Origin of the sequence: Grimontia sp. SpTr1 (genome assembly GCF_947387585.1) — a bacterium.
GTDB classification, from domain to species: domain Bacteria; phylum Pseudomonadota; class Gammaproteobacteria; order Enterobacterales; family Vibrionaceae; genus Enterovibrio; species Enterovibrio indicus.
This window is the reverse complement of record NZ_CANDOD010000029.1, coordinates 1-42,400: the sequence shown is the minus strand read 5'-3', so window position 1 is coordinate 42,400 and position 42,400 is coordinate 1. Positions and strand designations below refer to the sequence as shown.

The following is a 42,400-nucleotide window of genomic DNA, read 5'->3' as shown; positions in this document are numbered from 1 at the left end:
TAATAAATATGTTGGTTGAGATAACCAACAACCCATTAAGCCCGAAAGGGCAATAACCCGAGAGGACGAAAACATGAGTTACTTCTTAGCAAAGCTTGATGAAGCTGTGACTGTAGCAAATATTGAATCTAACTTGCTGCGGGAAAAAGCGCTTTTCGCTATCAATGGAAATCATGAAGACTTTGCAGAGGCATGCTTCCTGATTGGCATGTCTGTTGCTCGATTTTTTTACTATACGCATTCAAAAGTAAGTGATGAGATTTTGAGTAACCTCTGGGTGCTGTTGAAAGACGACATTCACGCAACCCAGTGTTTAAGGGAAGGAATTGAATACTTCATTGCAAGGGATGAAGAAAGATAACTAATACTATGGGCGGATAGGCGCCCATTTCATTAAACCCGAAAGGGCAAATACCCGAAAGGATGAAAATATGAGCGTTACAACAATCCAGATGCGCTGTCCAAAAGACATCAGAACGCAGGCAAAGTACATAAACCTTCAAGAGTTGAAAGAAGAACTGGTTCAACAAGTGAGGGATTTACCCCTATTTATGGGAAAAGATGCCGCTCTATTAGAGATGCATGATATTCAGACAAACATCTATCGACTGTACTCAAAGATAGAAGATATTAGTCAGTAAGAAGAAAGCCTCTGGCGTTAAGCGTCGGGGGCTTTGTGGGTTCAAACGATGCCCTATCACCTATTTAAATCCCTTCCGTGGCCACCATAGACAATTCCAGCTATAAATGTATCTGTATATAACTATATAGTTTTATAATTATAGCTTTTTAGGTGGATAGTTAGGCGCATTGCGCCTATAATAGATATGTTGGTTATCTCAACCAACAACCCATTAAGCCCGAAAGGGCAAATACCCGAAAGGATGAAAATATGAAACCAAAAACGTTTATGCAGCTATATCGCGCATATAAAAGAAAAATTCAGTTAAACCCTACATTAACCCCAACTCTAGACCCCGATGTTGTAGGAACATTTGGTTATACATTGACCAGCCAGTTTATGGCCTATGACAATTTGAGAAATAAGGTAGGGATATGCAATGTACATACTCGCATTAACTATCGCTTCTATATAACCCAGAAAACACATTACTGGAGATACAAAGCAAAACGCCTTAATACAATGTGGCGGAGCTGGCGACACCTGACCAATGGCGTAGGGGTGTAAGTATGGAGATTTTAGTGAATTCATATTTCTCAGGTGCTGGTTTGGCAGATTGTGGACTCTTAGAGGCCGGTATCACGATAAAGCAAGCTTTTGAACTTGATAAAGCAGCCTGCAAAACATATCGAACTAATTTGGGCGACCACATTAAACATTGTGATCTGACTGAGGAGTTAGTGTTAGAGCAAGAAAGTTGTCACGGGATGATGTTTACTTATCCGTGTACCAAATACTCCACCATAGCAGACATTCATGGTACTAGAACTGGAGACGACCTTTTCTTACATGCTTTGAGGCATTTAGCAATCGCAAGGCCAGAGTTTTACATTGTAGAGAATGTGCCAGGTATGCGTGCTTTCCCTGTCACTATGGAAGCAATGACAAAAATGCCAGATTATTACATTCACATGTTTTGTCCTGTTGAGTCGGAACTGTTTTTGCCCCAACGCCGCAACCGACTAATCATCATAGGTACAAAGCGAAACTTCGATGTTAGGCCACCGGAAAACACCAGAGCGATAACACTTAAAGAGATATTAGAAGAAGAGCCGAAAGTGACTTTCCCGAAAGCTATCTATGCAAGGATGGCTGGAGAGTATCGAGATTTACCAATCATAAGTGATCCCGAGCGTGGAGACATTGCGCCCTGTGCGGTCTCTCATTATGCGAAGGATAAATCAACGAGGCTTCTGAGAGATAAACGTTTTCCTTTAGGTGTCCGTCCCTATAGCGTTAGAGAATGGGCGAGGCTGCAAGGATTGCGAGATTCATTTATCTTTCCAGTGTCAGATACTGATGCATATATACAAGTAGGGAATGGCGTTTCTATACCCGTAGCTAGATGGTTTGGAACCGAAATGAAACGCTACATGCACCAAAACCGGCAATGCCGACTTTTCTAAAAAATAAGCCCGTTAGGGCTTATTTCTCTATTTCATAACATTAGCTACTATATAACTATATAGTTTTATAAATATAGCTTTTTAGGTGGATAATTAGGCGCATTGCGCCTATAATAGATATGTTGGTTATCTCAACCAGCAACCCATTAAGCCCGAAAGGGCAATAACCCGAGAGGACGAAAATATGAAAGCACATTACCACTTGGCGGCATTTGCAATTGATTGCGGTTACGACGTTGGTTTGTACTACTGTGACGAAGAACTGCTTGAACCCAACAACAAAGTTGACGAAGTGAAAGAGGGGATGGAAACGCTTGATGAATTTTCCCTACGAATTTTCCAAGATGGGAATCTTATTAGTAGTGCATATGTAGTGAGTGATATGGGCGAATATGCATCAGTAGCTGATTACCAAAAGAACGACTTCATGGTGAAGTGGTTGGATGCTTTGCACACCCATAAACGCAAAGTCTGGTCTGTGATAAAGGTTCAATGTCTCCTTACAGTTGCGGATTACTGCCGATGGATCGAACTAGAAGCATGTCATAAGGAGCTCTTAGATAGTGCTGAGGTAATGGCCCGAAAACTTAACTACGAATGCGGTGATGATGCTCATATGATCGCAGAGACAATAAATGACCATCTCGTGGAAACGCCGTGGGAATTAGATTCATTGCCACCATTGCTCTATCAAATATACAGGCACAGAGATTTGATTCTAAAGAGCGGCTCATAAGCGGTATAGATTCATAAAAATAGGCGGTGTTAGCCGCCTATAAAAGAACAAGAAGGTGGGATTATGACATTCCTAATTTGCATGTGGCAGACTGGTTAGCCAAAGGAGCCTTGTTAGTTATAGGCATATACATCGCTATTGATGCGCTAAATCTATAAAAAGCAGGAAATATTGAAAATTATGAAAAGCAAGATGGAACAGCAGCTTAGAGACTACTACAACTCAGTGATTGTTGGTGATGCGGTTTGCACCGTGACCGAGGGGCAGTTCGTTGAGCAGGCTCTAGAACTAGCCAATGATGGCTTAGAGGCTGTGCTGGTTGAGTTTACAGGTCTACCGACTTCTATCGAAATCGAAAAGGTTTCAATGATCCAGCAGGCACAGAAGCTAGGCCAGGTAACTTTTGAAGTGGCTATCGCTGAATAACGGAATTAAGTATGAAAAAAACGATATTGATTCTCTCTCTTGTCGCTTCTTTTGATGCATTTTCACAAGTTAGCGAGTCTCTGGTGAAGTCTCTATCTCCTTGGTCTCCTATTTCTCTAAAGAACGCCAATGGTGATTTGATTATAGTTCTAGATGAACATCGAATTACGGATACTATCTATACCGCTATCATCAACAATGGCTTGTGTATGCCTGTATGGCTGGGTGACAAAGACACTTTGGCTAACGTGAAATCTGTTGCTGTCTTAAACAAATTCTCAAAACAAGGCTACCTGTTTGAAGGCGGTGCTGATACGTGCGTCAAGCTCGGTGAGTTTTCTTCAGATAAACAAAGCGAAGTGTATTTGATGGGGCAAAGCAAAATCTATTGATGAATGCGAGGGAAGTGGTAAGGGGCCAAGTATGCAATCCAACTCAAAACAGATCACTGCTGAGTACATCGAATCTTACTGTGATGACTGTGAGGGAAAAGGGGTCTTTAGGGTGGCGCTAGACAAAAAGCCCATCATTCACACAAACCCGAAGCAGTGGCCGCACAAATGCACAAGGTGTAATAAGGAGGTCTACCTGACATTTCCATACCCAATTCTGAGGTACAAAGGCGAGCAGTTCCTATTGGCTAAACATGCCAGGTTCGAAGGTAACGACTACATCAAATAAAAAGGGGCAATTGATGCCCCTTTGAGTTTACTCGTCGATTAAAGCGATTATTATGTCTCGGATTTCGAAAACAATAGCGCTTAATGACATGCGTGAAAGGGTATCTCTTAACCCCCTCCATCTTTTGTTGTGGTTCAAATAAATGTACCTTTATTGTTGAATCGTCGCATGTCGAGATCTAAACTCCGTATGTCAATAGAAGAGTTCGTTCTCTAAAGGACGAAATTTTCGCCTATACAAGCTCATTGGTCTTGCAGGACTATGAGCTTGTTCTCTTTCTGGCAAGCTCTAAACTCTTGCCATACGCCATCCAGTATCGTACCTGTTTAACTCTCACGCAAAGCCGATAAGCCATAGTGTGAAAGCGGCCTCACTCAATGGATTTCATTAATATATCACTGCTCTTTTGATTCGTCACAATAGTTAACGTCGAAGTTAAATTGATTGTGATCGCGCTAAAGGTAATGGACAAATAAAGGATAATTTGACTATTACAAAGCTCGTGAGTGTGTCCTTTCGTCCCCGCTTTCTTCCTGTTACCCATCTTCAACCAGAACCCCAAAAACAAGGGTATTGAGTTACCGTGGCAGGGCGGCACTGCCGCTCTGGTCACCATAAATTCCCCTTTAATTTTTACATCGGTAAAAAGGCATTAAGGATTGTCACAGCAAAGGCACCCGGGCCTTTTTTGCTTTCAATCCATTGACGGTCAGACTTTCAAAAGAAAATATTCTCAATCAACTGGAAGTGGCTATTGCCACTGTTACTTGATTTTGGAAAGATTTGATATATTTGATTCACGACGCCAAAATAGCAGAGTTTGATTCTTTATTATTTACAGAGGAATCCTAATGGATCAGAGAACCAAAGAAAAGCCTGTGCCAAATGAGTTAAGTGAGTTGGTAGTTAATTATTGTGACCCATTATTTATCTCTGATAGCAACAGAATTCATCAGAGCAATGTGCGAAAAAGCAATGGCACTATTACTTACATTAACTACAAAAATCAACTATGGGGTGTCACAGCAGCTCATGTTGCAAATCTTGAAAATGCCAAGGATAGGTTAACGTTATGTGGATGCGGAACGCAGCCTGTTTATATTACAGAGTCTAATACTTATGGTGGCTTCAGACCACTGAGGAAAAATGAAGACGATAAGAAAAACCCTGATATAGCCATCCTGAAAATCAGTAACGAAATTAAAAAAATCCATTTTGATAGCAACTTAAAAAAGGCCATTAATCTTGAAAAATGGGAGAAACCGGATGCTACAGAAGAAATTATTACGCCTGTCGCTTTTGGGTTTCCGACTGATCACAAAACCCAGCAAGGGAGAGTTACGCTAAGTGACTTCGTTTTGGTTGCCGGATTTGTTTCCAACAAATGGTCTTTTTACAATGATGGCTTTTCGTTTCATGCCGAATTGAAGGAAGATAGTGAGTATTTTCTTAGCGGAATGAGTGGTGGGCCGATTTTTCATGCAGAAGATAGAGAGCATGATCCATTGCTTATTGGAATAGTCTATCAAGGCACTCCTGGCGGAAAATATAAGGAAACACCGGGGCTTGGCATGAATAATGTGTTTGTTTTTGGGCACACTCTAACGCCAGAGATCTTTGATAGGTGGCTCTATCTGGCAGGTTTTGATAGCTAACAAATTATACTTGAACACAAAGAGCCTGATTTTTTCGGGCTCTCCAATTCTGAACAGGTAAAGAGTATTTACTCTAAACGATTTTGGGGCAATTTTGATTTAGCCATCATAGCCAACTCAAAAGTGGACAAAAACGGGTTAGGGTTGGTGCTCTAAATCGATAACTTCAGATAGGGAGAAATGAAGTAGACACCCCTGTCTTTTATGAGAGTTGGCTGCTGGCGCAACCAACCGAATGCTATTCCTTACTGACCTAAAAAGTTAGCGCACAGCGTCAAAAAAACTAGTTTATTTATCTAGCCCTGTCCGATAACCGAACATTTTTTTGAGCCTTGGTTGGACCACAACAGCACACAATATTGATATCGGAATTGAAGCGTAGATGAAGATATCTTCTATTACCCCATCAAATAAATTTTCAGAGGTTAAAACACAGGTAAACCCAACTATTACGCTGGCTGAGATCGTCAAAAACCATGTTATCAACCAGAAAAAAAAATCTTTCCAACTCATGTTTTACTGTACCTCTCCAATTGAGTAGAGCGCATACTCTAAAGTCTTTCCTCGTTTGTGTGTATCGTTTTTTGGTGAGTAGTTACATTCAGCGAGAATTTCTCCCAGTTTCGGATGCTCTTCGACAGTATTGGATGTAGCGGAGAGTGAAAAATCTAACTTATCTTTGGGGCAAAACCTGTCAGTAGGTAATAGCAGCCCCCTCGGCCCAGTTTCCGAGCTGAACCCAAAGTGACCCCTTCATGAACTGGTATATAGATTTCCGTAGGTTAGAATCGTTTCAATAAGTTATGGAGGAACCATGAAAAACGAGATCCTGAAAGAGTTAATGAAAAGTAAGGGCTTTGACATAATGCGTCTCGCAATCGCTGCTGGTTTGGGTGAATCAACGATTAAAAGAGCGCGTCGTGGCAACAACATAAGTGCCGAAAGCATTTCAGCCATTGCAAGTGTTTTAGGTGTGACAGTTGCGGAACTATCAAACGGTATTATGACAGAGACTCAATCTGTAAGAGTAAGAGAGATAAAGGCGCAATATGGCCTTTTCCTCTCTGAATTTAGACACCTTTTCAATGTCTATGTAAGTTCTACAGAGAGTGAAGTAACCGCAAAAATGTGGCTAGGGGAGCTTGCAACAGAGAAGGCCATAGTGGCAATTAGAGCTGCACATATATCTCAAGCCGATTCTTACAGAAAGGTAAGAGAGCAAGATGCATTGCTACGGGCGTTAGTGCTACCTGATGAATTAGAGAACTATTCAAATCTTTTTGACAGATTTATGACAAACATGAACATGAGGAGAGGGCTTTCTCACTCACGTTCGCGTGCTGAATATCTAAGAAGCAAAGATATTGTAACTACCGAATATCGAGAGTCGATTAGCGCGTTGCAAGACTATTTACAACAGTAGTGAAATTTTCAAAAACAAACCCTCGGTTGTCGGTTAATTCACCGAGCCTAGTCCCGTTGGCCTGATGTTCAGAAAACTCGAAATCTAGAGTGAAGAAAAATACGCGGGTGTTTGCCAAACATCAGATGTTGAAAGAACCTGACAGATCGTTGACTAAGATGATAACCAAAGTACAATAGCCCTCCGGCCAGAAAATGGTGCATAGCATTGAATTCAAAAAACCATGAAAGCGCAATAACTATCGAAAATGCAGTAGCTATCCTCAACCACCTTTATGCAGATATTTTGATTGCTATTACTACTCTAAAAAATAGTGAAATAAGAGGCTTCGACACAGAGCTACATAGACAAGTGACTCATAGGCTCTGCTTCACTTCCCTCGTTATGAGCTGTAGTAAATACTCAGATCTTTGTAAGGATTATGGAAAACTACTGAAAACAGAAATCCCCCAGTTCAATAAAGTAAGAAACTCATTCAAAGCTCAGATAGATGATCAAAGAAAAATCAAAAGTTTTAGAAATGATTACATTGGTCATATTCATTCGAAAACTCTTGGAAGGCCGCTTACTCCAATTGAAATTCAAGAGCGATTTAAGGCAATGTGGGACACAAACGATATCTTTAATGCTTTGGATTGGATTTGCCCTGATAACTTAGATTCAACAGATAAGACCCAGAGTTTAGCAGGTGTAATTGGACTGATGAGAGATGCACTTTTGTCAAAATTAGATGCCACCTGAACGTAACCTATTGTAATTAAAATAGTAAAGCAGATTTCACGTGAGAGATCTCATATCAGGTTGGCATTGCTGCCATTTGAAATGTCCTAACCTCAGCAGTGGCTGGTGACCTCAGCGTTAATAGTCGGTGACGAAGTAGCCAGGTGCTTTGACAACTTGGTGTATTTGAGCGGGTTCAAATACGATGCATTCAGTGGGGACGATTTGCATGCTTACAACTTCCCCTGTTCTAATCAACACGCCATTACTGTCTAAATTCTCTGGTGGGAATTCACCAAAAAGTGAATCAACCAAGACTTGACTTCGATGGTATGTAAATCTGATTAGTTATTGATTAATCGATCAGCAATTCCCAGCAACCGCAGGATCAATTAGTGAGGATTAAAAGATTAGCTCAAGCAATGGAGAGTATGCGCTCTGCGAGATAAGTTAAGAACACCCGTAAATTGAAATGGGGCAAAAACGTACCAGAGCAGATCGGTCTGACACGAGTATGGACAGAAACGGGTTGGAACTAAAGCTCTATAGCGTCTACTTCGGATAACTTCAGATTAGGAAAAACAAAGTAGACTGCTTTGTTGTTCGATAGCATTGGCTGCTGACGCAGCCAAAAGAATGCTATTGCCTATTAACCGGAGAAGGGCTCATATGTGTTATAAGCGACTTTTTCTAAGCCTCTTATACATTCCATAAGCTTCTGGCGCTGTGTAATTAAAGCCTAACTTTTCGTAGAACTCTGGTTTGTCGGCTATTAGTGATACGTAAGAGCCGTCATTTGCCGCTTTTTCAAGATAAGACTCTATTTTCTCCATAATCGTCTTACCTAAACCCAAACCCTGATGGTTTGGATTGACTGCTATATCTACTATCTGGAAAAAGCATGCCCCATCACCGATAACTCTCCCCATGCCTACCAAACCATTAGAATCTCTAACACATACTGTATAAAGCGAGTTACTTAAACCTACATGTGCCGCTTCAAGTGATTTAGCAGACAGGCCAGCATCCAATCTTAGTTGACAATATTCTTCCGAACTTGGAGTTTGCTCCAGTACTTCATAATTCAAAACTGAAATTTCCTTGTAGCTTATAACAACTTATTAGCCCTATGCCCAAAGGTTGTGTGCCTCTACCGCTTCGATTTTGACACCGAAACTCGAAATATTAGGCAACGTAGCATTATGGTGCTCTCGAATTTGAGCCCCACTGGCGTGTTCCTTATCATGAGTTGTATGAGCATCCGAAACCAAAGTTACGGGATAGCCTAAACCTGCTGCTCTGCGAATGGTGGTATCAACGCAAAACTCTGAGGCGTAGCCACACACAATTAAGCTATCTACATCGAGTTCATTCAAAACACTTTGAAGATTAGTATTTAAGAATGAGTCTGGTGTTGTTTTGCGAACAATATAGTCACCAGTTTGTGTAATTAAGCTCGACTGCAATGCCCAACCTTCACTTTCGTATTCAATAACAGATTTAGGTTGCTCGTGCTGGATAAAGATAACTGGAACAGACTTAGCTCGCGCGAATTTCGTAACCTCATTAATTTTGGTGAGTACGATTTGTGATTCAAATGGTTGAGGTTCCGGGTCGAACAGAATCGACTGAACATCAATAACTAATACCGCAGATTTCATTATTTTCCTCTGATAGGGCTAACGTTGCCATAAACGGCGAGCGCGTTTTTTGCGAGTCCAGCCCCCCGAAGGGGGGCGATGTTTAATGGCCTTGTTATATGCAATTTTTAATGGCATCAAATTCTTTCGCTGCCATAGTTGGTATAAACTCTGTCACTTCATAGTCAGCCACATTAGCGATATAAAATGGGTCTTCTTTTATTATCGTGTCTAATTCTGCTTTATTAGTAGCATTTACAAGTATAACTCCACCTGTTCGTGGAACTTTTCGACCTGAAGCAATAAATTTACCTGCCGCATAATACTTCTCAAGGAATGTAACGTGAGCTTCAATATATTGATCAACTTCTGACAATTCCACTTTGTATGTTAAGGATACGATAAACACTTAACTCTCCATTGCATATAACAGTGTATTAGATGACAAAATGTCGCAATCAAACACGCCATTTTGTCCAACAATAACAAGCCACTGTATTTTAAAGGTGGCTTTCACTATGTTTTAAAAGCCCTTTCTCGCAGAGCTAAAAATGGCCTTGTGAAAACACCCCAAAATGGGGATTCGTAGGTATTATGCGACACCATTGTATTTACTGTGTGTATCAACAGTGGGAAAGTATATTCGGATTACAAAAAGTAGGGTAAATAGGAGGCTTTTGAACACCTCATCAAAAATGATGCTGGCTCACTTCGGGGCAATTTTGAGATGGCTATCATAGCTAGCCCAAAAGCGATAGCTTCCGATATATTCAGATTGGGATAGCTCATTTGAAGGCTTTGTTGTTAAAGAACTTGGCTGCTAACGCTAAGCCAAAAAAGAGCCAATTCCTATTGACTAAAAAAGGCTCATATTTTTTATAACTCAATTCCACAGTCTGCGAGTGCATTTTGTAATGACATGTCCAAGTCATAAACACCTGTACTAGAAGCAGCCTGATTTAAGCCAATAGTCCTATATTTTAGAGATTTACCAGCTAACATCTCTCTGATTATATTCTTAGCCTTTTCACCTGTGGTCGCTGTAAAAGGAGACATTGTTTGAGCAGACACCTCCATTGCTGATTCATAGCTAGCGGCAACCATTGCTTTTTGATCATCTGATAAGCTTTCGAGATAAGCAGGTTTGAGGTTTGCCAGTGTTGGAGCTAAATCTAGAGGAGTTTCAGAAATTAAAATATCCCATGTCTTGTTGGAGTCAATTCGAAACTGTGCATTTCCAACTGGGATCTTGTATTGACCACCACTTTGGAGACCGACACGCAATTCACCATTGACCTGCTCGATAAACGGATAATACTTTCCTACTTCCGTATATACATTTTTATTAGTGTACAACGAGCCAACTGTTACCTTGCATGAGGAAACGTCCGTAAACTCGTCCGTATTTTTAACTGAAATCCATTTAACTTCCGGCTGATTTGAATTTGAAGCACATCCTACGAGTGCTGCTATCGCCGTCAACACAACTATATGATTTCTCATTTTTTACTCCTGAGTTATCGCCCGCTAAAATGGCACGCAACACGGCACTACTGTCTAAATTATCCGGCGGAAATGTACCACAAAATGCATAAATCAGGAGTTGAGTTTGATCGCATGGAAAACTGAATGGTTATTGATTAATCAGTCAGTAATTTCTAGCATTCACACGGTGAATTCGTAGGGATAAAGGATTAGTATAAATAATGGATAGTTTGTGTTCTTCAAGCTAAGTAAAGAACACCTGTAAATTGAAATGGGGCAGAAACGTGCGAGAGCAGATCGGCCTAGCACGATTATGGACAAAAGTGCGTTGGAGTCGGTGCTCGAAAGCGTCAGCTTCGGATAACTTTAGGCAGGGGTAATCGAAGTAGACGGCTTTGTTGTTCGAAAGCAGTGACTGCTCAGGTAGTGTAAAAGACAGCTATTGCCTATTGACTGGAGAAGGGCTCATATGTGTTAGAATAACAACCTTCTATTGTTCCTTTCAATACTTACCGAAACAAAGGATCAATATATCTTTGTACAACTTCTGTCATTACAATGGCAAAAATGATGCAGCCCACAAGGAATATGCCGTATTTTTTTCCAGAACCACCATCACTTTCTATTCCGCTAGGAAATACAAAATACACGAAAATAGTGGATAATACTGGTATTGCAAACACACCAAGTAGGGTTGACTCGATCGTCGAATAGTCCTTTTCACTTCTCAAGCTATATAAAACAGAGACAAAAAATACTGAGATAAATGTTATAACTATTAGTTTTACACATTTCATAATTAATCCGATTTTAAAATATTAATCATTCTTATAGTCAGGATGACAGTCTTCAATATGACACTCATGAATTTCTTTGAGTTTTTTATCTGAGGCATCCAATTTTCGCCACCTCGCAGAACAAAAATTTTCTGCACAACGTGCAATCCCTCTAAACCTGCCCTTTGGCGTATGTAAATCGAAAGAAAGACGCAACTGTTGTTGTTTGTGATAAGATCTATCAGGACTAGAGTCTCCATATCCTACATCTGCAATATGGCACTCAGCTTCTTTATTTGTTAATGCTAGATGGCCTAGATCGTAGACTTGCCAAGTTCCATTATGATAGAACCCTTTACTTCCATATATTCGAGTACCACCAAATAGGCCTGAAACCAATAGTCCTACATGAGCTGTACCACGATTACGTTTTTTTTCATGTTCGCCATTCACTAATCCATAAACAATCCAATCTTCAGAGCATCCTGTATCACTTGGCTTAAGTGTTCGAGAACTTGACCAGTCAGCATTTAAATAAAAACCGTAACTTATTGAGGGTACAAGTGTTAAAATGAAAGCGATGATGTAACCTTTATAAAAAATAACGTCTTTGATTGTCGCGATATTCATATCCAACTTCCTCCTTTTTATATTCTAACAGTGTATTGGACGCCAAAGTGGTGTATTTAAACACCCCATTTTTTCAAATAATAATAAGCCACTGTATTTCAAAGGTGACTTTCTCGCTGTTTTTAAACACTTTCATCTCGGTGCCAAAAATGATCTTGTGAAAACAGCCAAAAATGGGGTTATTTCAGTATTATACGACACCTTTGCATGTAATGTGTGTATCAACAGTGGAAAAGTATATTTCGGATTACAAAAAGTAGGGTGAATAGGAGGCTTCTAAACACCTCATCAAAAATGATGCTGGCTCACTTTGGGGCAAAATCGTGTCAGCCATTCCCCGAATTCATCGTTACGGTTGACTGATTGGATGAAGAAGAACATGTGCCTGGCATGCCTTTTCATTCCACTCTTTTTGCTCGGCCCGAAAAAGACCGTGGGCGTTAATGAGCTCTGCTAACCCTGACGCTTTGTCTCCCTGTATCAGCAGTGACAGCGGGGATGTCTGCTCACCGCTCTGATTGAAACAATGTTCAATATGCTCAGGCAACACATAGATGGTGTTGTCAGACGGGTTGTCATCCGATTTTTCATGGAAGAGCTTTGCATCGATACCATGTTCATCATGCAGAAAATTGAGTTGGTCAAAGAGCTTGGTTGCATCATCGATTTTTTGCTGATGTCCCACTGAAAACGTATTCAGCTCCCACAGCTTTCTCTCCAGATTTAGCTCCTTTGGTGCGAGAGATGTTGAGCATTTGCTTGAGTTCACTTTTATCGACTTGTAGCGCGGGTCTTTTAGCTTGGGTTTCAGGTACCGGCTAAGAATGAGATTACGTTTTTCCAACGGGGTGAAGCCCTTAGCGGCGGAAACGTTGGCATAAAGATTCAGCAGTGCATTTTCGATAACGGAAGAGAGAAGCATAACGAGGATTGAAAGCGTCAAGTTCCGGTTATTTTACCAATTGTCACCGCCAAAGCCTATCTCCACATCATGAGTCTATGTAGACTGCTTTCTGACCGTGGCGATGGTCGAACGGCTGCACCTTAACAAACGCTGTATCTGCGACCAGGATTTTCCTTCTCCGAGAAGCAGGGCAATATTCTCCCGAAGCATGTGATCCGGTTGCCTGCCCTGATACTTACCTGCCAGTTTGGCTTTTTCTATGCCCTGTGCCTGTCGTTTCCGGCGGGTTTCATAATCATCCCTGGCCATCGCCGCCGCCAGGTCCACCATAAACTCAGTCAATACACGGGCTATCATCGAGTGCTGGGTACTGCCCTCCAGAATGGCGTGTGTCATCGGCTGGTCAATCACTACGATGTGAATACCCGCACTCACAAATTGTTGCTTGAGGGCCGTCCATTGTTCATAGGGCAGTCGAGAGAGGCGGTCAACCTTTTCGATAAGCAAGATATCATCCGGGTGCGAATCATCGATTAAACGTGCCAGTTCAGCCCGTTCCAGTTTGGAGCCGGATTGGTTCTCTGTGTAAAAACTGGCTATCCGTACACCTTTTTGCTCAGCAAATTGAATTAACTCAGCCTTGGCACGATTAGCATCCTGAGCATCGGTCGATGCTCGCAAGTAGGCTCTGATGAACATAAAGGGCCATTGGTTTGATTAGGGTGGGGTACTCAATATTAGTTCGCGTAGGGTTTACTATCAACAATAAACGAACCAATATCGAGAAAACAGATACTGGTTCGCATTAAGTATACTCATATTAAACTAGCAATCTTCGTATTCTGGCAATCTGCATTTTCCTAAAATTGAAGGGCGGGGTCGGACATAGACCTTCATTAAAGAGGGTATAGCCTTTCCTTCGTGAATGGAGTCGGGGAAATAGCCATAAACAAATTTGAAAAGACGAATCAGATAATCATCTTGAGTTGCCAAGTGGCTAATGTGCCAGCTGTGTGATTCAAGTAATGAAGTGTGGTTTGATATTGATTCAACAACTTCTCTATGCTCATCTAGTCGTTTAGCAACATTCCGAGAATAGTTTAGCTGCTTGATGATCACAGACCTTCTTACTAACCCACATAGGGAAAAGACCTTATCTATCCAATATTTCATGTGCTATCACCTCTGGATTAACCAAACATCACTAAGATGTAAAAAACGCCACCTCCAATAAGGCTACCGAGAAATCCAAAAAGAAGCCCACTGATTGCAGTTTTCATAGTGAAACCATTCGAATTCATTTTTGGTTTGTTGATTGTCGATTCGCTAATTTGAACTTTCTCGACTTCTTTCAACAATTTCTTTATCGAAGCTTCCAGATCTGAGGAGACATCAATGATGCGATTTATCTTGGATTGAAATGAGTTATCAAAAGACTTAGGAACCATTTCAAGAGCCTCGCTAACTGATATAACCAATTCTCTGAGGTCTTCGATCTCAGCAACTGTTAGTTCTTTAACCAACTTAGACATTGGTAATTTTTCGGAGTTACCCATATGATACCTTTAATGATTGAAATGCTTTTTAAGTTTTGAAAACTCTGTATTAAGAACTTCATCAAAACGAAGAGCCAAACGGTGACATGACTTTTTTAAAGAAAGAATACTTCTTAACTCTCTATCTTTAGTGGCGCGTATTTCATCCCGATAATTTGTTTCATCGTGTACCGCATCATGATATGTGGTACCTATTTGATCAATGAGAGTGAATATCTCAGTGTTCGGTATGACACAGCATTTAGCTAACGAGCTAGTAGCTGTAAGCTTTAAAATCTCAGTTTCAACCAATAGGCTAAACTGGCTTTCTAAAGAAATTGAAGTATCAACTCTATTTAATAGTATGAATATTGAACTGGGCTCTACTCCCATATCAACAAGTTCATCAACCGTATTGCAGGTGTCTTTCTGTTGTTTTGTATCTGGGGTGACAGGGAGAAGGTAAATATCTATATCTTCATGAGTGCCTGAATTTTCCTTCATCCCCTTAATGAAGTTCTCTATGTTTGAAGAACCAATATCAATAATGGCAAGATCAAGTAAATCCACTTTTTCTATTACCGAGGTCATATCTTTTGACGATATTTTTGTCCCATCGTCACCATCATGGTTTATTGTTTCGATGCGAATAACATCGGCGTCTGGGATTCTAGGGTGAAGGAAGTGGTTACAGATCGTGCTTTTCCCCACATTCCCAGAATTGTTAAGAACTGCGATTTTCAAAAATTCCATAATCATTCTCCTGTAGAATACTTGGCTTTTCTCGCCTTACTGAGTTTCATTTCGTTAAATTTGTGTCTAAGTGTCCTTGAACTTCTGTTCCCAGCTACATCACACCAAGCTATAGAGTCCTCCAAAGTAAAACCACAATCTAAAATCTCACTTACTAATCTTTCTGATACGTCGGGGAACTCTGTCTTCCATGTCGATACCGAAGCATTTTCGGTATCGAAAAAGATATCTTTCTTTTTATCTGCAATATTAGATTTTGATTTCTTGTTTTTTGCTCTGAAAATCAGGTTTTGAAAGTGTTTTTCTGTGATTTCTAAATCTAAAAGTCTACAAAATGTAAGATACTCTACACCTGAGTTTTTCAAAGATTCGATGCTTTCAATGTGCCTATCGAAGATTGTTTGTAATGTAAAAACACCAATCTCATAATCACATCTAATATCATCAACGACTTTTTTAATATCAGATTCAATTGTCATCTCTGGCTCTCTATATCTTATCTATACATGTGCTTTATGATTGCTTTACTCAACTCGCTAAAACCCTATTTCGCTACAGTCAATCTACGGGGAAATGTAGATGATTGCTATACCGTTGCTCTATCTAAAAAAGTCGCCTCGACTTTTTTAGATAGAGTAAGGCACGTTGCCGAAAGTATACTTTCGCGTGCTAAGGGGATAATCTCCCCTTAAACCCCTGCAACTCTACGAGTTATTTTATGAGCCAGAACAGCAATGAAAAAAAGAAAGCTGTAGTTCATGTTCAGACAAAAATGACGGAAGAAGAATATGAACCTTTGAATATGATTATCAACGATCTAGGACTTAAACAGTCCGCAGTCGTAAGAGCGTTATTAACCTCTAGAGCTGCTGAAGTGGAACTACCTGTTGGAAAGCCAAAGGAGCTTGAAAGAATCCTATTTCTAATCAATAAAACATCCAATAATATCAATCAGATAGCCAAGAGATTAAATGAGGCCAACAAGCAAGGAGTTGTGTCAGAAAAGGTATTTAACGGTGCCATGAACTCCTTGCTTTCTATTTCTAGTTCTCTAAAGGTCGTCTTGAAAAATGCTAGTTAGATTGACCACTGGGAAAAGTGGTATAGCTGAGTATCTTGAGAATGGTCAGAAGTCTGATAGAAGTATGACGCGGGATGAAATCGACCTAAGAGAGTGTATAGATGGTGATCTAGATATAACCAGAACAATAATTGATAGTATGAATGCCACAGGAAGAGATAACAACTACTATCACATAACATTGAGTTTTTCTGAAAAAGATATATCCAAAGAAAAAATAGAAGAGGTTTATGAGGATTATAAATCTCTTCTATTGAACGCATATGATAGTGACGAATTTAATTCGTATGCAGAAATACATTTCCCTAAAGTAAAAAGCTATATAGACAAGTCAACAGGAGAAAAAGTAGAACGATTTCCTCATGTTCATATGGTTATACCAAAAGTAAATTTAGAGACTGGAAAAGACCTCAATCCAATCGGTAACTATAAATCAAATCAGAAATACTTCGAATCAATACAGGAAAAGTTAAACTATAAACATGGATTATCCTCTCCATTTGATAACCAAAGACAAAAGAAAGTTTCAAAGTCAGACTTGATCTCAAGATATAAGGGCGATCAATTCAAGGGAGCAGGGAAAGACTTAAAGGATAAAGTGTTTTCTGAAATTAGAAACGGGAATATTAAAAACTTTGAAGGATTGAGAAGAAGGTTGCTAAAAGAGGGAGAGGTTAGAATAGTTAATACTAAATCGGAGGGGGAATATCTAAAGGTTAGGCCAAAAGGAAACAAAAAATTTGTCAGATTAACAGACCAGGTATTTAGAAAGAATTTTCTTGATAATGGAATTTTAGAAAAGGAAAAACCATCAGAAAAGAAATCAGCAGAAAATGTTTCTAGATGGATGAAATTTAAATCCTATGAAATAAAACATATTCATAGCGCTTCACCAAAAGAAAGAAATGAATATAGAAAGTTAAGCATTACTGAAAAAGAGGAGTACTTACATGTCAGAAGAAATGAACCTGTTCGAAGAAAAGATAGAAGCACAGAAAGAAAGCATACTACAAAGATCAGATGGGCGGATAGTAGAAAGCTTGGTGTTAACAGAGCTAGAGGAAGATCTTTTGCCGAAATCCCAAACGGCCTGCCAAGTATGTCCGAACACAATGTGGATGTTGCAAGAAGACGGCGGGGAAATGATTCTCCAAAACTACTGCATGATCATGCATCGAATAGTATGGACGCAATCAAAACCAGTAGAAATTACAAACTGCGACGGTTTGTTTCTGAATCAGGAAGAGGACTAATTGAGAAAGATAATGAAAATATAAACAAACCAAAAAGCGTGGCTGAGCAAATAAAATATAACCATGATCAATCAAGGAAGAAAGAGAATGAAGAAGTTACATTTTCAAAAATTAAAAAATCTATTGATGCAAATAGACTTTTAAAGAAGCTTGAATATAAAAATGGAATATCAGCAAGTGATTACACTGTTTGGAAGAAGAGGGGGGGTGAGAACCGGATAAAAGTTGGCAATCTAAATCTTAATGTTAGTGATTTTTGCACAAAACACATTGGGCTTTCATGGGATGAAACAAAGGATGTTTTGAAAGAGGTTTATAAAGAACAAATAAATGACTTGAATCATAAAAAAGTGGTTCAGAAAGAAAATAATGCAATAAATAGAATTATCTTCAAGTCAAATAAAGCACTAAGAACATGGGATGTTAAATCAAGTAACGTAGCACAAAGTATATCTGCTTTGAAATCAACACAAAATGAAGAGTTAAGGAGAAATAGTATGTCTGACTTAGAAATAAAAAACTCTAGCAATACACATAGTTTGGAAGAGGCGGCTGAAAGAGTATTGAAAGCAAGAGCTGCTGTCAGGAACCTCGATATATCAATGAATGATGTTGTAGCAACAAAAGATGCGAAAAAGGACACCGTCGCATTTAGTGACAAAAGAACCGGCGAAGAAATGTTCAAGGACAAAGGTACTTCAATTGTCATGACGAAGCGGGAGCCAACAGCCAATGATACCGCTGCTGCTCTGACTTATGCCGCTGAAAAATACGGGACAGTCGAGATCACTGGTACCAAGGCTTTCAAAGAGTCAGTCGTCGCGATTGCTGCACAGAAGAACTTGAATATTGTGTTCTCCGACAAAGACCTTCAACAGAAGTTTGTACAGAGCAAATCTGACAATGTAGAAGTCACTAAAGCGGCTCAAAACCTTCCAAGTCAGCCAACTGCTGATAAAGGCCGCGAAGTTAAGATCGATTACAACTTTAATGAATCATCAAGTAAGTACGAAGTAAAAATCAACGGGCAGGCTCCAGGGGAAGTTTCAAAAGAGCTGTTATCAACAGCTATAGCTAACGATAGATTTCTCAAGATGTACAGTGTTGAAGAAATCACAAGTAATGCGTTAGACCCCAAAAAAGCAAAAGGGGAGCAACCCGTACCGAAAACAATCGCTCAGGATGGGTCTATTCACAGTACAGATATGAGCGCTCAATCCGACAGCAAAAAAAATGCATCTAAGATGTAACCGAGACTCACCTCTTATGGTTTAAGAGGTGAGTACCTGCAATATGCCCACAAAAGCGACATGTTAATTTAAACAGTAATGACCTCTCGATAAGTATGTGTTGTGCTATGCATCCACAACCGCTGTTAGATGGAGCGATAACTATGAATACACCGTTGGAAATAGTAGAAAAACGTATTGCTGCTGTCAGAACGCAACAAAAGAATGAAAGGATACAAAGCAACATAAGCATGATGGAATACGCTTTAAGGCAGTTGGAATTAGTGAAATCCCAGCTGGAAGAGGCAACACCTAGTCTTTATCCTCCCGCAGGTGTCGTGAGTCTTGCTCAGGCAAAGATAGAACTAGACGGTTTGATTGAAGGGTATAGTTTTCCGCTATCGAGTGAGCAAGAAGAAAGAATGGGTAAGAGAATTGACGAACTCAGACACTATATACACGCAGCAGAAAAACAGGCTTAACTTTGTGCCTCCGGCGTTCAGCGTTGGAGGTTTTATTGGTTCAAGTGACACACTACCTATTCCCCAGGATTGATTAAGGCCGCTAATAGTCTGGCAAGAAGGAAAAGGGTTTTCCGGTTTGCTTTCCTGATCTCTATCTCTCAAATTACTTCTCTCTAAATCTCTTCCGTGGTACCGGCCTCGCATGCCTTCGGCATATAACAACACGCTATAAACTAGATATTTATATAACTATATAGTTTTATAGTTTCATGTTTTTCGTCTTGAAGGTTAGGCGCATTGCGCCTATAATAAATATGTTGGTTGAGAGAACCAACAACCCATTAAGCCCGAAAGGGCAAATACCCGAAAGGATGAAAATATGAAGTTATCTGATGTAGCAACCATCAAAACCAACTTTCCAGATGCAGATTTCTGGATAATTCGCCGTGGTAGCATCAAGACTGTCGGCAAGCCTGTAGAGATGTTTAACAGCGAGCACATAGGCATTCGCGTAAGTGACACCAACACTATTCTTCCTCGTTTTCTGTTCTATGTAATGGAAGAAATCTTTCGTTCGGGTCAGTGGGAACTGCTGGCGACAGGAACAACTCAATTGGTAAATATCAGAACGTCTGATGTTAGAAATATCTTACTTGTGACTCGTTAGAAAAAAGGGGGCTAAGCCCCCTTCATTGAGAAGGTTCAGCAAATGAAAATTGAAATTCCAAGCATTCAAGAGCAACAGAAGATCATCTTTGAAAAAGCAACCCTTGCAGCTATTGAAAGGTTACAGCGTAACTTAGAAGCGCCTGTAGTAGAGCCTCAGATTGCTGTCGATGAGTCTCTTTTTAGTCGCGCTCATCTTTTGGATGAAAAACGTTTTGAGCCGCCACCGGCTGAAATTGTAAGGGCATACTTTGAGCATTTTCAGGGCCACTTCCCTGATTACGATACAGATAAGAAGCTAGCCGACTTACTTGGCGTTAGCGGTAATAGGAGAATTAGAGAATATAAATCTGGAGCTAGAAACGTTCAGTTTGAGGTATGGCGGAAATTTCTGATCATCACTGGCCGTGTGCCTCAAGATGTTTTGCCAGTATTGGCCTATATGAGCTAAGAGAGATCGCTGCTCGCTAGCGTTCGCACCGCTAACGAACAGCTAACTACAACCACCTAAGATAGTAGGAGTTGAGCTATGAGCGATTCTATATTCGCGGTAGAGGCGTGTCACGCGCCAGGTTACGTAATCGTGCTGTATGCACTAACTTCAAATGTATTGACCAAGGTACAGCGGCTCCGCCTGATTGCGAATGCAAAGGGGGTTAACCATGGATAACCCCCTTCTAACTAAAGATATAAGTCGCCTGAGTTCACTTTTTCCTGAACTTACCGAAAAACAGTTCACATGTTTGTTTATGTACTGTATGGGTAAGGGAAGTAAAGAAATTGGTGAGCAGATGAAGATCCGAGATACAACCGTTCGTAACTACCTCCAAGACCTCAAGGAGATATTTAGCCTAGATAGAGCCTCAGATCTAAGGGCAATTTTTCTAGTCCGAATGCTTGCCCCAGTTGAGTATCATACCTGACGTGACCGTGTTGCCTTCTACAACAAAGCTATCTCCAGTATTTTTAACATCGCTGGAGATAGCTGTATTCCGGTTACTTCTTTCTAAGTAATTAAGCATTGGTATATCAAGAAGTTCCTTTAGAGAGCATCTAAGTCGAACTGTTTTGCCTTCCTTCAAATACAGATAAGTATAAGGGTGCTTTGCTACAGCAACTTTTATGTTCTGATGGAACGGAAAATGTCTCTTGTTCTTCTTGATGATTTTCGTGTAACTATCATCCTCTGATTCATCATTTTTGTCTCCGCTTTTTCTAACGATAAAAAGGAGGGAGAGAAAAGTATTCAAGGCTATAGATACGGAAACTAGAATACCAAAACCTAAGTGATCCATAATCAGAAAAAGCAGAACCCCTGCGGGTAAGGCATAGTTTTCTCTGTCGATGTAAAGAGCGACCACTAAAGCGGTCACTCCTAATACTACACCTTCCATAACGTCTACCTAAATATTTCCGTTGCCTTACTCCCCAGGTCTCCGATTTTTAGCCCCATATCTAAAGCGGCATCTGATAGTCCAACAATTTTCGCATTCATCATATCGTCGTAATTGGAAACACCAGATACAATCGCGCATGCCTCGTTTAACTTATTGCATGTTTCTATGTTTATGTATGCACATGCTAAAAATCCCTTACTTCCTTTAATCACAAGTAGTGGCCGCTCTAATGGAAAGTTAATACGTTCGTCTTGCATATATTTTTTACCTTCTGATATTGGTTGTAATAGCTCTTCTATTTCACTTTGTGATGATGGATTGATACTAACCAAAGCATCAATCACCTTTTGGGAATCAATTGGTGATTTTGTTATTTTTGTGGTGTCAATATTTATACATATAAATGCTATAAGTTCATCATTATGATAAACAGGTATTGTTGTGGCTTTGATTAACATGCCATCTGGCAACTGTATTGGATAAGATATTATGTTACCAGTTTGAATCTCGTTTCTAGCATATTTTTTTATAAGTTCCAGTCCGAAGTTTGTATTCGGATCATACATCCTTCGTCCTGTTATCGGATTTTCAATAGCAATAACAGAGATAAGAGGGTTCGTAGTGTCATGCAAAACTACCTCTATAGGGGTGTCACTCAGAGTTTTCCCGAACCCCTTTACTATATCTTTGAGGCTTTCAAGTATCTCTTCACGATCACTTTGATAAATTGTGTCGTACTTGATAGCTACCTTTTTTAAATCAGATACCTTGTCAGAATTATCAGTATCGATCATGAATATGGCTGAATTATCCTCAATTAGCTGTATAAGTTCCCATGCAGCTTGAGCGTGTTTATCAGGGTCGAGTTGGGTTATCGCAGTGTTGAGTGTGTCTTTGTCAAGATACAGTTTTCCGGCATCATTATACGTAATGGGGTAGTAATCAAGAGAAGCTAAGGGTTTTCCGATAGTTACACTATCTTCACTTCCAACCACTTTTGTTCCAATGAGAGAGATTAGTGCTATGCCAAATATCGCGTAAGCACTTATCATTTTGATTTTCCTTTTCATTTTTTTATCCTTCCTAGCCAGGAACGTTACTTATAGCTTTTTTATTTGAATTCATTCTTTTCTAATCATCGAATAGTTATTTTTTAATACTCAAACTCGTGATTAGTTTGTATTTTTATATGTGATGATAGTCACATGTACAGATATTTTATATTTGAACCCCCTTGCCGTATCTTGTTGTTTAATATTGTTTTGTTGATGAATCTAGACAACAAATCCTCATGCTTTATAAACAACTATTAACACAACTATTCAAAAGTGACAATTGGCCTCTTTTTGTCGTTAATTCTATGTGAAATACTTTGATTGAAATTCAGGAAGGAGGAGTAGATGTCTCAAACGACTATTACACTTCCCATTGACACTGATACCAATAGGGTTATTTCTGATATCGCTGCTGAATGGGGATACAAGAATTATGGTAACGGAGGTAAGACGGGCTTTGTTTCTGATTTGTTAGATTGCATCGCGAAAAATTACGAAAGTAAAAGCTCAGATTTTGACTTATCTCTTGTGATAAAGAAAAAGAAAGAAAAAGGTAGATAGCCTTTTAATTAACTTCAAAACAAAACAACTTTTGTTTAATAAAACTACATCTTTTTGTAGCGGTCTCTTACGGCCTGAAAATGCTCTTTAACAATTTTGCCAAGGTTCTGACGGATGCCGAAAAATCCGATAAAGGTGTGAGAAACCTTTTTAATCAATCACGCCCCAACATGTAGCGAATGTGGCAGGGGTTCACTGATGCTGATAGGTGATTAATGTGTATCAGCACAAATTCAAACTCAAGATGTAAAGAATTAGAGGGGGGTATATGACTTCTATGATTCCTACCAACTTGGTTCTAGATGAAGATTCTTATAACTCTTTAAAAACTGCTGCCGACCTTTCATTCAGGTCTATGAGGAGTGAAGCTACATTGAGAGTTATTGACCACATAAAAAGATATAGAAAAAGAGTTTCAAAAGTTGACATTACTAAAAAGACAGTAATGAAAATAACTATTCCTTCTGTATTAGCAAAGGAAATCAACGTATACCTTCTCTCTGAATGTGGTTTCAAAAATAGAACATTAGTTGAAGAGTGTAGCTTTCGACTTAAAGACCACCTTGATAAATTCGAATCCATTTCAATCGTTGGGGTGGCACAGAGGAAAGGATAAAATGATCATTGAAATACCACTACTTATTTCTCTTTTCAATCAATGTCAGGCAACTGTTGATTCTCATACATTGGGAAGAATTGTAGACACTGAAAGCGATAGGCAGCAATACGCAATAGCCGTTGTTGGTGCTGAAAAAACGTTGAACCAGCCAAAGAGCAAAGCGGAAGCAATTGACGTAATCAAAGGGCTCGAATCTGCGGGATTTAGTTATAGCGTAGGTCTAATGCAAATTAATAATGCAAATTTCGCAAAGCATGGCCTGACATTAGAAACAGCTTTTGATAACTGCGAAAACATTAGAGTAGGGGCTGAGATATTTTCAGGGTGCTTCGAAAGAGCCGAAAAAAAATTTCATGGAAAGTCACGCTCTGAGCTTCTTGATTTAGCAGCCTCTTGCTATTACTCAGGGAATTTCGAACGTGGCTTTACTGTAGAAAGTACAGGAACAAGTTACGTTCAAAGATTTAACTCTAGCAATGGGTATTCATCCAGTTTACCCATTACAAATCATGTCCAACCCAATCCAAGTCGAACCATAAAGTCATGGGATGTATTTGGAGATTTCTAAGGAGGTAAAAGCGTAAGTCAAATCTCACCCCCGCTAAACATTTAATTTGCTATCAATCATCTATTATAAAAGGTAATTGTCTATGAGAAATATCAAGTCATTCTTCGCTGCTGTTGCAGCTATTCTCGTTTCTTTCGTCTCTTCTCCTGCGCTGGCAGCTGGCCTCGATAACCTTACAACATGGGTCACTGATGTACGTGTTTGGGGTTATGGCTTTCTGGCGGCTTTATGCCTTGGCTATATGGTTTACCTAGCTGGCGCCGCGCTCACTGAAAAAAAGCAATGGAGCGATGTAGGGGTTGGTCTCCTTAAGGTCGCAGCAGCAGGCGGCATTGTCATCGCTGGCGAATTCATGTGGGCTATCTGGGGTAGCTAATCATGAAAAAAGAAGGTTTGGATAAGTACCAAAGCTTCAATTCACTAGCAAGGGAACCCCTAATGTTAGGGGTTCCTGTCATTGTCTTGTTGCTTTGTGGCTCGGGGATTTTGATAACCGGATTTGTTGGCTTGATGGCGCTTGGGGTAAAAGGTCTTATTTTCCCTTTGGTCATAGTGGCATTTCTAATTTATCTCCGAATTAAAACTGAGGAAGATTCTAGAGCAATCGAAGATATCAAATGGGATATTAGAGGTCTTTTTTATAAGATAAAAAGCAGATCTCGGATTGTTTCTTTTTCTTCATTGGATGAAACACCCATTAGGAGAAAAAAAGATGTTGCAGAGTGGTTTAAAAACAATACCGATTAAAGGCATACCAGAATACGGAAGGGTTGTTACCAAATCGATTATAAAACTCGAAGATAAAGTATTATCTACAATCGAAATTTTTGGAATCCCTTACGAATGTGAGCCAGGGACAAATCTCCAAAACGCTCTAGACACTCAGAAATCTCTCTTTAACAACCTTGCAAAGCAGTATGGAAGCGACCTTGCTGTGTGGACTCATATAGTAAATAAGAAAGAGAAGCTAGAAGCTTCCTATGAGTTCAAAAGCAAATTTGTTAACGACTTTTCAAATGAATACTTAAAGTCGTTCAACGGAGAAGATTTTTTTGTCTGCAAATACTATCTCACGTTTGTTTACAAACACGGTGGAAACCTTCAAGAAGGTGTTGAAGTCCTTGAGGACATTGTAAAAGTCACACTTTCAACGTTGAAGGAATTCTCTTGCAAACTCCTTCAAGTGACTAACGAACTATCTTGTGAACCGGCTGAATTTATCGGTTATCTGATGAATTATAAGGATGTATCAATTCCACTGTCCGGTTCAAAGGTTCTTGACTCGGTTATGCAGAGTGATTGGCACTTCATGCATGATATGGCAGAAGTAAGGAATCTCAATTCCCACGATCAGAAGTTTGCAACGTACTACGAGATTGACTCATTACCTAGCTGGACAGAAGCGGGGATGTGGGACTTTTTGCTAGAACAGCAAACCGAGTTCATTCTCAGTCAGTCGATGATATTAATGAGGCCAAATCAGAGTACAAAACTGATCGACCGACAAATCAATTTAATAGCTTCAACAGACAACGCTCTACAAGAGATAGAAGATCTCAGCACCGCACGCGATTATGTTGTGACTGGTGATATTGCATTTGGTATGTATCACGGCTCCATAACTGTTCTCGCTGATAGCCAAGCAACTCTAGTTAAGAAAAGTACCGACTTGTATGGTGAGTTCTTAGCCAGAGGCGCAGTATTGAAACGGGCAAATTTGAAGTCTCCATTCACTTTCAAAAGCTCGTTACCAGGTGCCAAAGAGCGTGTGAAAGCTAGCCCTAAAACGGTCACAAATTTATTGAGTGCTTGGTCACTCCATAATCAATCAATCGGCAAACCTTTCGGCAATCCAATCGGAGACGGAACAGCTCTGATCCCCCTAAAGACAACCAACAACACTATCTTCTATTTGAACTGTCATGCCTCCGAAATTGGTAAAGACGTTACTGGGGAGCCATATGCTGGCCACACAATGTTGCTAGGTGCGTCAGGTACGGGTAAGACGACTCTTGAGGCGGTGTTAACTGGATTTTTTACAAGGTTCGATCAGAAAATTTTCTGTATTGATTATAAGCGCTCTACCGAGTTGTTTATTCGTGCATATGAAGGCGAATACTTTTCTATAAAGGAAGGAGTTGATACCGGTATCAACCTTTTCCAGCTCGAAAAGACACCGAAACTTGTAAGTTTTCTGAATCGGCTGGTCTGTACTATCGCGAAAGGTGAGTCGAACAATGCGGTGACTCCTCAGAATGAACAAGAAATCAAAAACGCTATTGATAGCGTGATGAATTTTGAAGCCCCTATCAGAGGGCTGAGCCTTGTTTTGCAGTCGATACAAGACCCCGACCTGCGTTTACGGCTCTCTAAATGGTGCCGTTCAGAAAATGGTTCACTTTCATGGTGTTTGGACTCACCGAAAAATGTTTTTGACCCCTACAAAATGGGTCGCGTTGGTTTTGACTCTACCCTCTTGCTTGAAAAAGATGCGTCAGGGAAAAATCACCCTGCATCAGAAGCACTATTGGGTTGTTTGTTCTTTCTAAAAAATCTGATGCAAGAGGACGGGCGTCTTATCCAAACGATTGTTGAAGAATTTTGGATGCCTGCAAGCTTCCCATTGACTCAAGAGGAAATGAAACGAGGTTTAAAAACGGGGCGTTTAGGAAGAGAGTTTCTTTTCCTTACCTCTCAGTCGCCGGAAGACGCAATAAATAGTCCAATATTTCCGGCCATCATTCAGCAAACAGCTACGAAAATATACCTTCCAAACCCAGATGCTGAATATAAGTCCTACGCAAAATGCAATCTTACTCAAGAAGAGTTCCAGCGTCTCCAGAAGCTTGGGAAACAGAGTCGAACAATGCTTATAAAACAATCGAATACGAGTTGTTTTGCAAAGATGGATCTCAACGGCTTTGATGACTTCCTCCCGATAATCTCAGGCTCCGCTGAAGACATAGTGCTTTGTGAGCAAGTACGGGAGGCTGTAGGGAACGATCCAACTAATTGGATTCCTGAACTTTTAAAAAAGAGGAATGAAGTATGAAACGTTATCTAAGTGCTGCAATGCTTTTCTTCGTGTTTTCACTAAAGTCCTTTGCAACTGGTATTCCTGTTGTCGATGTTGCTGGACTAGCACAGATGGTTCAAGACGGGCTAGTCCGCGCACAAGAGTTCCAAAAAACAATCGGAGAGGCTAGAAACCGTTTGAATCAAATGAAGCAAACGGCTCAGCACTATAAATCGATGGTTGAAGGTCACTACTCGTTTGAAACCATCATCAATGATCCCAACCTGAACCAGTTCTTCGAGTTAGATGGTGTTAAAGACATTTACGACTCGGTCGGTGACATTGCTTCCATGCGGGATGAATACGGACTTTACTCAAACAACCCAACGGTGCAAAAGCGCTACGATAGTCAATTGAAGACACTTAGATTTCAAGAAAAGCTTCATGATCAGTTTTTAGCTCGAAGCGAAAGAATGAATAGCTTGCTGTCACAATTCAATGCAGCCAATACGCCAGCCAAAAAAGCTGATTTAGGTAATGCGATTGAATATGAACAAATGCAGCTGGCTAACGAGCAGAACATGATGGTAGCCATGAACTCAATGCTTGAACAGCAACGAAAAATTCAGGCGCAGGCAGACAATGTTGTTATCAAAGAGCAAGTCTTTGGAGATGGCATCCCAATTAATTGAAGGAAAAGTTTATGAAGGTAGTCAAAGCAAGTGTGGCGTTATTGATGGTGGTGTTTATTTCGGCCTGTGAAAAGGAAGCTAAGACAGTGAGTTACTATGAGAGCCACCTTACAGAAGCCAAAGAGATTGCTAGTAAGTGCTCTGAGAATATAGAAGAGCTATCTGCTGACTGTATCAATGCAGCAAAAGCTATCGGAAACGTAACCACAAAAAGTGTCTTCTCTGATGGGATAGATATCAATTAACTTTAACCAAGCGAGGTTGCTGTGTTTGAATCACTGTTCAACTTCGTTACCTCCATTACAACAGACTTTATCGGCTCTCATATAGGTACATTCGCCTCAATGGTTTCACCCTTGATTGGCGGATGTGTTGTTCTGTATGCGATGTTGATAGCCTATCGTTCTCTTTACGACACCAGTAAGCTAAATGTCGAAGAGGCTCTTTCGTTCGGTGTCTCACTCGGGTTCTGTGCCGCAATAGCCTTTAGTACGAATTGGTTTATGAGCTCTATCGTACCAGGCGTGTTAGGTGCCGGAGACGAAATAGCACAAGCACTACTTGGCGCTGGTCAGTCTGGAGGTAGCGTTTTACAGGAAATGTTCGATAAAACAATATTGCAAGTAGAAAAGCTTTGGGAGCATGTTTCTTTTGGAGTATCAGATTCTTGGTCTACTTCAATTTTAATGATTTTCCTTATTGTCATGATATTAGCAGGCAGTATTCCTTTTCTCGCTATATCGACAGCTTTTCTTCTTGTTGCGAAGGTAATGGTGAGCTTTCTTTTGGTGATGGCTCCACTTTTTATTATGTTTGCGTTTTTTCCATCAACTAGGGATATGTTTAAGTCTTGGACAGCACAATGTATGAACTATATTCTGCTGACTATTATTTTTCCTCTAGCCTTTAATTTCTATGGGGCAACAATTGACTATGTGGTTTCATCCCCAGACAAAATATCAATAGTATCTGTAATTTTTACCTGCATACTATTTGGAACATTTATTCTTATTTCTCTCCAGATACCGCCTTTTTGCGCTGCTTTAACAGGTGGTGTAGCCATTAATGGCCTGACAGGTAGAATAGGTGCTGGAATGGGAATGATAAAAGGCTCCTTAGCTAAATCTGGAAATTTCGGAAAGGTAGCAGGATCTAAGTTGTCTAATGTTGCCGGACATATAGCTGATAGATTCAGAAATGGAGTTAAGCCAGGGTAATAATCTTTAAGTAAGGAAAAGGCCGCTTAGTAAGCGGCCTTTTTAATGGGTGTTTTATGAGTAAATATATTTTTGTTCTTTTTCTTTCGGTGCTAACAACCGCATGTTCGAGTGCTCCACCGCCTCCCCCAGAGCCGAAGGGTGAAATAAAGCCAGTTAATCCGCCAAAAGTTAACTTGGCGGATTTGTATGTAATATAGAAGAGAGGTGTATATGAGTGATAGCAACAGCATAATTGAAAGTGAGTTGAGTGAAAACCGAAGAAAGGAATCAAAAGGAACATCTTCAAAACACTCAAAAATGGCAGAAGATTTAATCCAGTCAGTAAGACAATTCGAAAGCGATTCTATTGAGTTAGCTAAAAGCTCTGCAAAAAGAGCTTGGATTGCAGCAGGCACACTTTTAGGGTTAAGTGTTCTTTTGGGACTGGCAATAATTATTCTCACTCCTCTAAAAGAAGTCGACTACCGCCTACTTTCCATAGATACGGCGACCGGACATATCGACGAACTTCGACCATTGGAAAACAGCAATAACGTAAGCTATGGAGAAACAATGGATCGTTTCTTTATATCAAAGTTTATTGATGCATACGAAGGATATAACTGGTTCACAGTGCAAGATTCGTATGACTTTATCAAACTTTCATCTAATGACGCTGTGTTTAGCCAATACAGTAATTACATTAGATCTAATTCATCTCCCGTAGAAGTCCTTTCTGAGAACAACAAAGTGGATATCTCGGATGTTTCTATATCATTCATCCCGACGAATCAGGATAACATCTTGGCTCATGTTTCATTTACCAAGACTGTTTTGGATGTAGATGATTCTCTTTCAAGAGACTTCAAGCCTACTAAATGGAAAGCTGTAATGTCTTTCGATTATTTGGCTGATATTAGCAAAGAATCAGAAAGGCTTTTAAACCCATTAGCTTTCCGAGTAACAAGTTTTGAAAAGGATAGGGTGATTGAATGAATATGAATACTATTTTGTGTGTGTCACTCTTTCTCTTCTCTGTTAGCGCACATTGCCTCACCATTCCTAAGAGTTTAGGTAAGGACTCTAGGGTTGTAGGGGTTAAGTATGACCCAAATGATGTGATTAAAGTGCGAACTAAAGTAGGGATTGCCACTTTAATACAACTTGAGGAAGGAGAGGCTGTTTCTGGTGAACCTACAGGGCTTGGTATGGGCGATGCCGAGGCATGGGGATTTGATGTAAGAGGAAATAATATCTTTTTTAAACCATTAGCTGCTAAGCCAGATACTAATTTGACGGTGGTTACTAATTTAGGTAGGACATATGCTTTCCAACTTGTTTCAAGCAAATACCCATATTACATAGTAAGAGTAAATTATCCTCGTAAACCAAAAACGATACCAAGAGGTCGAAAAGTACCTTGCTCCGATGGTAAGCGTAACTTTAGATATGGTATGTGGGGAGACTTCGATATTGCCCCGCAATATGCATGGGACGATGGAAGATTTACTTGCTTTAAGTTCTCAAATACAGAGGAGTTACCCGTCGTTTATCAAAAAAATGGCGATGGCGAAGAATCTCTTGTCAATTATCACTTTGAACAAGACACAATGGTTATTCATTCTGTATCTGGCGAGTTTAGAGTGAGAGCTGGTGATAATGTATTGGGTGTTATTTCGACGTTTGCTGAATACTCTGGTTATAACGAGAAAGCAAGTACAGTAGAAAGCGGTAGAGTATTAATAGGAGAGTAACAATGGAAAATAATAGTGAAATCCCTAGTGCTTATGAAAATTTTGATAGAGGAGATGTTGAAAGTAAAAATACGTCTCCAAAAGGGAAGAAAATATTTATTGTTTTCGCGATTATCATTGCTGTTTTCGTCGTATTAGGATCTGTTTTTTTAGCTATTAACCTTTCAGGTTCTGACACCGATGATAGCCAGACCGATGATAAGCCTCTTGGAAAAAGAGTTGAAGTCGAAGGCGTTGATTCCAAAACATTAGAAGCGGACAGCGACTGGCTATCAAGAAAAAAGCGTGAAAGAGCAGAACGTAGAGCAGCAGAGGAAAGAGCTGAGCAAGAGGCAGCACTCGCGTTACAGAAAAGGCTAGAGAAGGAAGCAGCCGAAAAAGCAAGAAGGGATAGTGAGATCGCAAATAAGCCCGTTAACCTCCCGCAACCCGTTAACGAACCTGAACCGAAGCCGGTTCCTGTATTAGTTCAGGAAAACACTCAGAACAGCAAGCACCCTACTCCTGAACAACGAAAAATGATGGGGGGGGTAATGATCAACCATACGTCTACCTCCGCAGAGAATAGTGAGCTTGGCGGCACTGAGTACAATGAATCATATACCTCTAAGTCTTTCAAAAAAGGTACTGCTTACCGTAGAAGTGAAGAACTCATGAATTTCTTGCTTATCCACGGTACTAACATTCCATGTTTTTTGTATCAGCAAATCATATCTGACTATGGGGCACAGATTACGTGTCGAGTAAGCCAGGATGTATACAGTGCAAATGGACGGTTTCTCTTAGTCGAGCGAGGTTCGACAGTAACAGGAGAGCAAACCGTTGAACTCCAGCCGGGCAAAAGTAGAGTGTTCACCACATGGAGAGATATTGAAACCCCCAATGGTGTATCTATTACCATCGATTCATTAGGAACGGGAAGACTTGGCGCAGCCGGTCATGAGGTATGGGTTGATAATCACTACCCAGAACGCTTCGGCGGCGCAATTTTACTTTCTTTCGTAGATGATGCTTTTAATGCTCTAGCCAATACAACCTCTAGCAATGGTAGTGAAATTTCATTTGAAAACTCAACTAATACTGCTGAGGGAATCGCAGAGAAAGCCCTAGAAAGTTCAATAAATATCAGTCCGACAGGCTACTCAAAACTAGGTCAAAGAATCAATATTCTGGTAGCAAGAGATATTGATATGTCTTCTGTTTATGGAGCGACGTATGAATAGCCTACATGATGCGGCTTTTAATAAAGCCGCTATGGTAAACAAGTATTTAGAACTTACTGGTTTATCGAACATTCTTGAAATGGATAACTTGACTGAGATCGCAATCAACCGTCCGTATGAAGTTTGGTTTGATCGAGGTAAGGGATGGGAAACTGAAACGTTAGGTGAACTCTCTTACAATGCATGCTTAAGTCTCGCCCGAGCTCTAGCAACATATGCAGGATTAACAGAGCCATTATCAGAGGTTAACCCTGTTGCCTCTGTTATCTTACCAAACGAAGAAAGAGGACAGATCCTAATACCACCGGCCACCGAAGATGGGATAGTCAGCATGACCTTCCGTAAACCATCAAAAAGCCGATTTACTCTAGAAGACTATCAGACCTCTGGGCGCTTCGATCAGTTCACGGATATGGATATATCCGAGGTTAAACTTAGTGAGGTTCAATCTAGGCTTTTGGATCTGAAAGACACCCCAGGAGAAATGAAAGAGTTCTTCTCTCTAGCAGTTAAGAGCAATATGAATATCCTTCTCGTAGGTGGTACCGGCTCGGGAAAAACCACTGTAATGAAAGCATTAGTAGATGAATATGAGCCGACAAAAAGAATATTCACGGTCGAAGATGTACATGAATTATCACTGCCTAATCACCCTAACCACATCCACCTTTTCTATAAGCAGGGCGGGTTAACGCCTAAGCACATCATCGAATCATGCATGAGGATGAAACCTGATCACGTACTCCTTGCAGAGCTACGAGGAGATGAGGCATGGACTTATCTTGAAATGCTAAACACAGGACATGAAGGCTCTATCACGACTATTCACGCAAATAATTGCTACAGCGCACCAAGTCGGTTAGCTGCTCTTGTTAAACAGTCTGATGTAGGAAAGACGCTGGAGTATCAGCACATCATGAGGACGATAAAGACTAGCATCGATATCATTGCGTTTTTTAAAAACACAAGATTAGTAGAGGTATATTACGACCCTCTAGAGAAAAACAGATTACTTAGCAAAGGCTAACGGAGGCTTTATGGCTAAGAAAAAAAGTGCCAGCGTAATGCTGGTTTTTTTAATTGTATTTTTAGTATTTGGATTTATTGGTTATGTGGCCGCTAATGTTGTGTATATGAAACTTGCCAAAATACCTCTAAATCTCTTCGAATTTACTATGCTCATCGAGCATTGGAATGCTTATGGAGGCAACCCACTTTTTAGAAGGTTAATGATTCCCCCATTAGTGATTTTTATTTCCTTCTTGCTGTTCCCTATCGTCATTTTTGTCTTTGTCATTTTCAACAAACCAAAAGAAGAAATACATGGTTCGGCAAGATTTGCGTCAGATACGGATCTTGCCAAATCAGGGCTATTTCCTAACCTGAAATCGAAGGAAAAACGACCTTCCATCCTTCTAGGGAAAATGCCTAATGGCCGTTTCAAAGGCCGGTACATAGAGCTTGCAGGGTCGCAGTTTGCTTATGTGCCAGCACCAACCCGAAGCGGTAAGGGGGTAGGTATTGTCATTCCAAACTGCGTTTCCTATTCCGATTCCCTCGTAAACACTGACATTAAGTTTGAAAACTTTGTAAACAGTGCTGGTTTCAGAAAACAGTGCGGACAGGACGTTTTCTTATTTGCTCCTGATGGCTTTTCAGAAACAGAGGAAGACCGTGAAAACGAAAAACTACGAAGTCATCGTTGGAACCCATTTGATTACGTCAGGCGTAGCAAAACGTTCCGTATCGGGGATGTTCTTAACATTGCCAGTAGCCTTTATCCAGTTTCAGGAGATAAAGGGGATATATGGAATGAATTGGCGGGAAAACTGTTCAAAGGAATCAGTTGTTGGATGCTTGATACTGAAACCATCACCGGTGTTAAACCTTCTCTCCCTTATGTACTGAAATTAACGGGTGTAGATGGGGGGTTACGTGCTTGGATGCGGAGGGAATTGAGAAATAGTTATGTCTCTGATGATGCCAGATTTGAGTTCAACAACTGTTTATCGATGGCCGAAGACACTTACTCCAGTGTGGAAAGTAACCTTCTTAGTCCATTGGCTATATTCAGTGACCACGTAACGGCAGCAGCAGTTAGTGAGTCCGATTTCGATTTTCGGGATTTACGCAAGAAGCGCATGAGTATTTATGTGGGTTGCCAACCAGGGAACCTAAAGAACTTCGGCAAGCTGCTCAATTTGTTTTTTGAGCAGCTTATAACGGAGAACACGCGTACCTTGCCTGAGCATGATGAAAACCTCAAATATCAATGTCTTCTCCTTCTGGATGAGTTCACCGCCTTGGGGCGCGTGAGGCAAATTGAAAAGGCTATTAGCTATACCGCTGGATATAACTTGCGATTCCTGACGATTTTTCAGGATGAAAGCCAGTTAGACGAGGTTTATGGTCGTGAAAGTTCACGAAATATACTAAAAAACCATGCTATACGAGTGGTCTATCCCCCAAAAGAAGTAGATGACAACGTACGTCGTTTGTCTGAAACGCTGGGAACAAAGACTGTTAAAAAGCGCCGTATCAGCAGGAGCACGGGCAAATCTTCTAGTCGAACTACAAGCGAAGACGAGCAGAAAAGAGCTTTGATGATGCCACATGAAATCGTAGAGCTCGGTTACGAAAAACACTCTGTAGCTAAGGATTTGGGTATTAAAACCCTCGTTATCAAAGAGAACCAGCGTCCCTTCATTGCAGAAAAGATCATCTATTTTGATGAACCATTATTGGTGAAACGCACTGAATACGCTAAAGCCAATATCCCTGATATTCCACTACTGCCACTCTGATGAGGAAATCATATGAAACAGTCATTGTTTATGGCCGCGCTAGTCGCGGCCTTTTTAATGCCATCTCTCCCTGCAACCGCAGCAAGTGAAGCTGAATGTTCCATCTGGCTTTGCTTACCCACCGGTTTTCCTAGTGGTTGTGGGGATGCTAAGAGCGCTTTCAAAAAGAGGATTAAGAAATTAAAACCCCCCTTGCCTTCTCTTTCCTCTTGCATGGTATCCGGTGGGGTTCCCCACTCTAATAATGAATTAGCGCAGCCTAGTGAATTAACCGCAAAAGATGGAATCGGCGCTTATGTTCCTGAACACACAGTATGTAAAAGTTGGAGAAGGCGACATAGTGAGGATTCAGACAGATGCGTATTGTGGGAAACAATACCTACTCAGGTAATTAAAGATGCACCGTGCCGTATCGAAAAAGATGACGGAAGAGTGAGGAGCCGCAGCCCGAAAGGATGCACCAGAACCGTCCGGTATGTAGATACCTATATGGATGGAAGTAAATATGGAGAAACCTACTACTTCGATAATAGCGGTGAAAAAGTCGTTGTCCCTTAATCACTCCACTACAACATGTATACAGAACCCCAAAAGCGCCTGTAGGCGCTTTTTTAGTGAGGACTAAAAAATGATTCTATACATTGCAGAAAAACCATCACTAGCTAAAGCAATATTTGAAGGTTTAGGAGGAAATCCCATTACAGAGAAAGATGATGGTTTCTTCCAACATAACGAGCATGTTGTGACATGGTGCGTAGGCCACTTGATGGAGTTATTTGATCCCGAAGACTATGACGAAAAGTATTCTAAGTGGAGTTTTTCGGATCTGCCTATCCCTACCGTCTACCCTCCTACCCTCAAGCCAATCACTCAAACCAAGTCACAATTTCTGACTGTGAAAAACCTGATAAACAAAGCAGAAACGATTGTACATGCTGGAGATCCTGATGATGAGGGGCAATTGCTCATCGATGAAGTATTGAACCATGTTGGAAACACAAAGCCGGTTATGCGGCTTCTGATAGCGGATTTAAACTTGGCGCCTGTTAAGAAAGCTCTATCGTCAATGGAGCCGAACGAAAAATACGTACCACTAGGTCTCGCAGCCCTGGCACGTTCAATTTCTGATCAGGCTTTTGGATATAACCTGACTCGCGCATGTACCTTGAAAGGTAGAGAAAAAGGCTTTCAGGGGGTTTTAAACGTAGGTAGGGTAATAAGTGCAGTTTTAGGGTTAGTTAACAAGCGCACTCTAGCCAACCAGAACCATGTGAAAAGCTACTTCTATGAAGTAAATGCAGAACTTGAATGCAATGGACTTACCTTTTCAGCAAAATATATTCCCAAAGAGTCTGATCAGATAGACGAGAAAAACAGATTAATATCTGAGCATAATGCCAAGTTCATCAGTGATGCGACTACATCTAAAGATGGCTTAGTAACAATAGCTTTGACGAAGAGAGAATTAAAAGCTCCCCCACTACCATTGAACCTTTCAACGCTACAGCAGTTGTGTGCAAAGACTTACGGATATTCAGCGACAGATACTCTCAAGTACACTCAAGCATTGTACGAGACTCACAAACTGCTTACTTACCCCCGATCTGACAATCGCTACTTGTCAGATGAGCATTACTACCAAGCCCCCGCAATACTCACTGCGATTGCCGCAACTTCACCTGATCTCAAGCGTTATTGTGAAGACTTGCAAGAGGTGGATAAACACAAGGCATTTGATGCGTCAAAAATTGAAGCCCACCACGCTATCATTCCCACGGCTAAACAGCTTAACGGCCAAACATTGTCGATTGAGGAAAAAAATGTCTATGACCTCGCAGCCAAATACTTTATTGCTCTTTTCCATCAGCCATCCGAGAGAGACAAAACCAAAGTGGCGGTGGAAGTCGAAGGGCATCAATACGGGGCAACGCAGTCTGTCATAGTAAAGCGGGGATGGGAAAACATCATTACCGCAGAAAAGAAAGAGGCTGGAGAATCTAAAGGGATTGATAAGCTCAATTTCAATGATCGGGTTGTATGTAAGAGCACAGAAGTGACCCAGAAGGAAACAACCCCGCCCAAATATTTCACGGAGTCTTCCCTTTTGGCTGCAATGGTCAGCGCCGCTAAGTTCATCCCAGATCCAGAGCTAAGGAAACAACTAGAGGCGAAAGACAAAGACAGCAATGATCGAGGGAGTATAGGGACAGAGGCTACAAGGGCTTCAATTTTAGAAAAACTAAAATCTAATAGTGCGCTGATTACGGTTGAAAGTGAAAAAGGCTACAAAGAACTGGTATGGAAAACCACCAAACACGGCCAACAGTTTTGCAAAGCTTTACCAGATGAAATCACACTACCTAACATATCTGCGATTTGGGCGGATATGCAGCTTCACATTAAAGAAGGAGATTTAACAGTACAAGAGTTTGTAGAGAGGGTTGATTGCTACATTCGAGAACAAATTGAAATGCTCGATGAAAAAGGCTTAGATATTGAAAGTAATTCCACGCCCTGCCCTAAATGTGGTTCTCCCCTTATTCGAAGAAAAGGGAGGAATGGTTTTTTTCATGGATGCTCAAAGTATCCGGAGTGCGATGCATCGTACCCTGATAAAAATGGAAAACCTGACACCACACCAAGGTCAAAGCCGGCAGTAACAAATCATCAATGCCCTGCTTGCAGCAGCCCGTTAGTTAGAAGGCCAGCAAAGAAAAAAGGGAGATACTTCTTTGGGTGTTCTGACTACCCAAACTGTACTGTGATGCTGTTTGAGAAAAAAGGGAAACCGGATTTTGAATCTTACAATTCAACGAATAGGAAAGTAGAGGAAACTCAATGACACTGGAAATCAAAAAAGTGCTAACAAACCTGCGTTCACTGCGTGCTTTCGCAAGAGAGAACCTAACATTGGAAGAACTAGAGATTGCTTACGAGCGAATCGAAATGGTTCTATCTGAAAGAAGGAAGCAGGAAGAAGAACAGGAACTAGAAGCTAAAGAAAAACGTGCCAAGTTAGAGGCGATTAGCAGGCAGCTGGAAGCTGACGGGATTTCCATTGAAGAACTTGCCCCTCTTTTAGCCGGTGCTAGCACAAAGCCAAAATCTACGAGAGCATCACGACCGGCTCGATATAAGTACCAGGACGAAAAAGGTACCGAAAAAACTTGGACTGGACAGGGGCGAACCCCTAAAGCCATCCAAGAACAACTTGATAACGGTAAATCGTTAGAAGATTTCCTAATTTAAGCTTTCAAGAACCACCTGATTAAGGGTGGTTTTTTTTTGCTTATTTTCATGGGAAACAGAACATTAACAAATTTTATCTGTAAACAGCTTGAACGGCTAAAATTAGTTACGCTATACTAAATACAGCTCTAGAGAGTGCATTGCTTAGCACTCCACTTGCGAAGCTCGAATGCTACGCAGTGTATTTTGCAGAGTTAGAGTGTGTTGGGGGTGAGATCCTAACGTTCAGCATTCGCAAAAAAGGCTTAGTTTCCTTGGTTGGGCTAAGCCTTTTTTGTTGCCTATTTTTCAGTGGTACCTACATAAAAAAACCCGCATAAAGCGGGTTTTTTACATTGAATAGGCTGTTTCTCTTTCTACCCAATGACAGTCCTCTAAATCGAAGAACATATCCTTCATAGCCTCTTCTGCCTCTTTTTCTGCAAGCGATTGAAGCATCAAACTAAGAGAACTGCTTTCCTCGATTGATTCGAGATAAAGCTGTCGAATGTAAGCATCAGCCCATTTAGGAATTGGGCTATCGCCGTTTTCCCATCGACCGATAGTCTGTTGATCTAAACCCACCAACTCACCGAGGATGCGGCGAGATTGATTTAGCTCTTTTCTGAGAAACTTAAATTCATCGCCTGTTAAACCTGATGGTTTGTCAGTAATTGCGTGTGCGATTGCTTGGTGAAGACCTTCGAAGTCCTCAAAACTTATGTACTCTTCACCTTCGTACTCTTCAACTTCAAACCCGCTTTGCAGGTACACGTTGTCGAGACCACACTCAGTGTAGTGATACATGTTTGCCATTATTTATGCCTTATTTTAGGCACTTATCGCGTATTGATTACAGTAACGATAAATGCACTCGGATCATCTTCGTGTCTTCTTAAGTCGATAACTACACGAATTCTAGACCCCGATGCCATACCTTCCAAATTGAAGCGCCAACTTCCATTTGGTCGCTGATATGGCCCCTCAGTAATAACACTAGAGCGACTTTTGATAACCGTCATCACATCTCTCGTTGAGATAGAACGTTGGTTTTGTCTCTGTTTAGAGTGTCCACCGAACTTGATGCGCCTAGTATGATTTTCTGCTAAATCACGGATAACTTTTTTTGCAGATTGAGCGGTAAGAGGAAACTCCGCAAATGTTATTGGTGTTGATTTGTCCATAAGATGTCTTTTTTTCTTATAGTAGAAATCTCCTTTTGCAAAGTCAAATTTTTATATCATTTTGATATAAACCATCGGAACACGGAAGATCAGGTGATCTTTTTTAGTGATCCAGCAGTGAAGATTTGAAGCCTTTTCGCCTAAGAAAGCAGCGCTAATGCACAAAAGTCACACTGACTTTTTGGGGTGCTGGTTTGATTATTGATCTTTATGATCTTTTTGCTTATGCTCAATTCAATGTTTGGACTTCTCACCCGAACAGAACAACCTCAACAACCAAGGACATTTCACTATGAAGTATATCTTCATGCGCCGTGAGCGGCTGTACCCAAAAAACCATCTCTTATCATCACGTTTTGCATTGGCAATAGAGTTATTAGCTCTATCTGTTGATCATTTTGTGGGGCAAGGGATTGGTCATGAAGTCCTCTAACGCTAGCCGCCCTCAAGTTTACGAAGCCGAAGCTGTACTTGTAGCCAAAGACACCCCGACTCTAAGGGCGAGGCTTGAGCAGTACCAAAGCAACGCGCCTAAAAAGTCAAAGCTCCAGCATTGGCAAAAGCGACATATTGATAAGTTTGCACACTTTATCGATAACCCTTACTGCTACAACAAAGCCTTTTTAGAACTGCACCATGTCAACAGCAGCTTAAAGCCTTTGCAACCGCGCCAGCGTCTTGCGTTGGTGAAGGTGTTTGCTGCCTTACTGAGCATCACAGAAGCTGAAAAATTCCAAGTGGGCGTGTGTAAGAATGACGGGATGGAAGGTGCAACCCATCAATCACTGAGAAGAATCTACGAAACCATTTGGGGTGAGTCTATTCATAAATCCCGTTGGGATCGCATGATTAAATTACTCAAAAAAGCCAAGTGGCTTGATGTGGATGCCTGTTACTGTCTGGACAATGAACCTGACGAGAATGGTGAGCACACAGACCGTATATACTCCATCGCTGCCATGAAAACGTTCACCGCTACTTGTCTCGCGGCCTTTGGCCTGAGCCAAAAGAAAGACGTTGCTATTTCTACACAGCGAAGCATTGCAGATCGCATCCGAAAAGGGCTGTCGAATATTTGGATTGGCTATAAGAGCTTTACTAAGCGGCTGACTAGCGAGACAGGGCTAACCCCAATTCCAATAGATTACGATCAAAGCCTGATACATTAGACAACTTCCAGCGCCCCGAAAAACACCGCACAGCGGCGGCCTCAGTGCGCCCCCTGATGCCAAAAACTACTAATTTCCCCTCCTTCCCAGGTTTTAGTCACTGTCCCCCCTCGCCCTGCATGCTCGACTTACGTCAATGGGGATGAAAATTTCAGCATTGTGTGTTTTATCCACCGATTCTGTGAGTAAAGCTGTCGATATCTTAATTAAAATAGGTCATAGCATTGGGTGTATAAAAAGCTACCGGTTCTTTCGCTCTTTTCTAAAGAAAAGATCTCCTTTGTTATCTAAAGATAAAGAACTTAGTAAACCCTATGGGTTTCAGGATATGACTCGCGCAAGCGCTCGGGCGAACTGTGCAGCTTTGCTTATCAGCAAAGCGCCGTTCTCGTGCCTCCGGCGTTCACCGTTAGAGATTTTTTTAATTCAAGTGACACACTACCTATCCCACAGGATTAATTAAGACCGCTAAGGGTCTAGCAAGAAGGGAGGGGGATCTCAGGCTTTAAATCGCTTTAAAGACGTCTGAAAAGCTAAAGGTTTAATCAACTACGGGTGAAACTTGGCTTTGCATGTGCTTCGCACATAAGAGCATACAGCGGATTTGAGGCGCTCTCAGGCGATATAGATAAAATTGTCTATGTTGGCCAACATAGATAATTCCAGCTATAGGATCATAGGTCACTGTCAACTTGTAAGAGGGCTGCAAGCACAGCTTGACGTTCAGCATTAACATAAAGACCGCTTATCAAGCGGCCTCCTACGTTCTAACTACTGTATTTTTTAATAATATATTCAAGGGCTTCTTCAAGCAGCTCAGGTTGATTAGCATTACCTTTTTGCTTCTGCTCCATCGCCACCACCTCAAATCGGTTCCAGATTTCAGTCTGAACATATGCCCCGTGTGTTTTTCTTGCTGGAGCAGTTTTCCTTCTGGTTCTCTTTACTAGAACTGGCGCATCGGGGTTTTCAGTGGTTTTGTTTTGAACGTTTTCATCAGCTCTTGAGGCTTCTTCGTCCATCCAGCTCAATCTTGAATCTGCCTTCATCATTTCACCTCTATCAATACGTGAGTAGCCAGTTGTAAAAACTCGCGTCTGCGCTCACTGATTTTGTAAGCCTTGTTCAGAGCGGGATCAAATATCGTTCTATATTCCGACGCAGCGCGGCCATAAACACCACTAGACGGCAATACAAAAGCCCCCTTCTTTTTCATAGCTTTTGTGAGCTCTACTTCATCGCGCCGGTGTTGATTGGTATCGGTTACGATAGTGACTATGTTCTTACCGGCTGCTTCTGCTTTTTTGTATGCATCAATAAACGTCGCGTATTGGTCACGAGGGGGCTTAAAAGGCATAACCAATAAATTCCCCTCTGGGATATCCCAAACATTGGCGGGATGGTCAAAAATGATCACGTCTACATCAGGCTTTGATTTAGGTATATCACTCACGACTGAGAACGGCATGTTTCCGCCCTTTCCATAGAGTATCGATGTACCTTGAGGGTCTTGGCATACAACCATTGCCTTTTTTCCAAGCTCCACTGAGGCCGCCGCCAGGTTAATGGCTACCATCGATTTTCCGTTACCACCCTTTGGGTTAAAAATATCGATTACCTTCATAACAAAACTCTATAAAAATGAATTTATATAACTATAAAACTATATAATTTTAAAGTCTATAGCCTTCGGCGTTTTCTATCGGATATTTTTTTGGTTCAAGTGACACACTACCTATTCCCCAGGATTGATTAAGGCCGCTAATAGTCTGGCAAGAAGGAAAAG

Annotated in this window: 51 protein-coding genes; 35 read left to right on the top strand and 16 right to left on the bottom strand. The window is 40.8% G+C overall.

Going from position 1 to position 42,400, the window contains the following annotated elements; translation table 11 throughout:
- Positions 1 to 73 precede the first annotated feature (73 nt).
- The 10 genes from QL223_RS24715 to QL223_RS24670 all read left to right on the top strand — a co-directional run bounded on the left by QL223_RS24715 (position 74) and on the right by QL223_RS24670 (position 7,750).
- Positions 74 to 361, top strand: a complete 288-nt coding sequence (locus tag QL223_RS24715; protein WP_281546268.1) for a hypothetical protein — start codon at positions 74 to 76, stop codon at positions 359 to 361.
- A 70-nt stretch (positions 362 to 431) separates the two neighbouring features.
- Entirely contained in the window at positions 432 to 641 is a 210-nt protein-coding gene (locus tag QL223_RS24710; protein WP_281546267.1) for a hypothetical protein, read from the top strand.
- A 251-nt stretch (positions 642 to 892) separates the two neighbouring features.
- Entirely contained in the window at positions 893 to 1,189 is a 297-nt protein-coding gene (locus tag QL223_RS24705) for a hypothetical protein (protein WP_281546266.1), read from the top strand.
- 2 nt (positions 1,190 to 1,191) lie between these two features.
- Positions 1,192 to 2,088 (top strand): DNA cytosine methyltransferase, encoded by an 897-nt coding sequence (locus tag QL223_RS24700; protein WP_281546265.1) that lies wholly within the window; start codon positions 1,192 to 1,194, stop codon positions 2,086 to 2,088.
- A 184-nt stretch (positions 2,089 to 2,272) separates the two neighbouring features.
- Positions 2,273 to 2,824 carry a hypothetical protein gene (locus QL223_RS24695; RefSeq protein WP_281546264.1) on the top strand — a complete coding sequence of 184 codons (552 nt, stop codon included), beginning with the start codon at positions 2,273 to 2,275 and terminating at the stop codon, positions 2,822 to 2,824.
- Positions 2,825 to 3,004: 180 nt separating this feature from the next.
- Positions 3,005 to 3,250, top strand: coding sequence for a hypothetical protein (locus tag QL223_RS24690; RefSeq protein WP_281546263.1), 246 nt, complete (start codon positions 3,005 to 3,007; stop codon positions 3,248 to 3,250).
- An 11-nt stretch (positions 3,251 to 3,261) separates the two neighbouring features.
- Positions 3,262 to 3,642 carry a hypothetical protein gene (locus QL223_RS24685; RefSeq protein WP_281546262.1) on the top strand — a complete coding sequence of 127 codons (381 nt, stop codon included), beginning with the start codon at positions 3,262 to 3,264 and terminating at the stop codon, positions 3,640 to 3,642.
- Positions 3,643 to 4,782: 1,140 nt separating this feature from the next.
- Positions 4,783 to 5,586, top strand: a complete 804-nt coding sequence (locus QL223_RS24680) for a hypothetical protein (RefSeq protein ID WP_281546261.1) — start codon at positions 4,783 to 4,785, stop codon at positions 5,584 to 5,586.
- An 814-nt stretch (positions 5,587 to 6,400) separates the two neighbouring features.
- Positions 6,401 to 7,009: a helix-turn-helix transcriptional regulator gene (locus QL223_RS24675; RefSeq protein WP_281546260.1), complete on the top strand. Its 609-nt coding sequence runs from the start codon at positions 6,401 to 6,403 to the stop codon at positions 7,007 to 7,009.
- A gap of 207 nt (positions 7,010 to 7,216) precedes the next feature.
- Positions 7,217 to 7,750, top strand: coding sequence for a hypothetical protein (locus QL223_RS24670; protein ID WP_281546259.1), 534 nt, complete (start codon positions 7,217 to 7,219; stop codon positions 7,748 to 7,750).
- A 653-nt stretch (positions 7,751 to 8,403) separates the two neighbouring features.
- Here QL223_RS24670 and QL223_RS24665 read toward each other — a convergent pair.
- The 10 genes from QL223_RS24665 to QL223_RS24620 form a co-directional block, all read right to left on the bottom strand.
- On the bottom strand, positions 8,404 to 8,817 hold the full coding sequence (locus QL223_RS24665) for a GNAT family N-acetyltransferase (RefSeq protein ID WP_002541868.1): 414 nt from the start codon (positions 8,815 to 8,817) through the stop codon (positions 8,404 to 8,406).
- 39 nt (positions 8,818 to 8,856) lie between these two features.
- Complete coding sequence (locus QL223_RS24660) at positions 8,857 to 9,390, bottom strand: cysteine hydrolase family protein (RefSeq protein ID WP_281546258.1); 534 nt, start codon at positions 9,388 to 9,390, stop codon at positions 8,857 to 8,859.
- Positions 9,391 to 9,484: 94 nt separating this feature from the next.
- Positions 9,485 to 9,778: a YciI family protein gene (locus QL223_RS24655; RefSeq protein WP_281546257.1), complete on the bottom strand. Its 294-nt coding sequence runs from the start codon at positions 9,776 to 9,778 to the stop codon at positions 9,485 to 9,487.
- Positions 9,779 to 10,245: 467 nt separating this feature from the next.
- Positions 10,246 to 10,872, bottom strand: coding sequence for a hypothetical protein (locus tag QL223_RS24650; protein WP_281546256.1), 627 nt, complete (start codon positions 10,870 to 10,872; stop codon positions 10,246 to 10,248).
- An 800-nt stretch (positions 10,873 to 11,672) separates the two neighbouring features.
- Positions 11,673 to 12,260: a hypothetical protein gene (locus tag QL223_RS24645; protein WP_281546255.1), complete on the bottom strand. Its 588-nt coding sequence runs from the start codon at positions 12,258 to 12,260 to the stop codon at positions 11,673 to 11,675.
- A gap of 349 nt (positions 12,261 to 12,609) precedes the next feature.
- The gene (locus QL223_RS24640) at positions 12,610 to 13,203 is read right to left on the bottom strand and encodes a DUF2913 family protein (RefSeq protein ID WP_281546254.1); all 594 of its coding nucleotides are present in this window, start codon (positions 13,201 to 13,203) and stop codon (positions 12,610 to 12,612) included.
- A 54-nt stretch (positions 13,204 to 13,257) separates the two neighbouring features.
- Positions 13,258 to 13,863, bottom strand: coding sequence for a recombinase family protein (locus QL223_RS24635; protein ID WP_281546253.1), 606 nt, complete (start codon positions 13,861 to 13,863; stop codon positions 13,258 to 13,260).
- A gap of 491 nt (positions 13,864 to 14,354) precedes the next feature.
- On the bottom strand, positions 14,355 to 14,720 hold the full coding sequence (locus tag QL223_RS24630) for a hypothetical protein (RefSeq protein WP_281546252.1): 366 nt from the start codon (positions 14,718 to 14,720) through the stop codon (positions 14,355 to 14,357).
- Positions 14,721 to 14,729: 9 nt separating this feature from the next.
- Entirely contained in the window at positions 14,730 to 15,452 is a 723-nt protein-coding gene (gene stbB, locus QL223_RS24625) for a StbB family protein (RefSeq protein WP_281546251.1), read from the bottom strand.
- A gap of 2 nt (positions 15,453 to 15,454) precedes the next feature.
- Positions 15,455 to 15,931 carry a hypothetical protein gene (locus QL223_RS24620; RefSeq protein WP_281546250.1) on the bottom strand — a complete coding sequence of 159 codons (477 nt, stop codon included), beginning with the start codon at positions 15,929 to 15,931 and terminating at the stop codon, positions 15,455 to 15,457.
- A gap of 239 nt (positions 15,932 to 16,170) precedes the next feature.
- Here QL223_RS24620 and mobC point away from each other — a divergent pair, with 239 nt between their 5' ends.
- The 7 genes from mobC (at position 16,171) to QL223_RS24585 (ending at position 21,068) form a co-directional block, all read left to right on the top strand.
- On the top strand, positions 16,171 to 16,533 hold the full coding sequence (mobC, locus tag QL223_RS24615; RefSeq protein WP_281546249.1) for a plasmid mobilization relaxosome protein MobC: 363 nt from the start codon (positions 16,171 to 16,173) through the stop codon (positions 16,531 to 16,533).
- Positions 16,523 to 19,036: an LPD7 domain-containing protein gene (locus QL223_RS24610; RefSeq protein ID WP_281546248.1), complete on the top strand. Its 2,514-nt coding sequence runs from the start codon at positions 16,523 to 16,525 to the stop codon at positions 19,034 to 19,036. Before mobC ends, QL223_RS24610 begins: the two co-directional genes overlap by 11 nt.
- 143 nt (positions 19,037 to 19,179) lie before the next feature.
- Complete coding sequence (locus tag QL223_RS24605) at positions 19,180 to 19,497, top strand: hypothetical protein (RefSeq protein ID WP_281546247.1); 318 nt, start codon at positions 19,180 to 19,182, stop codon at positions 19,495 to 19,497.
- Between the two features lie 361 nt (positions 19,498 to 19,858).
- Positions 19,859 to 20,146 carry a hypothetical protein gene (locus QL223_RS24600; protein WP_281546246.1) on the top strand — a complete coding sequence of 96 codons (288 nt, stop codon included), beginning with the start codon at positions 19,859 to 19,861 and terminating at the stop codon, positions 20,144 to 20,146.
- A 42-nt stretch (positions 20,147 to 20,188) separates the two neighbouring features.
- The gene (locus QL223_RS24595; protein WP_281546245.1) at positions 20,189 to 20,596 is read left to right on the top strand and encodes a hypothetical protein; all 408 of its coding nucleotides are present in this window, start codon (positions 20,189 to 20,191) and stop codon (positions 20,594 to 20,596) included.
- Positions 20,597 to 20,674: 78 nt separating this feature from the next.
- On the top strand, positions 20,675 to 20,815 hold the full coding sequence (locus QL223_RS24590) for a hypothetical protein (RefSeq protein WP_281546244.1): 141 nt from the start codon (positions 20,675 to 20,677) through the stop codon (positions 20,813 to 20,815).
- Positions 20,790 to 21,068, top strand: coding sequence for a LuxR C-terminal-related transcriptional regulator (locus tag QL223_RS24585; RefSeq protein WP_348651400.1), 279 nt, complete (start codon positions 20,790 to 20,792; stop codon positions 21,066 to 21,068). The genes QL223_RS24590 and QL223_RS24585 overlap by 26 nt, the downstream gene beginning before the upstream one ends.
- On the opposite strand, the gene QL223_RS24580 is transcribed toward QL223_RS24585, so the two are convergent.
- Both QL223_RS24580 and QL223_RS24575 read right to left on the bottom strand, forming a co-directional pair.
- Positions 21,030 to 21,539, bottom strand: a complete 510-nt coding sequence (locus QL223_RS24580; protein ID WP_281546242.1) for a hypothetical protein — start codon at positions 21,537 to 21,539, stop codon at positions 21,030 to 21,032. The two genes, QL223_RS24585 and QL223_RS24580, sit on opposite strands and share 39 nt — an antisense overlap.
- A 5-nt stretch (positions 21,540 to 21,544) precedes the next feature.
- Entirely contained in the window at positions 21,545 to 22,612 is a 1,068-nt protein-coding gene (locus tag QL223_RS24575) for a DUF1805 domain-containing protein (protein ID WP_281546241.1), read from the bottom strand.
- A 330-nt stretch (positions 22,613 to 22,942) separates the two neighbouring features.
- Here QL223_RS24575 and QL223_RS24570 point away from each other — a divergent pair, with 330 nt between their 5' ends.
- From QL223_RS24570 to QL223_RS24490, 17 genes are all read left to right on the top strand, one after another.
- Positions 22,943 to 23,158, top strand: coding sequence for a hypothetical protein (locus QL223_RS24570; protein ID WP_281546240.1), 216 nt, complete (start codon positions 22,943 to 22,945; stop codon positions 23,156 to 23,158).
- Between the two features lie 268 nt (positions 23,159 to 23,426).
- The gene (locus QL223_RS24565) at positions 23,427 to 23,774 is read left to right on the top strand and encodes a TraY domain-containing protein (RefSeq protein WP_281546239.1); all 348 of its coding nucleotides are present in this window, start codon (positions 23,427 to 23,429) and stop codon (positions 23,772 to 23,774) included.
- Between the two features lies 1 nt (position 23,775).
- A complete protein-coding gene (locus tag QL223_RS24560) occupies positions 23,776 to 24,345 on the top strand; it encodes a lytic transglycosylase domain-containing protein (RefSeq protein WP_281546238.1) in 570 nt (189 codons plus the stop codon).
- An 82-nt stretch (positions 24,346 to 24,427) separates the two neighbouring features.
- Positions 24,428 to 24,721, top strand: coding sequence for a conjugal transfer protein (locus tag QL223_RS24555; RefSeq protein ID WP_281546237.1), 294 nt, complete (start codon positions 24,428 to 24,430; stop codon positions 24,719 to 24,721).
- A gap of 2 nt (positions 24,722 to 24,723) precedes the next feature.
- Positions 24,724 to 25,092: a VirB3 family type IV secretion system protein gene (locus tag QL223_RS24550; RefSeq protein WP_281546236.1), complete on the top strand. Its 369-nt coding sequence runs from the start codon at positions 24,724 to 24,726 to the stop codon at positions 25,090 to 25,092.
- On the top strand, positions 25,058 to 27,397 hold the full coding sequence (locus QL223_RS24545) for a conjugal transfer protein TraE (RefSeq protein ID WP_281546235.1): 2,340 nt from the start codon (positions 25,058 to 25,060) through the stop codon (positions 27,395 to 27,397). Before QL223_RS24550 ends, QL223_RS24545 begins: the two co-directional genes overlap by 35 nt.
- Positions 27,394 to 28,053 carry a type IV secretion system protein gene (locus QL223_RS24540; RefSeq protein ID WP_281546234.1) on the top strand — a complete coding sequence of 220 codons (660 nt, stop codon included), beginning with the start codon at positions 27,394 to 27,396 and terminating at the stop codon, positions 28,051 to 28,053. Before QL223_RS24545 ends, QL223_RS24540 begins: the two co-directional genes overlap by 4 nt.
- Before the next feature lie 11 nt (positions 28,054 to 28,064).
- Positions 28,065 to 28,298, top strand: a complete 234-nt coding sequence (locus tag QL223_RS24535) for an EexN family lipoprotein (protein WP_281546233.1) — start codon at positions 28,065 to 28,067, stop codon at positions 28,296 to 28,298.
- 21 nt (positions 28,299 to 28,319) lie between these two features.
- Positions 28,320 to 29,270 (top strand): type IV secretion system protein, encoded by a 951-nt coding sequence (locus tag QL223_RS24530; RefSeq protein WP_281546232.1) that lies wholly within the window; start codon positions 28,320 to 28,322, stop codon positions 29,268 to 29,270.
- A 213-nt stretch (positions 29,271 to 29,483) separates the two neighbouring features.
- Positions 29,484 to 30,248 carry a type IV secretion system protein gene (locus QL223_RS24525; protein WP_281546231.1) on the top strand — a complete coding sequence of 255 codons (765 nt, stop codon included), beginning with the start codon at positions 29,484 to 29,486 and terminating at the stop codon, positions 30,246 to 30,248.
- A complete protein-coding gene (locus tag QL223_RS24520; RefSeq protein ID WP_281546230.1) occupies positions 30,245 to 31,006 on the top strand; it encodes a TrbG/VirB9 family P-type conjugative transfer protein in 762 nt (253 codons plus the stop codon). Before QL223_RS24525 ends, QL223_RS24520 begins: the two co-directional genes overlap by 4 nt.
- 2 nt (positions 31,007 to 31,008) lie before the next feature.
- Positions 31,009 to 32,229 carry a TrbI/VirB10 family protein gene (locus QL223_RS24515; protein WP_281546229.1) on the top strand — a complete coding sequence of 407 codons (1,221 nt, stop codon included), beginning with the start codon at positions 31,009 to 31,011 and terminating at the stop codon, positions 32,227 to 32,229.
- Positions 32,222 to 33,256, top strand: coding sequence for a P-type DNA transfer ATPase VirB11 (gene virB11, locus QL223_RS24510; protein ID WP_281546228.1), 1,035 nt, complete (start codon positions 32,222 to 32,224; stop codon positions 33,254 to 33,256). The genes QL223_RS24515 and virB11 overlap by 8 nt, the downstream gene beginning before the upstream one ends.
- A 10-nt stretch (positions 33,257 to 33,266) precedes the next feature.
- Positions 33,267 to 35,033, top strand: coding sequence for a type IV secretory system conjugative DNA transfer family protein (locus QL223_RS24505; protein WP_281546227.1), 1,767 nt, complete (start codon positions 33,267 to 33,269; stop codon positions 35,031 to 35,033).
- A 12-nt stretch (positions 35,034 to 35,045) separates the two neighbouring features.
- Complete coding sequence (locus tag QL223_RS24500; protein WP_281546226.1) at positions 35,046 to 35,591, top strand: conjugal transfer protein TraL; 546 nt, start codon at positions 35,046 to 35,048, stop codon at positions 35,589 to 35,591.
- 70 nt (positions 35,592 to 35,661) lie between these two features.
- Positions 35,662 to 37,875, top strand: a complete 2,214-nt coding sequence (locus tag QL223_RS24495; RefSeq protein WP_281546225.1) for a DNA topoisomerase 3 — start codon at positions 35,662 to 35,664, stop codon at positions 37,873 to 37,875.
- Entirely contained in the window at positions 37,872 to 38,282 is a 411-nt protein-coding gene (locus QL223_RS24490; RefSeq protein WP_281546224.1) for an H-NS family nucleoid-associated regulatory protein, read from the top strand. Before QL223_RS24495 ends, QL223_RS24490 begins: the two co-directional genes overlap by 4 nt.
- Positions 38,283 to 38,612: 330 nt before the next feature.
- Here the strand turns inward: QL223_RS24490 and QL223_RS24485 are convergent, their stop codons facing one another.
- Both QL223_RS24485 and QL223_RS24480 read right to left on the bottom strand, forming a co-directional pair.
- Positions 38,613 to 39,077, bottom strand: a complete 465-nt coding sequence (locus QL223_RS24485) for a helix-turn-helix transcriptional regulator (RefSeq protein ID WP_281546223.1) — start codon at positions 39,075 to 39,077, stop codon at positions 38,613 to 38,615.
- A 23-nt stretch (positions 39,078 to 39,100) separates the two neighbouring features.
- The gene (locus tag QL223_RS24480; RefSeq protein ID WP_281546222.1) at positions 39,101 to 39,445 is read right to left on the bottom strand and encodes a DUF4258 domain-containing protein; all 345 of its coding nucleotides are present in this window, start codon (positions 39,443 to 39,445) and stop codon (positions 39,101 to 39,103) included.
- 419 nt (positions 39,446 to 39,864) lie between these two features.
- Between QL223_RS24480 and QL223_RS24475 the strand changes: the two genes are divergently transcribed.
- The gene (locus tag QL223_RS24475; protein ID WP_281546221.1) at positions 39,865 to 40,614 is read left to right on the top strand and encodes a hypothetical protein; all 750 of its coding nucleotides are present in this window, start codon (positions 39,865 to 39,867) and stop codon (positions 40,612 to 40,614) included.
- A 767-nt stretch (positions 40,615 to 41,381) separates the two neighbouring features.
- On the opposite strand, the gene QL223_RS24470 is transcribed toward QL223_RS24475, so the two are convergent.
- Together QL223_RS24470 and QL223_RS24465 are read right to left on the bottom strand one after the other, a co-directional pair.
- The gene (locus QL223_RS24470; RefSeq protein WP_281546220.1) at positions 41,382 to 41,666 is read right to left on the bottom strand and encodes a hypothetical protein; all 285 of its coding nucleotides are present in this window, start codon (positions 41,664 to 41,666) and stop codon (positions 41,382 to 41,384) included.
- On the bottom strand, positions 41,663 to 42,238 hold the full coding sequence (locus tag QL223_RS24465) for an AAA family ATPase (RefSeq protein WP_281546219.1): 576 nt from the start codon (positions 42,236 to 42,238) through the stop codon (positions 41,663 to 41,665). The genes QL223_RS24470 and QL223_RS24465 overlap by 4 nt, the downstream gene beginning before the upstream one ends.
- Positions 42,239 to 42,400: the final 162 nt, after the last annotated feature.

What these genes read in the sequence shown, in the direction of transcription:
- QL223_RS24715 (WP_281546268.1), top strand. Translation starts at nt 74, where the DNA reads ATGAGTTACTTCTTAGCAAAGCTTGATGAAGCTGTGACTGTAGCAAAT.
- QL223_RS24710 (WP_281546267.1), top strand. Translation starts at nt 432, where the DNA reads ATGAGCGTTACAACAATCCAGATGCGCTGTCCAAAAGACATCAGAACG.
- QL223_RS24705 (WP_281546266.1), top strand. Translation starts at nt 893, where the DNA reads ATGAAACCAAAAACGTTTATGCAGCTATATCGCGCATATAAAAGAAAA.
- QL223_RS24700 (WP_281546265.1), top strand. Translation starts at nt 1,192, where the DNA reads ATGGAGATTTTAGTGAATTCATATTTCTCAGGTGCTGGTTTGGCAGAT.
- QL223_RS24695 (WP_281546264.1), top strand. Translation starts at nt 2,273, where the DNA reads ATGAAAGCACATTACCACTTGGCGGCATTTGCAATTGATTGCGGTTAC.
- QL223_RS24690 (WP_281546263.1), top strand. Translation starts at nt 3,005, where the DNA reads ATGAAAAGCAAGATGGAACAGCAGCTTAGAGACTACTACAACTCAGTG.
- QL223_RS24685 (WP_281546262.1), top strand. Translation starts at nt 3,262, where the DNA reads ATGAAAAAAACGATATTGATTCTCTCTCTTGTCGCTTCTTTTGATGCA.
- QL223_RS24680 (WP_281546261.1), top strand. Translation starts at nt 4,783, where the DNA reads ATGGATCAGAGAACCAAAGAAAAGCCTGTGCCAAATGAGTTAAGTGAG.
- QL223_RS24675 (WP_281546260.1), top strand. Translation starts at nt 6,401, where the DNA reads ATGAAAAACGAGATCCTGAAAGAGTTAATGAAAAGTAAGGGCTTTGAC.
- QL223_RS24660 (WP_281546258.1), bottom strand. Translation starts at nt 9,390, where the DNA reads ATGAAATCTGCGGTATTAGTTATTGATGTTCAGTCGATTCTGTTCGAC.
- QL223_RS24650 (WP_281546256.1), bottom strand. Translation starts at nt 10,872, where the DNA reads ATGAGAAATCATATAGTTGTGTTGACGGCGATAGCAGCACTCGTAGGA.
- QL223_RS24645 (WP_281546255.1), bottom strand. Translation starts at nt 12,260, where the DNA reads ATGAATATCGCGACAATCAAAGACGTTATTTTTTATAAAGGTTACATC.
- QL223_RS24635 (WP_281546253.1), bottom strand. Translation starts at nt 13,863, where the DNA reads ATGTTCATCAGAGCCTACTTGCGAGCATCGACCGATGCTCAGGATGCT.
- QL223_RS24630 (WP_281546252.1), bottom strand. Translation starts at nt 14,720, where the DNA reads ATGGGTAACTCCGAAAAATTACCAATGTCTAAGTTGGTTAAAGAACTA.
- stbB (WP_281546251.1), bottom strand. Translation starts at nt 15,452, where the DNA reads ATGGAATTTTTGAAAATCGCAGTTCTTAACAATTCTGGGAATGTGGGG.
- QL223_RS24620 (WP_281546250.1), bottom strand. Translation starts at nt 15,931, where the DNA reads ATGACAATTGAATCTGATATTAAAAAAGTCGTTGATGATATTAGATGT.
- mobC (WP_281546249.1), top strand. Translation starts at nt 16,171, where the DNA reads ATGAGCCAGAACAGCAATGAAAAAAAGAAAGCTGTAGTTCATGTTCAG.
- QL223_RS24610 (WP_281546248.1), top strand. Translation starts at nt 16,523, where the DNA reads ATGCTAGTTAGATTGACCACTGGGAAAAGTGGTATAGCTGAGTATCTT.
- QL223_RS24605 (WP_281546247.1), top strand. Translation starts at nt 19,180, where the DNA reads ATGAATACACCGTTGGAAATAGTAGAAAAACGTATTGCTGCTGTCAGA.
- QL223_RS24600 (WP_281546246.1), top strand. Translation starts at nt 19,859, where the DNA reads ATGAAGTTATCTGATGTAGCAACCATCAAAACCAACTTTCCAGATGCA.
- QL223_RS24595 (WP_281546245.1), top strand. Translation starts at nt 20,189, where the DNA reads ATGAAAATTGAAATTCCAAGCATTCAAGAGCAACAGAAGATCATCTTT.
- QL223_RS24590 (WP_281546244.1), top strand. Translation starts at nt 20,675, where the DNA reads ATGAGCGATTCTATATTCGCGGTAGAGGCGTGTCACGCGCCAGGTTAC.
- QL223_RS24585 (WP_348651400.1), top strand. Translation starts at nt 20,790, where the DNA reads ATGCAAAGGGGGTTAACCATGGATAACCCCCTTCTAACTAAAGATATA.
- QL223_RS24580 (WP_281546242.1), bottom strand. Translation starts at nt 21,539, where the DNA reads ATGGAAGGTGTAGTATTAGGAGTGACCGCTTTAGTGGTCGCTCTTTAC.
- QL223_RS24575 (WP_281546241.1), bottom strand. Translation starts at nt 22,612, where the DNA reads ATGAAAAGGAAAATCAAAATGATAAGTGCTTACGCGATATTTGGCATA.
- QL223_RS24570 (WP_281546240.1), top strand. Translation starts at nt 22,943, where the DNA reads ATGTCTCAAACGACTATTACACTTCCCATTGACACTGATACCAATAGG.
- QL223_RS24565 (WP_281546239.1), top strand. Translation starts at nt 23,427, where the DNA reads ATGACTTCTATGATTCCTACCAACTTGGTTCTAGATGAAGATTCTTAT.
- QL223_RS24560 (WP_281546238.1), top strand. Translation starts at nt 23,776, where the DNA reads ATGATCATTGAAATACCACTACTTATTTCTCTTTTCAATCAATGTCAG.
- QL223_RS24555 (WP_281546237.1), top strand. Translation starts at nt 24,428, where the DNA reads ATGAGAAATATCAAGTCATTCTTCGCTGCTGTTGCAGCTATTCTCGTT.
- QL223_RS24550 (WP_281546236.1), top strand. Translation starts at nt 24,724, where the DNA reads ATGAAAAAAGAAGGTTTGGATAAGTACCAAAGCTTCAATTCACTAGCA.
- QL223_RS24545 (WP_281546235.1), top strand. Translation starts at nt 25,058, where the DNA reads ATGTTGCAGAGTGGTTTAAAAACAATACCGATTAAAGGCATACCAGAA.
- QL223_RS24540 (WP_281546234.1), top strand. Translation starts at nt 27,394, where the DNA reads ATGAAACGTTATCTAAGTGCTGCAATGCTTTTCTTCGTGTTTTCACTA.
- QL223_RS24535 (WP_281546233.1), top strand. Translation starts at nt 28,065, where the DNA reads ATGAAGGTAGTCAAAGCAAGTGTGGCGTTATTGATGGTGGTGTTTATT.
- QL223_RS24525 (WP_281546231.1), top strand. Translation starts at nt 29,484, where the DNA reads ATGAGTGATAGCAACAGCATAATTGAAAGTGAGTTGAGTGAAAACCGA.
- QL223_RS24520 (WP_281546230.1), top strand. Translation starts at nt 30,245, where the DNA reads ATGAATATGAATACTATTTTGTGTGTGTCACTCTTTCTCTTCTCTGTT.
- QL223_RS24515 (WP_281546229.1), top strand. Translation starts at nt 31,009, where the DNA reads ATGGAAAATAATAGTGAAATCCCTAGTGCTTATGAAAATTTTGATAGA.
- virB11 (WP_281546228.1), top strand. Translation starts at nt 32,222, where the DNA reads ATGAATAGCCTACATGATGCGGCTTTTAATAAAGCCGCTATGGTAAAC.
- QL223_RS24505 (WP_281546227.1), top strand. Translation starts at nt 33,267, where the DNA reads ATGGCTAAGAAAAAAAGTGCCAGCGTAATGCTGGTTTTTTTAATTGTA.
- QL223_RS24500 (WP_281546226.1), top strand. Translation starts at nt 35,046, where the DNA reads ATGAAACAGTCATTGTTTATGGCCGCGCTAGTCGCGGCCTTTTTAATG.
- QL223_RS24495 (WP_281546225.1), top strand. Translation starts at nt 35,662, where the DNA reads ATGATTCTATACATTGCAGAAAAACCATCACTAGCTAAAGCAATATTT.
- QL223_RS24490 (WP_281546224.1), top strand. Translation starts at nt 37,872, where the DNA reads ATGACACTGGAAATCAAAAAAGTGCTAACAAACCTGCGTTCACTGCGT.
- QL223_RS24485 (WP_281546223.1), bottom strand. Translation starts at nt 39,077, where the DNA reads ATGGCAAACATGTATCACTACACTGAGTGTGGTCTCGACAACGTGTAC.
- QL223_RS24480 (WP_281546222.1), bottom strand. Translation starts at nt 39,445, where the DNA reads ATGGACAAATCAACACCAATAACATTTGCGGAGTTTCCTCTTACCGCT.
- QL223_RS24475 (WP_281546221.1), top strand. Translation starts at nt 39,865, where the DNA reads ATGAAGTCCTCTAACGCTAGCCGCCCTCAAGTTTACGAAGCCGAAGCT.
- QL223_RS24470 (WP_281546220.1), bottom strand. Translation starts at nt 41,666, where the DNA reads ATGATGAAGGCAGATTCAAGATTGAGCTGGATGGACGAAGAAGCCTCA.
- QL223_RS24465 (WP_281546219.1), bottom strand. Translation starts at nt 42,238, where the DNA reads ATGAAGGTAATCGATATTTTTAACCCAAAGGGTGGTAACGGAAAATCG.